Origin of the sequence: Streptomyces sp. NPDC002181 (genome assembly GCF_042890485.1) — a bacterium.
Classification (GTDB): Bacteria; Actinomycetota; Actinomycetes; order Streptomycetales; family Streptomycetaceae; genus Streptomyces.
Genome location: NZ_JBIASC010000017.1, coordinates 1 through 54,414, shown reverse-complemented (window position 1 = coordinate 54,414; position 54,414 = coordinate 1). Strand labels below are relative to the sequence as shown.

Here is a 54,414-nt window from a genome sequence, read left to right as displayed (position 1 = left end):
CCTGCTCCTGACCTTCGAACGCGACAAACGCTGAAGGGTGCCGTCGCCAAACCCTCGCGTGTTACCCGACGGTAGGCAATGATGGCGGCGACCATCCACGAAGCCGGGGGCTGAGACAGCGGTGACGAGTTTCGACGAACAGACCATCGTGCACGCCTTCTCGGACGACGCCCTGGGGGAGCACGACGCCGTCGGTCTCGCCGCGGCGATCCGGCGGGGCGAGGTTTCCGCCGCGGAAGCCGCCCGGGCCGCCGTGGAGCGGGTACGGGCGGTGGAGGCACGGCTGGGCGCGGTCCAGGCACACGTCGACGGCCCGGCGCCCGCTGCGGCGACGGGCGGCGCCTTCGCCGGGGTGCCGACCTTCGTCAAGGACAACACCGACTACCTCGGCCTGCCCACCGGGCACGGCAGCGCGGCCTTCCGTCCGGGCGCGGCGCGGCGGCACGCGCCGTTCACCCGACAGTTCCTGAGCAGCGGCGTCACGGTGCTGGGCAAGACCCGGCTGCCCGAGTTCGGATTCAGCCCGACCACCGAGTACGAGGGCGCCGAACCGGTGCGCAACCCGTGGCACACCGGATACTCGGCGGGCGGTTCCTCGGGCGGCAGCGCGGCCCTCGTCGCGGCCGGGGCCGTACCGATCGCGCACGCCAACGACGGCGGTGGATCGATCCGCATACCGGCCGCCTGCTGCGGACTCGTCGGCCTCAAACCGACCCGGGGCCGGGTCGTCGCGAACGCCCAGAGCCGTCAGCTGCCCCTCGACCTGGTCTGCGACGGAATCGTGAGCCGTTCCGTGCGGGACGCCGCCGCGTTCCTCTCCGCCGCCGAGAAGTACCGGCCGAGCCCCGGGCTGGCGCCCTTGGGCCTGGTCGAAGGCCCCTCGGGGCAGCGGCTGCGCATCGGGTTCCTGCTGGACTCGCCGAACGGGGTCCGCTCCGACCCCGCGACGCGCGCCGCGCTCACACGGACCGTGACCACGCTGGAGCGGCTCGGCCACAGTGTGGAGCCCGTGGAGTTGGCCATCGATCCGAGTTTCACCGACGACTTCCTCGCGTACTGGGGGATGCTGTCCTTCCTCATCGGCCTCACGGGCCGGACCCTCGGCGCGGACTTCGACCGGCGCCGCATGGACGGCCTCAGCCGGGGACTGCGCGAGGAGTACCTGCGGAACTGGCGGCGCACCCCCGGAGTACTGCGGAGGCTGAAGCGCACGAGGGAGGCGTACGCGGCCTCGTTCCGCGGGCTCGACCTCATGCTGTCGCCCGTACTCGCCCACACCACGCCGCCGATCGGTCATCTCAGCCCGGCCGTTCCCTATCCGACCCTGATCGAACGGATCCTCGCGTACGTGGCGTTCACCCCGGTCGACAACGTGGTCGGCACGCCCTCGATCTCGGTGCCGTCCGCGAGCGCCGCGGAGGGCGGGCTGCCCATCGGCGTCATGTTCTCCGGCCGCCCCGGCGGTGAGGGGAAACTGCTGGAGGTCGCGTTCCAGCTGGAGGCCGACCGCCCGTTCCGGCGTATCCAGGACCTCTGACCCCACCGCGGACCGCGCCGGAGTACGGCGTACGGGTCCGAGCCGCCGGCCGGGTGCGGGGGCCCCGACCAGCCGGGGGGGGGAGGCTGGCCGGGGCCGGGCCCTGACCCAGCCGGGGGGGGTGACTGGGCAGGGCGTATGAGGGGCGAGACGCGCGGGCGACGGAGCTTCCCCGCCGTCGACACGTCCGCCGGACCCCTGTCACGGTACTCCTCGCAGGTGCCATTGCCCCGCCGCCGCACGCCCTGATGTGGCCAGGTCTTTCGGATCAGTGGCCGCCGGGGGTGCGGCAGCCCTCGCGGGGCACGGGCACGGGGCGCCCGCCATCGGCGTCAGGCGGTGGGGTGAGGCGCGGTGGAGGGGGTCGGGGCGGGCTCCTGCGCGGGTCCCTCCTCGGGGGTGCGGGCGCCGGAGCCGGACGTGAAGTGCGCCAGCGTGCCGGTCTGCGCCAGCAGCTTCTCCAGCTGCGGTGGCCGCCCGTCGAGGTGCAGTGCCGAGCCGGCCGCGTCGGTGCGGCGGCGCACCATCAGCAGGGCCGACAAGCCGCCCGGGTCGACGCGGATCATGCCCGTACAGTCCAGCCTCACCTCGCGCGGCGCCCCGAGGTCCGCCAGTGCTCGGCCGACCTCGTGGACCAGGAGGTCGGCGTGCCGGTGGACGAGGTCGCCCCGCAGTTCGATGCGGAGGATGCCGTCGGCATGGCGGCACGACAGACGGAGCGGGGTGGAGGGCGCGCCGCTCATCGGGCGGCCCCGGCGGCGGTCAGGGGGGCGAGGGTGAGGCGGTCGGCGCCGGCCCGGAGCACGGCGACGGCCCGGGGGAAGTCCACGAGCCGGCGGCCCAGCAGCGTCAGGGCGGGCAGCAGGGAGGCGGACGGGACGCCGCGGGCGGCCAGGACGTCGGCGGTCCAGAGCAGGAAGCCGCTGAACAGCTCCTCGTCGTCGGTGTAGAGGGCGGCGGTGAGGAACTCCACGATGTGGGACAGGTCTTCGGCGGTGCGTTCGCGCTGCGCGTCGGTGTAGTCGCGCACGGCGGGGTAGGCGTCCTCCAGTTCGGCCAGGACCTCGCGGACGAGGCGGGGCCGGTTCCGGGCGACCAGGGTGTACTCCTGGTCCTTGAGGTGGGGGAGGTCGTCGATGGCCTGGTGGGCGGGCCCGGGCCGGGGCAGTGGTCCGCGGGCGAGGTCGTCCGCGGCGGTGCGGGCGTCCGGGGCCCACGCGTCCGCGCCCAGCAGGCGGGCATAGCGGCCACCGGCGCCGAAGGCGGCTCCACCGACCATCACCGGGGTGCCGACGGCCTGGCACGCGGTGATGGTGGCGTGGGCGGCGGGAAGGCGGGTGGGGAGGGAGCTGGAGAGGGCCACCGCGTCGGGGCCGGTGCGGTGCAGGTGCGCGATGAGGTGCGGTGCGGGTACCTGGGCGCCGAGGTAGTCCACGTGCCAGCCGCGGATCCGCAGGACCTCGGCGAGCAGACGGGCGGGCAGGGCGTGCCATTCGCCGTCCACGCAGGCCACCGTGATCCGTCCGCGGCGGGGCTGCGTCCGCGCCGCGGGGTGCAGTGCCAGCGCCGCCACGGCCCGGTCGTTGATGGCGGTCGCGGCGTGTTCCTGGGCGACGCTGATGCGGTTGGCGGCCCATTCCTCGCCCACCCGCCCCTGTACGGCGCCGATCACCTCGATCAGGACGGCCTCCGGGTCGAGGCCGTCGTCGAGCGCCCGCAGGACGGCCCGCACCGCGGCGGGTTCGTCGAGGGCCATGACGGCCTCCCATACGCGCTCGGCCAGAGCGCCCGTACGGGTGAGGCCGGTCACTCCGTGCTGAAGACTCATGCGGTGAACCTGCCCCGTGTGTGGCCGTCCACCGCACTGAGGTGGTTGGTGCGCGGTGCGGAGATCACCACGATGGCCATGTCGTCGTGCCGGCCGCGGCCCACCCACCGGGCGGTGAGCATCTGCACGTGGTCGACGACGGTCTGGGCGGGCATGGCCGCGCATTCCGCCAGAGCCCGGCCCAACCGCTCCTCCCCGAACATCTCCCCGCCCAGCGGGCCGCCCCGGGCCTCGCTGATCCCGTCCGTGTACAGGACGCAGGCGTCGCCCGGCGCCAGCGTCACCGACGCCGTCTCGGCGGAGAAATCGGGGAGCGCTCCGACCAGGGTGCCGTGCGTGGCGGCCGCCTCGATCCGGCCGTCGGAGCGCAGGACCAGCGGAGCGGGGTGACCGGCGCTGGTCAGCCGCAGCCGTACGGAGTTTCCGTCACGCGCCGCGGAGGCCAGCACCATCGTCGCGAACCGGGTGCTCTCGGAGTTCAGCAGGGCGGAATTGAGCAGGCTGAGCATCCGGTGGTGGTCGTCCGCCATGGGCAGCAGGGCGTGCAGCGTGTTGCGGATCTTGCCGGTCATGACCGCGGCTTCCAGGCCCTTGCCGCATACGTCGCCGAGCACCACGAGCGACGCGTCGCCCTCGCCGGTGGCGGGGTGGACGTCGTAGAAGTCACCGCCCACCCGTTCGTGCTCCTTCGACGGGCGGTAGCCGCCCGCGTACTCCACCCCGGCCACCTGGTGCAGGGCGGGCGGCAACAGCTCGCGCATCAGGGTGTCGGTGATCGACGCCTGCTCCGCGTACAGGCGTGCCGCCGACATCGCCGCGCCGGCGCGGGCGGCGAAGAGCCGCGCGAAGACCTCCTCCCCCTCCGTGAAGGCGGCGGCGCCGGTGCCGCGCAGGAGGACGAGGGCGCCGGCCGGCACACCGTGGCCGGGCAGCGGGGTCACGACGACGGACCCCACGGCGTCCAGGCCCTCCGGGACCAGCCAGGCCGGAGCGCAGGCGGAATCGATCCAGCGGGACGGAACGGGCGGGAAACCCTGGAGCGCCTCCGCCAGGCCCGGCACCTCCTGGGGATCGACGGGCAGGAGCGACGCGGACGGCGTACCGCCGCGGACGCAGCTCACCACCGGCAGTTCCGAGCCGCGCGCGGGGGCGATCACCAAGGCCGCGTCCGTGAGGTGCTCCGCCGCCAGTTGCGCCGTGGCGGCCATGCAGCGGTCCGGGTTCAGGGAGGACAGCAGCAGGTTGGAGGAGCGGACCAGGAACGCCGTGCGCTCCTGTTCCGTCCGCAGGGCCTCCCGGGCCAGCCGGTGGTCGGTGTCGTCCACCAGCCACCACACCACGGTGCCGTCCTCACGGACGGTGGGGTGCGCCTCGAACGACCCCTCGCCCACCAGGCCGTGCGCGGGCCGGCGCGCCCCGGTCGCCGGCCGTCCCGCGGGAACGGCGTCGGCCACCTGTCCTGCGTGCGCAGTCGCCAGCCAGGCGGGCACCACGTCGGCGAGGGCGGCACCCGGGCGGGCCCGCGGGAACACCAGCCGGGCCGCCTCGTTGGCGAACACCAGGTGCGCACGGGAATCTGCCGCGAGCACGGGGTGCGGGGCCTCGTTCCACGGGAGGTCCGTCGCCGGCGAACCGGATGTCATCTGCGGGGAAGGAACCACACATCGAAGGCCCGCTGCGCGAACCCCTCACCTCTTCGTCAAGACGGAAACATCGTTGCCCTACGGCAACCATCCTCCATGGACCGCACCGGCCGCAACCGGGCCTTGGTCCAACGGCATGACGAGCCGTCACCCGGGAGGTTGCGCGGTCCCGCCCGAAAGGGCCCGCCGCTCCCCCGCTCCCCCACCCCCTTGCCCCCTTCGGCTCCGGCTGTAGGAGGATGTCCGGGTGACCGGAAACGAAGCGGTCGTCACGACGACCACCGACCGAGGCGTGGCAGTGGTCAGCCTGTGCGGCGACATCGACGAGGAACACGCACCCGCGCTGGCCCGCGCGCTCGCCGGCACGGCGGTGAACGGTCTGGTGCGTACGGTGGTCGACCTGTCCCGCACGCGCTTCGCGGACTCCTCGGTCCTGCACGCCCTGTTCGACGCCCAACGGGCCCACCGGGCCGCCGGAGAGGTCCTCGTCCTCGCCGGCCCGCTGCAGGCGGCGGTGCGCCGGCTGTTCGAAGTCACCGGAGCCGCTTCCGCCTTCCGGATGGCGGACAGCGTGGAGGCGGCGCTGAAATCATGAACACCTCACGGGATTCCGACGACGTAGCGGTCCCCCGGCAGCGGGGGGAGGGCGAACTCCTGCCCACTGGGCCGCCCGGCTCCGCGGCCGATGCCCGCGCCCGGGTGTGCGAGGTCCTGCTGCTCGCCGGGGTGAGCCTCGACAGCGTCACCGCGGCGGACGCCCTGCTGGTCACCTCGGAACTCGTCAGCAACGCGATCCGCCACGGCGGCGGCGTCACCGCCTTCCGGGCCGGCGTCGCGGACGGCCTGCTGTACCTTTCCATCGGCGACGCCAGCCCCCTCCTTCCGGCCCCGCGTACGGGTACGGTCGAGCGCCCCGGGGGCTACGGGTGGCCGCTCGTCCAGCGCCTCGCGGAGCGAGTGGACTGCCGTACGCACCCCGAGGGCAAGACGATCAGTACCGTCCTGCGCCTGGCCTGACCCCCCGGGCGGCCCTCACCGCCGGGGGTGCGGAGCCGGTGCGGTGCGGGTCACGGCGACGGCGCCCGGGCCGGGTCCTCGCAGGGCTTCGATGCGGGTCCCGGGCGGCAGGTCTCCCACGGAGGGGGCTCCTCCTGTTCCGTCCACGCGGCCAGGGCATCGCCGTCGACGCAGACGATCCCGCAGGTCGCGGCGTACTCGGCCGCGGGAGCCGTGAACGTACTGGTCGTGACGAGGACCGCGATGTCGGCCTCGTGGACCGCGAAGCAGGTGCCGCCGAAGCGCTGGAGGTCCTGCGACCCGACCCGGTTGTCCGCCGCGTAGTGCTTGCACTGGAGCACCACCCGCAGCCCCGCCGCCGTCGTCGCGAGGACGTCGGCCCCGAGGTCGCCCGCCCCGCCGACCACTTCCACCGAGGTGCACCCGTCCCGGGCGCACAGGGCGGCCACCGTGTGCTCGAAGCCGTCCGCGTCCGCCGCGGCGTGGTCCAGGGCCCCGCCCCCGACTTCGGGGAGGGCTGCCGGCGGCGCCTGGTACGCGGCGGTCGGCGCCGCCGCGGGCCCGGGGGCGCGGACGCGGCGCCGGTGGGGTGCGATGCTCCACTTCGCCAGTGCGACGCCGAGCAGCGATATGCCCAGCGCGGCGATCGGAGCCGCCGGCAGCCCGGATTCCGCCGTCCGCGCGGCCTTCAGGAACGCCGCCAGGCCGCCGATGCCGATGGCCAGCAGCCCGATCGCGAGGACCGCGTCGCGCCCCGTGGACCTCATGCCCCGTACGGAGCCCGGCAGTTCTTCTTCCGGTGTGGCCATACCACGCCCCCTCCCTTGGCGCGCCGGGGTCCCCGGCCCTGGTCGGACCGGGGACCCCGGCGGATGCCGAACGTTGTTCGACCTCGTATCGCCGGGATTCGGGGGCTCAAACCGAGGGGTTCGGTCCCCGCGGTGGCACGGCCATCGTCGTCGCCCGGGCCACGTCGGGCGCGGTGGCGAACGCGACGTCGGCGCCCGTGATCTCCAGGAGCCGGGCCAGGCGGGCCGGTACGGTACCGGCCAGGACCACCGGCCGCTCCAGAGCGGGTTGCAGCATGACGCTGAGCGCGGTCGAGTCGACGAACGTCACCCCGGCGACGTCCAGGACGAACCGGGCGACGCCGGGCGCCAACGGGTCCATCGCGACCCTCAGCGCGGCCACGTTGTCCATGTCGAACTCACCCGCCATCACCACGATGCGCACGTCCCCTTCGGAACGCGTTTCCACGTGGCTGCGTGCTTCGGCGTCGTACGTTTCCCTGCTCATGGCCGGCTTCTCCGCCTCTCTCGCCCGGTTTCGATGGTGCTCCGTCCGCGTCCGGCCCTCACCGTGCGCGGGGCAGTTTGACGACGGTGATGAAGAAGTCGTCGATCTGCTGGATCGCCCGCATGAACTGGTCGAGGTCGACCGGCTTCGTCACGTAGGCGTTCGCGTGGAGCTTGTAGCTGCGCAGGATGTCCTCCTCGGCGGCGGAGGTGGTGAGCACGACCACGGGAATGTGGCTCAGCTCCGGGTCCGTCTTGATCTGTTCGAGGACCTGACGGCCGTCGTACTTGGGCAGGTTGAGGTCGAGCAGGATCAGGTCGGGTCGGGGCGCGTCCTTGTGCTCACCGCGGCGGTAGAGGAAGTCCAGGGCCTCCAGACCGTCGCGGACCACGTGCAGCACGTTTCCGATCTTGTTGTCCTCGAACGCCTCACGGGTCATCAGCTCGTCGCCCTCGTCGTCCTCGACCAGCAGGACTTCGGCGGGGGCGGCCGGGGGCCGGTGGGCGGGGATGCTCGTCAAAGGATTCCTTCGGTAGGCGCTTCGGCGGGTACGGGGACCGGTGGGGCGGCGAGGGGGAGGGTGAAGACGATCCGGGTGCCCGGCTCGTACGCGGTGTCGATCCCGATGCGGCCGCCGGCGTGTTCGACGATCTTCTTGCAGAGCGCGAGACCGATGCCGGTTCCCCCGTAGGTCTCCCGGGCGTGCAGCCGCTGGAAGATGACGAACACCTTCTCGGCGAACTCCGCCGGTACGCCGATGCCGTTGTCCGTGACGGCGAAGGAGGCGAAACCCGGTTCCGTACCGGGGTCCTCGACCACCTCGACCTCCACCCGCGCAGGACGGTCGGGCGAGCGGAACTTGACCGCGTTGCCCACCAGGTTCTGGAAGAGCATGGTCAGCAGCATGGGATCGCCCACCACGTCCGGGAGCCGCTCGGGCCGGGTGACCTCGGCTCCGCTCTCCTCGACGGCGGTGGCCAGGTTGCGCAGCGCCCGGTCCAGCGGGCCGTCCAGCGGAACCGTTTCGCGCGCGTCCTGGACGCGGCCCACGCGGGAGAAGTCCAGCAGGTCGTTGATCAGCACCTGCATCCGCTTGGCGCCGTCCACGGCGAAGGCGATGTACCGGGTGCCGCGGTCGTCGAGCTGGTCCCCGTAGCGCTTCTCCAGCAGCTGGCAGAACGAGGCCACCTTGCGCAGCGGTTCCTGGAGGTCGTGGGAGGCCACGTACGCGAACTGCTCCAGCTCTGCGTTGGAGCGGCGCAGCTCCACCGCCTGCGCGTCGAGTTCCGCGGCCGTCCGGTCGAGTCGCTCGGCGTTGCGCCGGGACACGGTCAGCTCCGCGACGGTCCGGTGCCGCATGGCCTCCACCGCGCGGGCCAGCTCCTTCAGGTCGGAGGGACCGCGCAGCGGGATCTCCTCGTCGAAGGCCCCGTCCGCGACGCGCCGCGAGGCCGTCCGCACCAGCGCGAGCGGCCGCAGCACGCCCACGTGGAGGAGGACCGCGAGAGCGGCGCCGGCCAGCAGGAAGGCGGCGACGATCGCGAGGAGGATGTGGTCTCGCTGCTTTCGGGCGTCACCGAACGTGCTGCGGGCGTCGGCCTGGATGCGGTCCAGGCGTGCCTGCTGGGCGGCGATCCGCCGGCGGACCTCGTCGAAGCGGTCCTTGCCGATCTGGAGCGAGGGCGGGGGGCCGCCGCTGTCCACGGAGGCGATGGCGGGGGTCGCGAACTGTTCGCGCCAGACGCGGGCCGCTTCCTCCACGGCCGCGAGGTCGTCGCGTACGCCGGCGTCGTCGTCCAGGAGCGTCGACAGGTGCCCGGCGGCCGCGCGCTCGTTCACCAGGCCCCGTTCGTACGGCTCCAGGAGCGCGGGTTCGTCGGCCAGCAGGTAGCCGCGGATCCCGGTCTCCTGGTCGAGCAGGGAGCTCTCCAGCCGCAGCGCGTCCCGCTGGGCGGGGAGGATGCCGTCGACGAGCCGGTTTCCGGCCGTGGTGGTGTGCGAGAGGAGGGCTGCTCCGATGGCGCCCGTACCGACGACCATGAGGGCCAGGACGACCAGCACCGTGGTCAGCCAGGACTGCAGGCTCGGCCCGCGGCGCTCCGGGGCCCGCCCTTCGGGCGGCCCTGCCGTCGGCTGTGCGGGAGAGGTCACGTGGGTGGGTTCCATTCGAGGTGCAGTACGGCGACGTCGTCGGCCAGGCCGCCCCAGTCCGCGGCGAGGCCCTGCGCCGCCTGGATGAGGGTGTCGACGAACGGTTCGGCGGGCAGGTCGGTGTGGAGCCGCGCGATCCGGAGGAGGCCGGATTCGTCGAGGCGGTCGGAGCCGGGCCCGATGCGCCCTTCGATCAGGCCGTCGGTGAAGAGCATCACGGCGCCGCCCGCCTCCACCGGGACCTCGGTGACGGGCCAGCCGGCGCCCCAGCCGGGCATGATCCCCAGCGCCGGGCCGCCCGGGACGGTCCGCAGCTCCACGCCTGCGGGGGCGCGGACCAGGAAGCCGGGGTGGCCGGCGCGCTGTACGGAGACGGCGGCGGTGCCCGGCGTGCGGGTGAGGGAGACCAGGGTGGCGAAGATCTCCGGGCCGGAGCGCTCCGCCAGCAGGATCCGCTCCAGCAGGCCGAGCAGTTCGGCGCCGCGTGCGCCGGCCATGACGAAGGACCGCCAGGCCACGCGCAGGCACACGCCGAGCGCCGCCTCGCTCGGGCCGTGGCCCGAGACGTCGCCGACGACGGCGTGCGTCGCTCCGTCAGGGGTCTGGACGACATCGTAGAAGTCCCCGCCGAGGAGCGTCTGAGCGCGACCGGGGTGGTAGCGGGCGCAGACCGCGACGGCCTCGACAGGAGCGTCGAGCAGCAGGGGCGTGGGCAACAGGCCCCGTTCGAGACGCGCGTTCTCCTCGGCGCGGAGTCTGCCCGCTTCCAGGGCGACGGCCGCCAGTTCGGTCCGCTTGCGCTGGATCGCGTACCGGATGGCCCGTATGAAGACGTCGGGCTCCAAGCGGCCCTTGATCAGGTAGTCCTGGGCCCCCGCTGCGACGGCGGTCAGCCCCGCCCGCTCCTCGGACAGTCCGGTCAGGACGACCACGGCGACCTCGGCCGACACGGCGAGGACCTTCGTCAGGCCGTCCAGGCCCTGGGCGTCGGGCAGGTGCAGGTCGAGCAGGACGCACTCGGGCGCCTCGGCTCGCATCAGGCGCAGGGCCTCGGCCAGGGAGGAGGCCCGGCCGAGGCGGACGTCGATCCCGCTGTCCTCGACGAGCTCCTCGACGAGGAGGGCGTCGCCCTCGTCGTCCTCGATGAGGAGCACGTACGGAGGTACGCCGTCCCACAGCGCGAGGGAGTCGTCCGCTTCCGCGGAGGGGGCCTGCCGCGGCGGATTCACCGCCTGCCGCGGTGGCGTGCCGGCGGCGGGGTGCGGTGGCCCCAGCCCGAGAGTGCTCGCCATGGCGTCGCGTCTGTCCCTTCTCACCGCAGGAAGCGGACGTCACCGCCGGAAGCGGACGCCCGCCGGACGCCCGGTAGCGCCGAACAAGCGTAGAATGATCATTGCCGTGAGGCAATGTTTTACGAACTCAATGATTATGCCCTCCCCGACAAGGGCGTCGGGACCCGCCCCGGGAACCGCTCGCCGTCAGGCGCTGTCCTCGATCCGCTCGGACCCCTGGGCCCGGCCGGGCAGCGGGTCCGAGGGCCGGCCCGCCGGGAACAGCGCGGCGGCCGCCTCCCGGAAGGCCGCCATACCCGTCACCAGGGCGTCCACCGCCTCCGGCGTCATCCGGGCGAGCACCGCCGACAAGGCGCGCGCCCGGATGGCCCGCTGCTCGTCCACCACGATCCGGCCGCGGGGCGTCAGGCGCAGCTCCACCTCGCGCCGGCTGCTCGGGTGCGGCGAGCGGGTCAGCAGTCCCATGGCCTCCAGCCGGTCGCAGAGCCTGGTGACCGACGGCGGGCGGGAGCCGAGCACGGCGCCGAGGGCGCGCAGGTTGATCCCCTCGGCGCCCTCGACGGCGAGCAGCGCCCGCATCTGGGAAGGGGAGACGGCCGCGGACGCGCCGTCCTGGCCCCGGGCCTGCAGGAGTGCGAGGACTTCCGCCGCGGCGCCGAGGGCCGCGGCCGGGTCCTCGGGCGCACTGGCCGGGCCGGGTCGGGGCATGCCACCACTGTGCCACCGTCCCGTCCGGGCCGCTCCTACGGCTCGCCCTGCTCCGTACCGGCCCGGCCGTGCCAGTCGAGGCAGAGGGCCATGGCGTCGTCGGCCGCCTCGATACCGCCCCGGTGTTCGGCGAGCAGCTCCAGGAGCGCGCGGGGCACTTGTGAGGGCGGAAGCAGCCGGGTGTTCATGACGGCCCGGCTCAGCGCGTGCCGGCCGTAGGGCTCCCCGGCCGGGGACATGACGTCGTAGACACCGTCGCTGAGGAAGAACAGCCGGTCTCCCGGCAGTACGCGAAAGCGCTGGCAGGTGTAGACGGAGTCCTCGAACATGCCGAGCGGCAGCTGCGCTTCGAGCGCGACCTGCTCCACCGCTCCCCCGCGCAGGCGCCACAGGCGCGGCGATCCGGCGTCGATGACCTCGACCTCGCCGGTGTCCAAGGCGAAGCGGAGCAGCAGCATCGGCAGGTGCAGCCGTCCCTGGTACTGACCGTACAGGGCCTGGTCGGCCAGGGCCGCCTGGTCTTCGAGGCCGAGTCCGGCCCGCCGGGCGTTGCGCAGGGCGCTGACGGCGAGGCTCGTGAGGAGCGCCGCGTCGATGCCCTCGCCCATGCCGTTGTTGACGGTCAGGGTCAGGTGGTCCGCGGAAGCCGACCAGTCGAAACAGTCGCCGAAGATGGCGTAGGCGGGTTCCAGCTGGGCGCCGAGGTCGTACTCGGGCCGGGAGCAGGCGCGTCCGGGCAGCAGCTGCCACTGCATCTCGGCGGCCAGGGTCAGCCGCTTGGCCCGTCTGGCCTGCAGGAAGACGTCGGTGTCACGGTCGGCGACGAGGATCTCGTGGCCCAGCGCGGCCGCCACGTCCATCAGCGGGCCGAGGAGGGCGGGGTCGTAGGCTCCCGCCGCGTAGCCGACGCTCAGGACTCCCTGCCGGTCGCCGCGCACGCTCACCGGCAGGTGGACGACGACCCCGTCGCCCACGTCGGCGACGTGCGGCTGCTGCGAGCCGAAGGCCCGTCCCTGGGGGCTGTCGAGCGCGGAAACGGACTCGGCCGTGAAGGGCTGCGCCGTGACGGGCTGGAGCCGTGCCGAAGCGTAGTCCGCCATCAGCAGTTCGGCGCTCCGTGCCCCGTGATCGCGGGTCAGGACGTGACGGACCTTCTCGAACAGCTCGTGCGGGGCCGCGTCCCTGAGTTCGCGCCCCACTGCGTCGCCTCCAGCCACCGGACCGCTACCTGCCTCTCTCCGGCTGTCAAGATGGGGACCACGAAGCCGCCGGTTCGGTGGGAAGCCGGCTCGTATGCCCGGTAGGGAGTGTCACATGAGTCAGCGGCCGATCGGCTCTCCCAAGCCGGTCATGCCGGCGGTGGCGGAAATGAGCGAGCTGATCGAGCTGTTGGAGGTGGTCTGGGAGCGGGGCCGCGACACGGTCAGCGCCCCTCCCGTCTCGTCCGCCCAGGCCAGGGTGCTGTTCCTGGTCGACGGCAACGGTGAGATGAACCTGCGCGAGCTGGGCAGGCTGCTGGAGGCGGCCCCGCCCTCGGTCACCCGCTTGTGCGACCGCCTCCAGGCCGTCGGATTCCTCGACCGGCACCCCGGGTCCGACGACCGCCGCGAGGTGCTGCTGCGGCTGACACCCGCCGGGCGGGTGTACCTGGAGCGGTTGCGCGCGAGCCGGCAGGAGGCCCTGGCGACGGCGATGGCCGCGATGTCGCCGGCCTCCCGCACTGCTCTGGCAGCGGGCCTGGCCGGCTTCTGCTCGGCGGTCACGACCCCTCTCAGGCTGCCGCCGGCCCGGCAGCCTCCGCGGACGGCCTGACCCGAGCCGTTGCCCGGGGCGGGTCAGGCGTGCGCGTTCAGGCGGTACGCGGTTCGCCCGATGCCCGGCCGGCCGCCTCCCGCAGGGTGTGGGCCCCCGCGGTGCTCAGACGGCCGCCGCCGGACTCCAGGTGGGCCCGCACGAACCACTGGAACTGCTCCAGGCGTGCCAGCTGGCCGATGAGCATGTCCTGGGTGACCGGGTCCGGCTCGTCGGTGGCCTTCACCGCCCTCCGGTGGTCTTCGATCAGACCCGTGTAGACCAGGTCCAGGGCGCCCAGGTGGGCCACGGCGTCCGCCCGCCCCACGTCGTAGTCGTCCCAGGTCCGGCCGGCGACGATGGCGCCCGGGGTGCCGGCCGGCACCCCGCCGAGGGCCGCGATGCGCTCGGCGGTGGTGTCCGCCATCTCCCGGACCGCGTCCACCTGCGGATCGAGCATCTCGTGGACGGCGATGAAGTGGGGGCCGACGACGTTCCAGTGCACGTGCTTGAGGGTCAGGTGCAGATCGTTCAGCGCGTGCAGCCGCGCCTGCAGGAGGTCCGCGACCTGCCGCGCCTCCCCCGGGTCCATGCCGGGCACGGTGTACGGGGCGGCCTGCTGCTCTGCGTTCATGGTTCGTCTCCCCACGGCGAGTGGATCTTGTCTTGCCCCCTCGTCTGCCCCGTCGGCCGACGGTCATGTGCGGGTCGGAGTTCCCTCCGGGGTGAACGAGCGGCGGAAGGTGAAGGCGTGCGGCGCGGAGCCGTGCTCGTGGAGGTGTTCCAGTCTGGACACCCCCTCCTGCCAGGTGGGTGTCGCGCCGTCGGAGACCCACCAGAACACGTGGTTCGGATGTGCCGTCTTCTCGAACCAGTCGGAGCGCCTGTTCAGCGCCTCACGGTGCAGACCGGTGTAGACGGCGTCGAAGGCGGGGCGCAGGCCGGTCCAGAGTGAGAGGGTCGTGGCCAGGGCGGTGGTTTCCACCGTACGGCCCTTGCCGTACCAGGCCGGGACGGCGAACTCCCCCCATGCGCCCCAGTCCGCCCCGAAGAGCATGCCCCGGTCACCGTCCACCGCTTCGGCACGAGCGAGGTATCCGGGATGCCGGCTGATCTTCCGGTACACGGCCTCACCCCGGTCGTAGAACTCGCGGGTGAGGGGTCCGGGATCGGCGAGAGGTGACTTCAGGACGCCGAACGTGTACAGCGCGAGATGGGGCATGCGTCTCCCTGGTCGGGGGTGCCGGAAGTGGACCCGTTTCGTGGACCCGTTTCGTGGACCCGTTTCGGTGGCTCGGGCCCGGGGCGGGGATGCGCGGGGCGGGACCCACTCATCCCGGCGCGGGTGGCTCAGGCTGAAGGAACTCCGGTGCGACCGTGGGCGATCGCCGGAGACGAGGTGAAGGTAGCCGTCTGCGCGGGCCTTGTCGAAGTTGCGCTTTTCCCGTCCAAGTGGCCTCTTGCACCGGTCATCACGGGGCCGTGGCCGGTCATGCCCGGACCCGGTTTCACGGCGCCGGCCGGAAGGGGACTCCGACGACACCGCTTAGGATGCCGGGCGGGCGGAGCCGTAGCGCAGAGGTCGACGCGCGCGGTCTCCAAAACCGCGAGGACACCGGTTCGAATCCGGTCGGCTCCGTCCACGGCCGGCCGCGGGCCGGCCCGGGCCCGGCCCGCGCAGGGCTGCCGGAGGGAGCCTCGTCGCTCCGGCGGGCGATCAGGTCGGGCAGGAGGAACGCTCGTTCATGTCGCCCTCGGATGGGGTGAACGCGTTCCACGTCGTGGGAAACGCCTGGACCACGTTCCCCAGCCGGGACTGGAAGTCCTGCTTCCACTCGCCTCGTACGTACGCCTGCAGGGCACGGAACACGTTCCTGCACGACTCGTCCGGAGTCCCCTGGGGCAGCGCGATGGCGTAGAAGCCCGCCTGCTGCCCGTCCGTCGCGGCCGGCGGCACTTCGAAGTCGTCGAATTTCTGTGTGTAGCCGTAGAGGACGACTTGATCGTCGATGACCGCGTCCACCTCGTGGACCCGGAGGGCCTCGACGCAGTCGCGGGTGTCCGGCCGGGTCACGATCACGGCCTCGTTGTTCCTGAGCAGTGCTTCTTGGGAGCTGGAGTACGCGCGCGTGCAGACCCTTCGGCCGGCCAGGTCCTTGAAGTGCGAGATGGTCTTGTCCCCCTTCCCGACCAGGACTCCGTGATAGGTCCTCAGATACGGTCCGACGAGTTTGACCTCCTTTCTCAGTGCGCTGGTCACCTCGACGCGGGCGATTACCACATCGACCTGCCCCGTCCGGACGGCCGAGGCACGTTCGTTCATGTTCAGCGCCACCAGGCGTGCGCTCCCCTCGTCGAAGCCGAGCTCCCGGGCCAGGCGCGTGCCCATGTCCACTTCGAACCCGTGGAGCCCGTTGTCCTGCAGCTCGCTCAGACCGGGGGCGTCGACCGCCACGCCGATCGTCAGGTGGTTTCCATGGCCGGCCCGCAGGGGATCGCGCGTCGACGTACCGGGAGGCGGCGGATCCCAGGCCAGTGACACCCCGAGCGTCGTCACGAGGGCGAGGCTCACGGCGATGGTCCTGCGGCTGCGGCGCCCCGCCACCGAACGCCGTCCATCGCCCCGGCCGTCCCGGTTGTCTTCGCCGTCCGCGTTGTCTTCCGCCAAGACGCGGACAACCCCGGAAGACGGGTCGGCCCCCTTCTCCACCACTCCCCGCACGATCCGGGAGTCGTGCGCCGGACGGTCCGCGGCGGGGAGCCGCAGCGCGGCGCGGAGCGCGTCCATCCCCTGGTCGTTCTCGTCCAGCTCCTCGTCGATGGCATGCAGCGCGGGCGCGACGTCCCCCAACGGAGTCAGGTAATCGGCGCCGTCCGCCGGCGCGACGAGGGGAGCGATGTCCTCGACCTCTGCTCCGCTGCGCCGGCGGACGTCCAGCTTGGCGCGGGTGACCTGTGCCTCGGCCGCCAGCCTCAGCTCGTACGCCTCTTCACGCGCGCGCCGGGCGCGCTTCAGTTTGACGTCCGCCTGGCGCCGGTACTCCGCCGACATCTGCACCTGGCCCTGCAACTCGGCGCGTACCTCGTCGCGCGCCCGGTCCCGCTCGTGCTCAAGCAGCGTGCAGCGCTGCTCAAGTGCGGACACCAGGTCCTGGAGCCGGTCGCACCGCCGCTCGGAGGCGTTCAGCCGCCGTATCGCCTCGATCTGGCGCAGCCGCGCGTCATCGAGCCTCAGCAGAGCGTGCGCGACCGCGTCCGCGGGCCGCGGACGAGCGGTGGGCGCTCCGTCGCGCTCCGCGGTCCGGGGTGACGCCGCACTGCGCAGCGCCTCTTCCAGGAGCCGGCGCCCCTCGTCGAGCTGGCGTTGCCGCATGGCCGGCTCCCGGAGGTACCGGCTCACCACCTGGTCCAAGAGGTCCCGGGGGATGAGGCGACTGCCGTTGCGGAACTGCGTCCACAGCGACTTGCTGTACGGGAAGTCGGCCTCCAGCTGCCGGACGCCCACCCCGTTCGTGATCTTTCTCAGCCAGCGCGCGAGCTCGTTCGCCTCCTCCGTCCCGCCCTGCAGTTCCCCCAACGGTCGTGCCATGCGCCCCGCCCCCCGCCTTGTCTCGCAGACAACCGGGGCGTTGTCACCGACGTGCGGCCCGTCACCTGCGCAGCGCCCCCAGGCCCAGGCGGACAATCCCATCACGGGTCAGCCTGGGACTTCAGCCGATCACCGAACCTGGAGGCCCTCATGTCGAACTTCACCCGGCCGCCGCGCCGTTCATGGCCGTACGCCTTCACCGCCGTCCTCGTGGTCGCCGTGCAGCAAGGGTGGGCCGCCCCGGAGATCGTGCGACTCGCCGCGACCGTGCTCGTGTTCATCGCCGTGATCTACTCGGTGGGCGAAGGCGGTGACCATTGACGCGTGACCGTCCCACCCCTCCAACCGGAGTTGTCGATGACCGTTCGCCGTGTCGTGCCCAACATCCAGTCGCAGGCCGCGCAGGAAAGCCGGGAGTTCTACGGCCTCCTGGGCTTCGAGGAGGTCATGAACCACGGCTGGATCATGACGCTCGCCTCCCCGGCCAGTCCGGCGGCCCAGATCAGCTTCATGACCCGTGACGAGACCGCCCCGGTCGTCCCCGACATGAGCGTCGAGGTGGACGACGTGGACGCGGCCTACGCGGCCGTGCGGGACAGCGGTGCGGAGATCGTCCATCCCCTGCAGGACGAGGAATGGGGCGTGCGGCGGTTCTTCGTCCGCGACCCCAACGGCCGGGTCGTCAACGTGCTCGCCCACCGGTGACCTCCCGCGGGCCGGGCACATCGGGCCGCTGATCGGGACTCGCCTGCATCCGGCGGGACGGTGGCCCCCGAAGAGAGGGGTGGAGGCAGATGTGACTGATTCGTCCTACCGCGTCACGACCGGAGCCGTGGCCCGGCGCCTGGGGGTCTCGCCCACCACGCTGCGGTCCTGGGACCGCCGGTACGGCATCGGCCCCTCGGTCCGCGAGGGCGGCCGGCACCGGCGCTGGGCACCCGAGGACATCGCGATGCTGGAGGAGATGTGCCGGCTCACCACGTCCGGAGTGCCACCGGCCGAGGCTGCCGGCGCTGCCCTCTCCCGAGCCGGGCGCCCGCCGGGAGCGGGCACGGCCCCCGTGCCCGCCGAACCGCCGCCGCGGCCCCCCGCCGCCGTGCGGCGAGGCCGCTCCCCCGGTTCGGGCAACGGCCTGCCGCTCGATGAGGTCAGGCACGAGTTCAGAGGGCTGGCCCGCGCGGCGGTCCGGCTGGACGGCCCGACCATGGACAGGCTCCTCGCGGACCTGCTCGCCACCCACGGGCTGGTGACCGGCTGGGAAGAGGTCATGGCACCCACGCTCCACGCGGTCGGCCGCAAGTGGGAGTCCACGGACGAACGCTACGTCGAGGTGGAGCACCTGCTCTCATGGCACATCTCCACCGCCCTGAGACGCATCGCCTGCGCCCCGCCGACGGCCCCGGGGGCAGCGCCCGTGCTGCTCTCCTGCGTTCCGGGTGAGCAGCACACCCTTCCCCTGGAAGCACTCGCGGCGGGCCTCGCCGAGCGCGGACTGCCGATGCGCATGCTGGGCGCGGACGTGCCGGCCGAGGCACTGAACGCCGCCGTACGGCGCATGGGCCCGTCAGCCGTGGTGCTGTGGTCCCAGTCGCGCCACACCGCCAGCCCCGCGCTGGCCCGCATGGTCGCGAAGACCGGATTCGGGATCAAGGGAGCGCGGACCCGTCCGCTGGTGGTGCTGGCCGGCCCCGGCTGGGCGAACCGCCCGGCGGCTCCGGGCATGTTCTGCCCGGCCGGTCTGCGCGAGGCCCTGGACCTCATCGGCCGGCATTGCCGTCTTTCGTCCTCGCCCTAGCCACCGGGGGGCGGGGGCGGCCGAGACCCGATCCTGGTCGTGGTCATCGGGTCCCGCGCGCGGCAGCGGCACCGCGTGGCGGGCGGGGCAGGAATCCGCCGGTACGGGCCTTGTAGTCGGCGTATCCGGGGCGGTCGGCCATATGGGCCTCCAGGAGTCGTTTGCCGCTGCCCCAGACGAGCAGCCCCGTCATGGCCAGCGGTGAGACGAGGGTGAGGGCCGCCGTCTGCCAGGTCGCGCACGCCGTCAGGTACAGGCCCCACCAGACGAGGAAGTCGCCGAAGTAGTTGGGGTGTCTGGTCCAGGCCCACAGGCCCCGGTCCATGATCCGGCCCCGGTTGGCGGGGTCGGACTTGAAGCGGGCGAGCTGGTGGTCGCCCACCGCCTCGAAGCCCAGGCCGGCCGCCCACAGCACGAGGCCGAGCACCATCGGGGCGTCGGGACCGCCCGGCAGGTAGGCGGCGGCTTGCACGGGCAGCGAGACGATCCAGACGAGGAGCCCCTGGAGGAGGTAGACCTTGCGCAGTGCGTACCAGGCGGGGCTGCCGGGAGCGCGGGCGAGCATCCTGGCGTAGCGGGGGTCCTCGCCGTGGCCGCGGGCACGGCGGGCGATGTGCAGCGCGAGCCGCAGCCCCCAGACGCAGGTGGCCGCCACGACGAGGAACCTGCGCAGTTCGTCCCCGTGACCCGCGGACAGGACCCAGGTGACGAGGGCGACGGCGGCGAAACCGACGCCCCAGGCGATGTCCACGATCCGATGGACCCCTGCGCGGAACGAGATCACGAAGAAGGCCACCATCACGGCGAGGGCCGCGCCGGCCGAGGCGGCGAGGTTGATCGTCAGCGCGCTCCAGTTCACCGCGCCCTCCCCGGTACGGCGCGGTCGGCCACCAGGCGGATCTGGCGCACGTCGAGGTAGTGCGCGCGGAACCCCGCCTCGGAGTAGGCCAGGTACAGCTCCCACATGCGCCGGAACACCCGGTCGAAGCCCAGTGCGGTGACGGCCTCCGACTGCCGCAGGAAACCCTCCCGCCACAGCCGCAGGGTTTCCGCGTAGTGGTCGCCGTACCCGGCGTCATCGGTGATGTGCAGGCCCGCGGCGGCGCTCTCCCGGGCGATGGCCTCCCGGGAGGGGATGAGCCCGCCGGGGAAGACGTACTTGCCGATCCAGGTGTGCGTGCGGGCCGTGTTCAGCATGCCCGCGTGCGGCATCGTGATGGCCTGCAGCGCCACGCTGCCCCCGGGTGCGAGCAGCCGGCGCAGCGCCGCGAAGTACACGGGCCAGTATTCGGCGCCGACCGCCTCGATCATCTCGACGCTGACGACCGCGTCGAAGCTGCCCCGGACCTGCCGGTAGTCGCTCAGCTCGACGGTGACCCGGTCGGTCAGTCCGGCGGCGGCGATCCGCCGTACGGCGAGGTCGCGCTGCTCGGCGGAGAGGGTCACGGTCAGGACCTCGGCGCCCCGGGCCGCGGCGCGCAGGGCGAGTTCGCCCCAGCCCGTGCCGATCTCCAGCAGGCGGGTGCCCGGACCGACACGGGCGAGGTCGAGGAGCCGGTCGATCTTGCGGTGCTGGGCGGCGGTGAGGTCGTCGTGCGCGGCGGGCAGCGCGGTGAAGACGGCCGAAGAGTAGGTCAGGCTCGGATCCAGGAACAGGGCGAACAGGTCGTTCGACAGGTCGTAGTGACGGCGGACGTTGTCGCGGGCCCCGTCCGGGGTGTTGCGTTCGAGGGCGGGACGCCGGTGGACCCAGGCGCCCCGGAGCCGGCGCAGGGGCGCGGGTACGAGGGCGTCCACGCGGGAGGCCAGGATCGTGAGTGCGGCGACGAGGTCGTCGGCGTCCCATTCGCCGGCCATGTACGACTCACCGAAGCCGATGAGGCCGTCGGCGCCGATCCGGCGGTGGAAGGCGGCCGGATCGTGCAGGAACAGTGTCGGAGCTCCGGGACCGCCGTCGCCGGGCGGGGAGGCCTCGGCGTGCTGCCGACCCCCCTGCCGGATCCGCAACGGGGTCTTGGCCAGGGCGTTCTCGACGATCCACCGGGCGGAGGCGGTCCGCAGGGCCGAGGAGCGGGGAAGGCGGGCGACATCGGGCCAGCGCCCCGGATCGACGGGCGCGGCGTCGGCGCGTACCCGCGTGCCTGGGCCCGGGCCTGGGCCTGCGCCAGCGCCAGCGGACGTACTGTCGCGGGTCGGGCACGCGGTTCGGATCGACGGCGGCGAGCTGGTCACAGCATGCCCTCTCGGGTCGGGTGTACGGGTCGGGGGCGGACGGGAAGCCCCTTGAGGCAGAGGCGTACGCCGTGCCAGCGGATGCCGAGGGTGACGGCGAGCGTCGACCAGGGGTGGCTGAGCGCCGCGGCCAGCAGCCCCGGCGCGCCGGCCGCGCGGCGGCGGCCGCGGACGGTGGCGGTCAGGGGGCGGCTGCCGTCCCCGTGCCGTAGCTGGACGCTGAGGTCGAGGCGCTCGCCCGGCAGTGGCAGGCGCATCCGGTAGGAGCCCTCGACGTCGAAGAACGGCGATACGTGGAACGTCTTGGCGGCGTCCGCCCGCCCGTTCGCGTCGGGCCGCAGCAGGTAGCAGTGGCGGCCGCCGTACGTGTTGTGCACCTCGGCGACCACGCACACCTGGCGCCCGGCGCGGTCGTGGCACCAGTACAGGGTCAGCGGGTTGAACACGTGGTGGAACACCCTGGCGTGCGCGAGCATCATCACGCGTCCGCCGGCGTCCGTCACCCCCTGCCGCGCCAGGAAGGCGTCCAGTCCGGCCCGGATGGTGGGAGCCCGGCCGCCGAAGTGATCGCGGGCGTCGAAGCGGGCGAGGGGGCGCAGGAAACGGGGCAGGCGCGGCAGGTCGTCGAGGTCGACCAGCCACAGGTAGGTGCGCCGGCGCAGGGAGTGGCGCACCGGCACGGTGCGGACGTGGGTGACCTCGCAGGCATAGATCGAGGGGGTCACGGGCGCGGGGGTCACGGGCGCGGGGGTCACCAGTTCACCCCCAGAGCCCGGGCCGCTTCGACTCCGGAGCGGCAGCCGTCCTCGTGGAACCCCCAGCCGTGGTAGGCGCCGGCGAACGCCGTCACCGAGGTGGTGAGGCCGGGCAGTTCGCGCTGCGCGGCGACGGAGCGGTGCGTGTGGACCGGGTGTTCGTAGACCGTGCGGGCGATGACCGTTCCTTCGTCGACGCGGCCGTCCTCGTTGAGGGTGACGATGTGCGGCTCGTCCCCGGCGAGCCTCTGCAGGCGGTTCATGTCGTAGCTGACCTGCACCGTCCCGGGGCGGGAGCGGCACGAAGGCAGCCAGTAGTTCCAGCCCGCGCGGGCGTGCGGCAGAGCGGGCAGCACCGAGGCGTCCCGGTGCAGGACGGTCGGGTTGCGGGTGTACGTGAACGCCCCGAGGATCCTGCGTTCGGCGGGCGTGGCGTCCGCGAGGAGGCGCAGGGCCTGATCGGGGTGGACGGCGATCACGACGGCGGCGTGGTCGGCGCTCTCACCGTCGCCGGTCGTCACCCGTACGCGGTCCGTACCGCGCACGACCGCCCGGACGGGGGTGGTCGTCCGCACGGAGAACAGCGTCTTGGCGATCTTCTCGACGTAGGCGGAGGAGCCGCCGGTGACCGTCTTCCACTGCGGGGAGCCGGTGACGGACAGCAGGCCGTGGTGGTCCAGGAACCGGAACAGGTAGGCCGCGGGGTGGCGCAGCGCCGTGTCCGGCGGACAGGACCAGACCGCGGAGACGAGGGGAAGTGCGAAGTGCCCCGCGAAGTACGCGGTGAAGCCTGCGCGTTGGAGGAAGGAGCCGAGGGTGGCCGTCTCGTCGCCGGAGGCGAGGAGGCGACGGGCGGCCCGGTGGAAGCGCGGCACCTCGGCGAGCATCCGCAGGTACCGGCCGCGCCGGAGGTTGCCGCCGCCGAGCAGACCGTACGGCCCGCGGGCGCCGGCGTAGGCGAGGCCGCAGCCGTCGCAGCGGACGGACATGCTCATCTCGGCGTCCTGCGTGGCCACGTCCAGCTCCCTGAACAGCCGGAGCAGGTACGGGTACGTACGCTCGTTGTGGACGATGAACCCGGTGTCCACGCCGATGGTGCCGCCCCCGCGGGCGGGTAGCCGATGGGTGTGGGCGTGGCCCCCGAGCCGGTCGTCCGCCTCGTACAGAACCACGTCGTGGCCGCGCGAGAGCACGTACGCGGCCGACAGGCCGGCCACACCCGCTCCCACGACGGCGATGCTGCGCCCACTCATGGTCTCCCTCTCGCGCTCGGCGGAACCCGCGTGCTCCCCCGCGCCCTTCGGGTTCCGATTCGGTGCCGACGCCTTCCCGGATGGGCCGGGCCGCTCGGTCGGGTCCGGCCGTCCGAGCGTGCGCCGGTCGGAGCCCGCGCCTCAAGTCGCACCGGTTCTGCATCGAATCAGGGGGCCGGTCGTGAGCCGGTCGTGACGGCGGGCGCGCCGAGGCGTTCCGGGCCTTCGGCGGGCGTGACGGGCCGGGAGGCGGGCGTCAGGCGCCGCGGCGAGGCTGCGTACGCGTACCCGCGCGCAGATCCGTCAGGACCTCCCGGGCGGCGCGGGCCCCGGAGGCCATGGCTCCCTGCAGGGAGCCGGTCGCCCGGTGGTCACCGCACACGTAGCGGCCCGGGGAGAAGCGGGTGCTCCGCGAGAGCGGCCAGGGCGGGGTCATGGCCGGGAGGGCGTCGCGGACCGTGACCCGGTGAACGGCTTCCCAGCTCCCGGTGTCGGCACCGTACACGTGGCCGAGAGCCACGCGCACGGCCGCCTCGTCCGCCGGCCCGGGCGCGCCGAGTACGGAGGTCGACACCAGTGCCCGCCCGTCGACGGAGTAGCCGGGATGGACTTCGGTGAGCACGCAGGTGTTCAGGAACCGCCGGCCGCCGTCGACCACCAGCGTGGGCTCGGCCAGCGGCGAACGCCCGGCGGCGTGATAGAGGGTCGTGACGGTTCGAGCCCGCGGTACGGCCAGTCCGGGGAGCAGCCGGGCGGCGGCGCTCTGCCCGGTGGCGACGACGACCGCGGCGGCCGCCAGGTCGGCCCCGTCCGCCAGGAGGACGCCGTCCGGCGTCAGGGAGGCGACGGGTGTGGCGGTGCGCACCACGGAGCCGGGAAGGGCGTCGGCGAGCTGGGCGGGGATGGCGCCCATGCCGTCGGCCGGCAGGCAGGCGGTGCCGCGCAGCATCGAGCGCCACACGAGGTGGAAGAAGCGCGCGGAGGTCTCCAGTTCGTCCTCCAGGAAGACCCCGGACAGGAAGGGCCGGAAGAAGGTCTCCACGAAGGCCGGCGAGAAACCGGCGTCGGCCAGCGCGGTGAGCGTGGTGCCGTCCTGCCGGCCCCGCAACCGCGCGGCGGGCGCCAGCATGTCGCGGGCCGACAGCACGCCCAGCGCCGCGAGGTCGCGGGCCGGGGCCAGGCGGCCCGGCAGGAGGTCGCGGCTGTCCCGGAGCCGGCGGGTGGGGTCGGTGAACCGGCGCAGGCCGTCGCCGGTGTGCACCAGCACCCCCGGAGTGAAGGGCCGTAGCTTCAGGGCCCGCAGCTTCAGGCGGCGTTTGACCTGCGGGTAGGCGGTGTTGAGGACCTGGAACCCGCGGTCCGTCGTGAAACCTCGGACGCGGTCGGTCGCCACCCTGCCACCGGGGGTGTCCGCCGCCTCCAGCAGGCTCACCCGTACTCCGGCTGCGAGGAGGTCGGCCGCGCAGGCCAGTCCCGCGACGCCCGCGCCGATGACCACCACGTCCGCGTCCCTGCCGTCGGGCTTCCGCATGGCCTTGGTCGCTCCTTGCCGAACGGGGTGGTTCGCGGGCTCGCCACGCTACGCCAGTCCCCTGCCGGCACCGGGCACGGCGCGCCCACCGGGCCGGTGGGCGTGCCGTGCCCGGTGGCACGGCGCGGTCACGGCCGCGCGGTCTCGGGGCGGCCGGGCCACCAGAAGCGGCGCCCGGTGAGGAGGACGAGGGCGGGGACGAGGACGGTGCGTACGAGGAGCGTGTCGAGGAGGACGCCGATGCCGACGATCACGCCGATCTGGGTGAGGGTGATGAGGGGCAGGACGCCGAGGACGGCGAAGACGGCGGCGAGGAGGATGCCGGCGCTGGTGATGACGCCGCCGGTCGAGGCGAGGGCGCGCAGGACGGCCCGGCGGGTGTCGTGGCCCGCGAGGGTGTCTTCGCGGGTGCGGGCGATGAGGAAGATGTTGTAGTCCACGCCGAGCGCGACCAGGAACAGGAACGACAGGAGCGCCACGTTGGTGTCGAGGGCCGGGAAGTCGTAGACGGTACGGAAGAGGATCCAGCCGGCTCCGAGGGCGGCGAAGTACGAGGTGATGACGGTCGCGACGAGCAGCAGCGGGGCGACGAGCGCCCGCAGCAGGGCGACCAGGACGAGGAAGACGATGGCCAGGACGAGCGGGACGACGACCCTGGTGTCGCGGGCGTTGGCCGTCGCGGTGTCGTACGCCTCGGCGGTCTGGCCCCCCACGAGGGCGTCGGCGCCCGGCACGGCGGCGATGGTGTCGCGCAGGCGCTCGATGGCCTGGTCGGAGGCGTCGGTGCCGGGCGCCGCGGTCAGGACGACGTCCGCCCGGGCGTAGCGGGCGGTGGCGGGGCCGGCGGTCACGGAGGCGACTCCGGGGACGTGGCGGGCGGCGTCGGCCACCTGGTCGCGGCTGCCGGGCGAGGAGACGAGGGTGAGGGGGGCGGCGGCCCCGGCGGACTGGACGGACGCGAGGGTGCGCTGTCCCAGGACGGCTTCGGGCGTCTTGCGGAAGGAGTCGTCCTGGGCGAGTCCGGTGCGCAGGGCGAGCGTGCCGGAGGCGAGGGCGAGGAGTACGGCGGTCCCGGCGAGGGCCACGTGTGCGGGCCGCTTGGCGACGGACTGTCCGATACGGGACCACAGGCCGCCGCGGTCGGCGGTGACGGGGTCTCCGGTCCTGGGGATCAGGGGCCAGAAGAGCCATCGTCCCGGCAGGACGAGGGCCGCGGGCAGCACGACGAGGCCGAAGAGCATCGCGGTCAGGATGCCGACCGCGCCGGCGAAGCCCAGGCCCCGGTTTCCGGTGAGCTGGGCCGTCAGCAGGGTCAGCAGGCTGAGGACCACGGTGGTGCCGCTGGCCAGGACCGCGGGCGCGGTACCGCGCCAGGCGCGGGCCATGGCGGTGAAGCGGTCGTCGGTGAGGTGGAGTTCGTCGCGGTAGCGGGAGACCAGCAGCAGGGCGTAGTTGGTGCCCGCTCCGAAGACCAGGACGGAGAGGATGCCCGCGGCGGAGGCGTCGACCTCGACTCCCGCGTGGGGGGCGAGGACGCCGACCAGGATGCCGGCCACGCGGTCGCCGGCACCCACGACGAGGAGGGGTACGAGCCACAGGACGGGGCTGCGATAGGTGACCAGGAGGAGCACGGCGACCACCGAGGCCGTGGCGAGGAGCAGGTTTCCGTCGGCTCCGTCGAACACCTTGGCGATGTCCGCGCGGAACGCCGGCCCGCCGGTGACCTGCGCCTGGAGCGGGGTGGCGAGCCCGTCGGAGGCGGTCCTGCGGATCCGGTCGACCGTCGCGGAGTTCTCGCTGTCGCCCGCGCCCGTGGGCAGCAGGACGGCGACGGTGGCTACCCGGCGGTCCACCCACTGCGGGCGGGCCGCCTGCGGGAGGAGTCCCAACGCTCCCAGCCGTGCGGAGCGTTCGGTGATGAGCCGCTGCTGGGCTTCGCCGAGAGGAGCGCCGTCCTTGTTGCTGTAGACCACGATCGCGGGGGCGGCCGCACCCTCGGGAAAGGATCTGAGGGCCTCTGCCGCCCTGGCCGACTGCGCGGTGGCCGGCAGGGACGTCCCGGTCGCCTCGGTGGTCGTGGCGTCGCCGGGGCCCAGAGCGAAGGCCGCCGCCAGCCCGATCACGGTCAGCAGCAGGACGAGCCAGGCGGTGCGGCGAGGGCTCTCCGGCCCGCCTCGGGCTCCGTCCGGGGCGGCGGGAGCTGGTCGCGGGGGACGGCCGGTCTGCGCACGGGACACGGGAACGCACTCTTTTCGTTAAGTAGCTTAGCGATTTCCACCGTGGCAGAATCCTGGCCATGGCGCAACACCTCCCTGAGACCACAGGGGCATCCCACTCCTCCGGGGGACACCCGCCGGCGCGGCCGGGCGGCGCGCCGGCGGGCGATGAGCTGTCCGAGGCCCTGCGGAAGGTCCTGACCCTCACCCAACTGGCACGGGGCGTACTGGCCGAACGCCTCGAGATGCCGCTGACCAACGTCGAGGCGGTCGAGCACGTGGTGATGGCGAAGGCCGCCGGAGAGCCGATCGGCCCCGTGGAGCTGTCGCGCAGGCTCGGGGTCACCAGCGCCGCCGGCACCCAGTCGGTGAACCGCCTGGTCGCCGAGGGACACCTCACCCGCGATCCGCACCCCCGCGACCGGCGCCGCCAGGTCCTCGACGTCACCGACAGCGGCCTCGAACACGTGATGGGCGAACTCGCCCCTCTCCTGTCACTCATCCACGAGGCCGGGCGCGACCTCGAAGACGACGAACGGGCCGCCGCGTCCCGCTACCTGCACAAGGTGGCGGAGGCCTGCCTCGCCTACCTGGATCCCCCAGTCGAAGGCCTGCCGACGGAGGGGGCGGACTGACCGGCTCGCTCCCACGCGCCACGCCGAGGGGTAGGTTGGACGGGTGATCGACTTTCTCAGGGGTGCCCCGGTGTCCGGCAGTCTCGACGTCGACTGGCACGCGGGCTGGCCCTCCCCGAAACACGACCCGGCCCCGGAGATCCAGGTCCACGCCTACTCCGAACACACGGTGCTGCTGCGCCAGAACAAGTCCGTGCACTACGAAGCCCCGTTCCTCTTCCTCCTCTTCGGCAACGACCGGGCGCTGCTCCTCGACACGGGCGCCTGTGCCGACCCGGCCCACTTCCCCCTGCGGGAAACGGTCGACGGGCTCGTCTCGGACTGGCTGGAACGCCATCCGAGGCCCGCGTACTCGCTGCTGATCGCCCACACCCACGGACACGGTGACCACACCGCGGCGGACACCCAGTTCGCGGACCGGCCCCTCACCCAGGTCGTGGGACCGGAACTGGAAGAGGTCACGGCGGCGTTCGGCCTCACCGACTGGCCGCACCGCGTCGGCACGCTCGACCTGGGCGGCCGCGTCCTCGACCTGGTCCCCGGACCCGGCCACCAGCGGGCCGCCGTGGTCTTCCACGACCGCCACACCGGTCTCCTGCTGACCGGCGACTCCCTCTACCCCGGGCGGCTCTACATCGAGGACCGGACCGCCTACTCGGCCACCGTGGACCGCCTGCTGGACTTCTGCGCCACCCGGCCCGTCCGTCATGTACTCGGCTGTCACATCGAGATGACCACCACGGCCGGCGAGGACTACCCCCGCGGCACCACGTACCAGCCCGACGAACCGCCGCTCCAGCTCACCACGGACCATCTGCGCACCCTGCGCGCAGCCCTCGACGAGACGGCCGGCCGGCACGGAAGCCATCCCTACGGGGAGTTCATCCTCGTGTACCGGGACTGACCGGCCACAACCGGCTCCGGGTGACGACTGCCCCGGCTCGGGCGCACGCGCGGCCTGCGGCCCGGCCGTTACCCGCCGATCCGGGCGGCGACTTCCGACTCCCCGGCACCGCCTTCCGTTTCCAGGCCCGCGAGCAGGCGCAGCCCGTCCTCGGCGGGGCTGCCCGGGGCGGCCGACAGCACCACCAGCTCCCTGCCCGACTCGTCCGGCAGGGCGAAGTTCTCCTGGTGCAGTTCGAGCGGTCCGATCAGCGGGTGGCGGTACGCCTTGGGCCCATGGGTGCGGGCGCGTACGTCCGCACGGGCCCAGAGGAGGCGGAAGCGCTCGCTGCCCATCGCCAGTTCGCCGATCAGCGAGGCGAGGCGGGGGTCCTCGGGGTGCTTTCCGGCGGCCAGGCGCAGGTGTCCGACCACGTCGAGCGTGCACCTCTCCCATTGCGCGTAGAGGCCGTGTTCGGCCTCCTCAAGGAAGAGGTGCCGGGCGGTGTTCAGGCCCGGCACCGGCCGGCCGAAGAGCAACCGGGCGAGGCGGTTCCCGGCGAGCACGTCCATGCGGTGGTCCATGATCAGCGCGGGTGCGCCGGTGACCAGGCCGAGAACGCGCAGCAGCTCCGGCCGGATGCGCCCGCCCGGCGCCTTCGCCCGGCGGCGGCACTGGCGGGCGAGCCGGTCGAGGTGCCCGCGTTCGGTCTCGTCGAGGCCGAGGACGCGGGCGAGCGCGTCCAGGACCTGCTCGGAGGGCTGGGTCGCGCGCCCCTGTTCCAGGCGTACGTAGTAGTCGACGCTGACGCCGGACAGGTGCGCGACCTCTTCGCGGCGCAGCCCGTCGACCCGGCGGCGGCTGTCGACGGGGATGCCGACGGCTGCCGGGTCGACCCTGGACCGCCGCGTCCGCAGGTAGCCCGCAAGATCGTCCATGCCCCCAGTATGGGGTGGGCGGAGCCCGCGAAGGTGGCCCTGTCAGTACCAGGAACTCCCGTCCTACGGCAGAGGCGTCCCTGAACGCGGGGCGCCGCGGAGCCCAGGATCGAAGGCATCCGATCCGAAGGAGTTCCGATGAAGACGCTGATCGTCCACGCCCACCCCGAGCCTGACTCGCTCAACGGTTCGCTGAAGGACCTGGCGGTGGCCACACTGGAGAAGGCCGGGCACGAGGTACGGGTGAGCGACTTGTACGCGATGGGCTGGAAGGCGGTCGTGGACGCCTCGGACTACGGCCCCCACGCGTCGAGTCCGCTCAAGGTCGCCCGGGACTCGGGCCGGGCCTTCGACGCCGGGACGCTCACCCCGGACGTCCTCGCCGAGCAGGCGAAGCTGCTGTGGGCCGACACGATCGTCTTCCAGTTCCCGCTGTGGTGGTACACGATGCCCGCGATCCTCAAGGGCTGGGTCGACCGGGTATTCACCTACCGCTTCGCCTACGGCGTGGGCGAGCACAGCGACACGCAGTACGGCGAACGCTTCGGCGAAGGCACGCTCGCGGGCAGGAGGGCGCTGCTGTCGGTGACCGTCGGCGGCCCCGAGTCGCACTACGGCCCCCGCGGGATCAACGGCCCCATCGACGACCGGCTGTTCCCGATCCATCACGGCATCCTCTACTACCCGGGCATCGAGGTGCTGCCCCCGTTCGTGCTGTACGGCGCGGACGGCCTGACCGGCGCCGACTACCCGGACGTCGCCGCAGCCTGGGAACGGCGCCTGCTGGCGCTGGAGTCGACCGAGCCGATCGCGTTCCGGCGGCAGAACTCCGGTGACTACGAGATCCCCTCGCTGCACCTGAGGCGGGGACTGGAGCCGGCGGGCCGCACGGGCTTCGCGCTGCACGTGCACGGCTGACCCGCCGGGCGGAACCGCTGGCTACCGGCTGCCGGCTGCCGTGCGGCACGGTCAGGCCGTCGGCGGGGCGGGAGAAGGCGGGGGCGAAGGTGAACCCCCGCGCGGAAGGCCCGTGCGCCCGAAGGTGGGCGGTACGCGGGCAGCGGCACCGACCGCTCGGTCCGAGCCCGCGTGTACACCTCGGCGGGGCGGCCCGCGCCCGGCCCCGGGCGGCCCGTCAGGCGACGGCTGCCGCTCTCCGCACCGGTGGTTCAGTTGCCGGTCGGGACGGGTGCCGGACCGTCCTTTCGCATCGGGTTCCAGCAGTCGAACATCACCTGTCCGCTCCGCTTGTCGTAGTAGAAGGACCCCGAGTAGAGGTCCTCGGTGATGTCCTTGTTGACCCGGTCGCTCATCATCCACTCGGCTTGCTCCGGCAGGAGCTTCGCGATCTCCGGCGGCACGTTCTCGGGTACGACGGTCCGGAACCCCAGTTCGGGATTGTCCAGGTCCTTCAGCACGGCCTGGTCGTCCACGGCGTTGAGCACGCCCACGAGGCGGATCTCGTTCTGCGAGGGCAGCCACCGGGAGGGCTTGTCCGGGTCGATCCCGCACCACGACGTGGATTCAAGCTGCCTGAACGACGGGAACCGCGAGGTGATCTGGTCGAGTTCGTGCCGTACCTCGCAGGCCCCGGCCTCGTCGCTCCCGCCCGTCGTGCAGGACGACACCGTGACCGCGGTCAGCAGCGCCGCCGTGGCGGCGCCCCGGAACGGCATCCGTGCCGTCATCGCCCGCTCCCTCCCCCTCCAGAACGTTCGCGTCGAGGATGCTACCCCCGGTCCTGGTCCGGGTGGCGCTCCCGGTGGGCAGTCCCGGCCTTGCGCGGCTGCCCGCGGGAGCGATACCGGGCGTGTCCTCAGGCGGTGAGCCGGGCGGCCAGGGCGGGCAGCAGCCGAAGGGCGTTGGTGCGGCCGATCTCGGCGCGCTGGGCGTCCGTCCAGCCGTCGAACTCGGCGAAGCCGTTGGTGTTCTCGGTGGTGTGGGCGGCGGGCATGAAGGGGTAGTCGCTGCCGTAGAGGATGTGGTCCGTGCCCGTGAGGCGGGTCAGGGCAGGGAGCGCGAACTCGTTGGCGGACATCGCGATGTCGAAGTGGAGACGGCCGAGGGTGCCGATGACGTCCTCCGGGGCGCGGTCCTGGAGGTAGGCGCCGATGGTGGCGCCGTAGGTGAGGCGGCGCGCCAGGAAGGGGAGGGTGCCGCCGGCGTGCGAGAGGATCATCCGCAGGTCGGGCAGGCGGTCCAGGACACCGTTGAAGAGCAGGCTGGCCGCGGTGCGGGTGGTCTCGAAGGTGAACTCGTAGAGGGAGACCGGCAGGTCGAACGTGGCCAGGTCGCGGCTCGGCGGGGCGGCCGGGTGGACGTGGACCGCCGCGCCGCGCTCGGCGATCTCCGCGAAGAGGGGCTCGAACTCGGGGTCGCCGAGGTAGCGGTGGCCGTACGAGGTCAGGACGCCGACGCCGTCGAGGCCGAGCTCGTCGAGCGCGTAGCGGAGCTCCTCGCGCGCGGCGGCCACGTCGGGGAGGGGCAGGATCGCGAAGGCGCCGAAGCGGGTGGGGTGCTCGCGGACCAGCTCGGCGAAGTACTCGTTGACGCGGCGGGCCAGCTTCGAGGCGTCCGGTCCGTCGAGGAAGGTGACACCGGGGGCGGTGACGGACAGGACCGCGGCGGCGATGCCGTGGGCGTCCATGACCTCCAGGCTCTGCTCGGGGGTCCACGTCGGGTAGTCCACGCCGGGGATGGCCTTCCGGTCGCCGAGGGCCTCGGCGTAGAAGGGCGGGATGGCGTGGTGGTGGACGTCGATCAGACCGGTGGGTGCGGACATGCGGAGGCTCCTGGCGTGAGGACGGGTACCGGCGAAGCCTTCGCCGTTCGACGGGCTTCGCGTGGACCATAAGGCCGCGCGGGGCGGCCGCCCTCGGGGCACGGCCTTCACCTGTCAACTCCGGAGCGGCGCGCTCACGACGCGTCACCTCACGGACCGCCGCCCCGTCCCGTCACCGCGGACGGCTGCCCGGTACCTGCCACCACAGGAGCCACGCGCCGGTGGCGAAGATCAGCATGCTGATGGCGGTCAGCCCGGGGCTCCAGGAGGTTCCCAGGTCCGTCAGACCCGCTCCGGAGGCGAGGAGTCGCTGAAGGAGGAGCCACAGTACGGAATCGGCCACGACGAGCGCGGGCAGGACCCACCCGGGGTGCCAGCGGGGGCGGGGCAGGGCATGGCCGAGTGAGAACAGGATCAGGACGACCAGGGTCGGGATGTTGAAGGCCTTGAGGTAGTGCTCCATGAAGTTCCACGGGAGCAGGGTTCCGATCAGCAGCAACAGGGCGAAGCAGCCGCCGAAACGGATCAGCCGGGCGCGGGACGGGCCGGGCGACGACGGACCGGGGGACGATGGACCCGGCGACGATGGACCGGGTGACGATGGCGCGTCCACCGGGCCGTTCGTCGGGAGGTCCGCCGGGACGTCCACCGGGCCGGACCGGCCTCCGTGTGCCAGCCGCTCCAGCTCGGCCAGGGCCGCCTCCGCCGTGGCCCGGCGAGCCGGTTCCTTGGTCAGGAGGGCGGCCAGCAGCGGCGCCAGCGCGCCGGCCCGCAGCGCCGGGCGCGGGTCCTCGGTCGCCACGGCGATGCACAGCGCGCTGAACGTCTCGCCGCTGAACGGTGCTTCGCCCTCCACGGCGGCGTAGAGCGTGGCCCCGAGGGCCCACAGGTCGTTGGCCGGGGACGGCGGCCGTCCGAGTAGTTGCTCGGGCGCCATGAAGGCGGGAGTGCCCATGACCGTGCCGGTCCGGGTCAACGCCGTGGTGGCGTCGGCCATGTGCGCGATGCCGAAGTCGGTGATGATCACCCGGTCGTCCATCAGCAGGACGTTGTCGGGCTTGAGGTCCCGGTGGACGATCCCGGCCTCGTGGGCCCTGCGCAGCGCCTTGAGCATCGCCAGGCCGATCCCGGCGGTCTGCGGCACCGGCAGCGGTCCGTTCCGCGTGAGGGCGGTGCCGAGGGAGACGCCGACGACGTACTCCATGACGATCACGGGCGCGCCCGCGTGCTCGACCACGTCGTGCACGGTGATGATCCCCGGGTGGTTGAGGCGGGCGCTGGCGCGGGCCTCGCGGAGCACCCGCTGTACGAGCTCGTCGCGTTCGGCGTCCGACACGCCCTGCGGGAGCAGGACCTCCTTGACCGCGACCTCACGGCCCAGCGTCTCGTCGCGCCCGCGCCAGACCCGGCCCATGCCGCCTTGGCCTATCAGTTCCAGGAGCCGGTATCGGCCCCCGATCGTCTCCCCGCCCGTAGCGTTCACGGGGATCACCATAGGCCGGGAGCGGGTGGCTCCGAGGCAACTACGGTTACCGTCCGGTCGACTTGGGCAACCGGAACGCGATCGGACCTGACGCCCGCCGGCGACCGGCGCGCGGGCCCGCCCCGCCGCCGCACTCCGGTCCCGTCGCGGACCGCGCCACCTCATCGGCGGCGGATGCGGATCGGACCGCGAGCCGCCGCCGGATCGACGCGGCGGCCGGCCGGTCGGCGCGGCGGGGTTCACGGCCGCGCCGCCCTGGACAGGATCGACGCATGTATTCCGTGAAGACCGTCCTGACGGCCACCACCGCGATGCTCCTCGCCCTCGCCGCTCCGGCCGCAGCGGCTCCCGCGGCTCCCACCGCCGCGGACCTCCCCTCCTCGTCCGCTGCCGCCCGCCCCTGCCGCGCCGCCCCGACCTGCTACGTCGATGTGACGGTCGCCCAGGTCTGGGTGAGCCCCGAACAGGTCCGCCCCGTGGACGCTCCGGCGACCACCGATCCCGCGGACATCCGGGGCTGGCTGGCCGGCATGTCCCTGGACGAGCGGCGCGACGTCGCCGGGGAGACGCAGGCTCTCCACGGCACCCGCGTGACCGTCGACCGCACCGAGTGGCAGGGCGGTCTGCTCTGGGACCACGTATGGGTGCACGGCCAGCCCACGCCCAGGGACCAGGCGGGGCTGGGCGCCTACCCCGGCTGGATTCCCGACCGCCAGCTGACCTCGGAACACCGGCGCGCGCCCGGCGGTACGCACGAGGAGCGCGTCGCCCGCCCCACGGCCCGGGGCTACGCCACCGCCAAGGCCGCGCGGGCAGGCGGCGAGTCGGGGCAGGCGGGCGAGTACTCGTACAACACCGCCTTCCCGGTGAAGGCCGGTCCGCTGCCCGGAGTCGTCACGGCCTACTCCCCCAGCGGTGGCCGGCTGTTCTTCCGGGCCGGCGACCTGGCGAGGGTGCCGGCCGCACCGAGCGGCGCGGACGTGGTCGCCGCCGCACGCGCCTTCCTCGGTCTGCCCTACCTGTGGTCGGGAACCTCCGGCTTCGGCTACGACTGCTCCGGTCTCACCGGCCAGGTGTACTCCGCGCTCGGCGTGACGATTCCCCGGGACGCCCAGCCGCAGTTCGACGCGGGCGGCGGGCAGGTTCCCGCCGGTTCGGCCGCCGGAGTGCGGATCACCGGTACGCAGGACCTCAGGCCCGGCGACATCGTCGCCTTCCGCCCCGCCACCGGCACCGAGGTCACGCACGTCGGCATCTACACGGGGACCAGGAACGGCGAACCGATGATGATCAACTCGCCTCGTACGGGGGACCCGGTCCGGGAGGAGCCCATCGGCTCCACCGGCCGCGTCTACGTGGGCGCCACCCGGTTCCTGGCCCGCTGACGCGGCGTAGTGGCGCGGAGCACTGACGCGGAACCGGCGCGGAAAAGGGGGAAGGAGGTCCTTCCGGACCTCCTTCCCCTCCCGTCCCGAGGGCCGCGAGCGACCCTCGACCGCGCCGCGGGGACGGTCGGACTCCCCGTCTCACCTTCGTGGAGAGGCCATCCGCCGACGGGGCGCGTGCGGTGTGATCACACGCCGGTTTCCAGGATCTTCTTCAACTGTGCGAGTTCGATGTCGACGAGCGCGATCTGCTCGTCGAAGAAGGCGTCGGTGAACGTCGGCGGCTGGAAGAAGGTCATCATGAACTCGGAGCCGTTGCCGTTGGGCACGACGCGGGCCGGAACCTGCCAGGCAGCCTGTTCGTCGAGGTAGTCGTGGTCGAGGATTCCCAGCTCGGCGTTGCCGCGGATGCGCAGCCTGGCCGGTCCTCGGGGCGTGGTCATCAGCCACCAGCCCTCCTCGGGGGCGGGTTCGATCGCCTGGATGTTGACCACGGCCCAGGCGGGCCAGTTGGCGGCGTCGGCGAGGTGGGCGAAGACTTCGGCGACCGGCCGGTCGATGGTGACGGTCTTGGTGACCGAACGGGCGGGGGTGTCGGCGTTGCTCATGATGGAACCTTCGGTGTGTCGGTGGAATCCGGGCGGCCCTCGTCGATCAGGCGTTTCACCCAACCCTCCAGCTGCTGTCGCTGGCCGGGTTCCAGGGCGGAGAAGAAGTGGGCGTCGTTGGCATCCGCGATCTCCGCGAGGCGGGGGACGAGATCACGCCCGGTGGGGGTGAGTGTCAGCCGCAGGCTGCGACGGGATGCGGGGTCCGGTTCGCGCGTCATCAAACCCTTGGCGACCAGGCGGTCGACCAGGCGCGAGACGGCTCCGGCGTCGACGTTGATGTACCGGCCCACTTCCCGGGTGGTTACGGCGTCGCCGCGGTGGACGGTGATCAGGACCGCCCACTGGGCGACCGTCACGTCGTACGAGGCGAGCTGCTGCTCGAACCGGCCGTGCACCTCGTCGGAGAGACGCCGGATCCAGTAGCCGAGGTGGTCACGCAGACCGCTGGAAGATGCTGTCACTCGTCCAGGATCGATGACTAGGCAATCGTTGTCAAGGCATCAATCGAGCCCCGGCGCTCCCGGAGCTTCACCGCGGACTCCGAGTCCTGACCGTTCGCGCCAGAGCCGGCCCCTGTCCGGACGGGCTTCTTCGTGACCATGTTCCACCTTGATCGTTGGCCGGCCATGACTGCCGTCGGGCGCTTTGCCCGGCCCGCCAGCCTGGACGACACCCCTCTGCCGGCATACCGCCAGAACCGACTACGACGCCCAGTCACGCGCGCCGACGTCCCGGGGGCCGTCTACTCGGCGCGGGGGCCTGCGGCGGACGGGGGCGCCGATCCTTCGGACAGTTCCTTGAGCGTCAGGAGTTGCTTGCGCATCATGACGAGATCGCCCCAGGCCAGGAGACGGCGCCGGAGCCGTCGGCCTGTCGTCGCCCCGGTCTCGGCGACGACCTTGACGACCAGGCGGCAGCCCGTTGCGCCGTGCGGGCGCAGGGTGTAGCTCACGGCCATGTGCCCGTGCCGCCCGGCCAGGGCTTCGGGGAGCACGCCGGTGATGTGCACGTCGGTGGTGAAGCCGGCGATCTCGAAGACGAGGAAGGGCTGTCCGAGGGACAGGACGGATGGGGCGGGGAGCAGCACGCGCGGGCTCTTGCGGCCCCGGAAGCCGATCCAGTCGTAGCTGTACGGCGCGATGGTCAGCTGGCGGAGCCATCTGAAGACGAGGCCGGGCGGGGCGGCGATGTCGACGGCCCGTGTCCAGCCCTCGGACCGGCCCGGCACGAGCAGGTCACACGGGTACGACGCGCTCTGCTCCGCCCGCGTGGCGCCCCAGACCCTGCCGCTCACGTCCATGCCGCGACCCTACGTCCGCTACGCCTGTTCCACCTCGCGATCCTCGTTCACCGCCCTCGACCGGTCGCTCGGCGTGAGCCGGTTGACGCGGTGTACGTCCGGGACGCAGAGGTTGAGGACGGTCGTGAGGGCGATGATGCCGGCGCAGGCCAGGAGCGTGCCCTCGCTGCTCCACGCGTCGGCCGCGAAGGCGGCGCCGAGGTAGCCGAGGGGGATGGCGAGGCGTTCGCCTACGCCGTTGAACGCACTCATGCGGCCCTGTTCCGCCGCGGGCACGTGCTGCTGAAAGGCGGTGTTCCAGGCAACGACCGCGACATCGAGTCCGATGCCCGCCAGCAAGGCGGCCACGAGGACGAACGGCAGGGGCATGCCGCAGGCCATGGCGGTCAGGGGGAGCACGAGGGCGCCGCCCGTGGCCACCGCGACCGCGAGCAGCCGGTAGGCCTTCCAGCGAAGGCACACGAGGGTTCCCGCCAGCAGGCCGCAGGCGAGGGCCGCCTGGATCAGACCCCAGTCGCGCGCTCCGGCGTATTGCCGCGCGGCGACGAGGGGGCCGAGGAGCTGGAAGCCCGCCAGCCACGCGGCGACGAGGACCGTGCCGGCGGCCGTGTAGGTCCACAGCCAGGTGCGGGACCAAAAGCCCGTCCAACCCGCCCGCAGATCGACCAGGACGCCTCCGGGCGCGGCGGTCGGGGCCTCCAGGCGCATGCCGAGGAGCAGGACGGCCGCCACGGCGAACGTGACCGCGTCCCACGCCAGTGCCCACGCCGCGCCGCTCGCGGCGACGACGAATCCGCCGACGACCGGGCCCAGCACCCTCACCGCGTTGCCCGGGAGCCTGAGCAGGGCGTTGGCCTGCTGAAGGTGCTCCTCGGGAACGATCTGCGCGACGGCACCTTGAGCGGCCGGAACGATGAACGACGCCGCCGTTCCCGAGACGAAGCCGCACGCCGCGATGGACACGGTCGTCGCATGTCCGGTGGCGACGGTGACGGCCAGCGCACCCTGCGCACACGCGGCCAGCAGGTTGCCGAGGAACAGCAGCCGGCTGCGGGACAGGCGGTCGGCGAAGAGGCCGCCGATGAGCAGGAACACGATCGTGGGAACGGTGTTCACGGCAAGGACCAGGCCGAGGGATCCGGCCCCTCCACCCTGCTCGATGACGGAGTACGCCAACGCGAGGGGGGCCATCGCAGACCCTGTCGCCGAGATGAGGGTGGCGGACGCGAACCGCTGGAAGGGCCCGTTCCGCCACGCTGTGCCGACCTGCTGCGATGACTCGACGACCGTCTTCATGATCTCCCTTGGCTCGGCGCAGCGAGCACTCTAATGCAGGGGTGCGCCATGCCGGACGGAGCGTCACGCGTTTCGGACAGCGGGGCGATCGCCCATGCCCGCAGAGGACTTGAGCCTCAGGTTGCCGGCCGGTCGTCGACCGGAATGCCCAGTCGGTCGGCCAGGGCGGTGAGGGTCGGGCCCAGGGGGAGCGCGACCCGGGTGAGGGCGTGCTCGTCGCCGCGGGTGGGGTCGTGGTTGACGATCAGTACGGGCTTACCGGCCCGGGCCGCCTGCCGGACGAACCGGAGCCCCGACATCACGGTGAGCGAGGAGCCCAGGACCACGAGCGAGCGTGCCCCGTCGACCAGTTCGCGGCAGCGCACGACCCGCTGGGGCGGAACGGACTCGCCGAAGAACACCACGTCCGGCTTGAGGACGCCGGCGCACCGCGCGCACGGCACCACACGGAAGCCGCCGACCTGCCCGTCGGTGAGGTCGGCGTCACCGTCCGGGTTCAACCCGGCGGCGACGGGCTCGAATCCGGGATTGGCGTCCGCGAGCCTCCGGGCGACTTCTCGGCGCGATTCGAAGGTGCCGCAGGAAAGGCAGACGACCCGCTCCAGGCTCCCGTGCAGTTCCACCACCCCCTCGCTGCCGGCGGCCTGGTGCAGCCCGTCGACGTTCTGGGTGATCACGCCCGAGAGCAGCCCGCGACGCCCGAACGCCGCCACGGCCCGGTGCCCGGCATTGGGACGGGCCCGGCCGAACGTGCGCCAGCCGAGGTGGCTGCGTGCCCAGTACCGGCGTCGCGCCTGGGCGCTGGCGGTGAATTCCTCGTAGGTCATGGGGGTGTGCCGACTCAGGCTCCCGCCCTTGCCCCGGTAGTCGGGGATGCCCGACTCCGTGGACAGGCCCGCCCCGCTGAGCACCAGCACGTCGCCGCTGCGCAGCGCGTCGGCGACCGGCTCCGGATCGGTGGTGCCGGGCCGTAGGCCCACGGGAGGCGTCCAGCTCAGAGTGGGGCGCGTGCGCATACCTGCCAGCGTACGCAACCGTCGACACGCCTAGCCGTCGTCGCCGTCGTCGCCGTCGTCGTCGCCTTCACCGTCGTACGTTCCCGCTTCCACTTCCAGCGCGAGCTGCTGGAGGACCTCGATGGAGGTGATGTCGGTGCGGCCGGCGTCGTGGGCCATGGCGAGGCTGGTGAACGCCAGGCTGAAGCCCGCGACCATGGTGTGGAGGGCCGGGCCGAGGGCTCCCGCGACGAGACGGGCCACCTGCTGCGGGGAGGCGTCGGCGGGGACGCTGATCGAGGGCAGCATCTCGTTGAGCAGCTGGGTGACGACCCCGGCTTCCGTTTCGGGAGCGTCGTCGCCCTCGCCGGCCTCGGCTGCCCGGCGGATCTCCTGGGACTCGGTGAGGATGCCGATGACTCGCTTGAGGACCTCTGCGCGTTCCATCGTCGGAGCGTAACCGGCGCCGGCCCGGGTGCGGGCTCACATTCGGGAGCCGGGTACGTGAACCGTCGCCGCGTCTCCATGGGCCGGGATCCCCGTCGCCCCTTGACCCCGATCACACACATAGCGTATTGATTGCGGTCGTCAAAATATCTCCATAGCACCCGAGTCCCGTAGCGCGACCTCTCCGAAGGAGCCCCCATGGGTGCCACCGTCCAGATCTCGACCGGCAAGATCGCGGGCACGGCAGAGAACGGACTGTCCGTCTTCAAGGGCATTCCCTACGCCCTCCCGCCGGAAGGGCCCCTGCGCTTCGGGGCGCCGGTCCCGGTCCCGTCATGGGACGGGGTCCGTCCGGCGGCGTCCTTCGGCAGCGCTCCCCCGCAGCTGCCCCTCGTGCCGGGGATGCCGGCTGCCTGGCGGCCGGAGGAGGGCCTGGACTGCCTCAGTGTCAACGTGTGGACCCCGGGCGGTGGCGGTGACCGGCTGCCGGTCATGGTGTGGATCTACGGCGGCGGGTGGAAGTCCGGCCACTCCGCCGACCCGGGATACGACGGCGAGGTACTCGCGCGGGGCGGCGTGGTCATGGTGACGTTCAACTACCGCGTCGGCTTCGAGGGATTCGGGTACGTGCCCGGAGCGCCTGCCAACAGGGGGTTCCTCCACCAGGCCGCCGCACTCGCCTGGGTGCACGAGAACATCGCCACCTTCGGCGGCGACCCGGACAACGTCACGCTCTTCGGCGAGTCGGGGGGAGGCGCGTCCACCGCCGCCCTGCTGTCCGCGCCCGCCGTCCGCGGCCTGTTCCGCCGTGCCATCGTCCAGAGCATGGCCGGACGGTTCCTCCCCGAGGAGGAGGCCCGGCGCATCTCCTCGATGACCGCGCGAGCGCTCGGCGTGGGTCTGGACGGGCTGGCGTCCGCGACCCCACGGGAACTGCTGTCGGTCCAGGACGTGTCCCTGCCCGCGATGCGGGCGGATCCGGCGGACTGGACGACCCCCGAGGCGATCACCTCGTTCTCCCCCGTCATCGACGGCGTCACCGTGGTCGACAAGCCCTGGCTGGCGATCCGTTCGGGCTGCGCCCGCGACATCGACCTGATCGCGGGCTACACGCACGATGAGTTCACGATGTTCGCCATGCAGCGCGGCATCGTCAAAATGGGGATCGGCGCCATGGTCAAGGCCGCGCCGATGATGCTCACGGCCGCACGGGAGGGATTCCGGGACCGGGCAGCCGGCAAGCCGTCGCTGCCCTCGGCGCGGATCCGCCGCCTCGACCTCGACGCCGTGGGCGAGGAGCTGCGCCTCGGTCGCGGGGCGGCCGCCGGCTACCGCGCCGCTCACCCCGGCCTGACCGATGCCCGGTTGTACGTCGAGATGTACTCCGACGCCCTGTTCCGCATGCCCTCCACCTGGCTGGCGGAGGCGCACGCCGCCGCGGGCGGCCGCTCCTGGCTCTACGACTTCACCTGGAGCAGCCCGGCCTTCGGCGGAGCCCTGGGCGCCTGTCACACCATGGACATCCCCGCGACCTTCGGTCACACGAAGGGCCACCTCTCCGCTTTCCTGTTCGGCGGCAAGCCCCCCTCGCAGGATTTCGTCCGGCTCTCCGAGCGGCTCCGCTCCTCGTGGATCTCGTTCGCCGCCTCGGGGGACCCGGGCTGGCCGGCCTTCTCGGCGGACCGGCCGACGACCCGCGTCTGGGACGTCGAACCGGCCCTCACCGAGGACCCGCTCCCGGCTTCCCGCCGGATCTGGCGGGAGCATTCCGGCCTCTGACCCGCGCGGAGCGCGGCCCGGCGGGTCAGCCGACGCGCTCGATGCGCGCCCGGCGGATCAGGTTCTTGCCCGGCTCCCGCACCTTGTCGAAGGCCGCGTTGTTCAACAGCACGCAACTACCCGACGGCCCGTTCACCGCCACCGTCGTCGACTGACCGTTGTCCAGATTCGTCACCTTCAGCTTCGCCCCCACCGGGAACGTCCCACTGCTCGCCGCCGGCGCACCCCCCTCTCCGGACAGAGTCACCGTCGATCCCTGGCACACCACTTCCCCGGTGGCAGGCGGCACCTTCACGCCGCTCGCGCCGGCCGCACCCGTCGTACCGGGCGCACCTGTCGTACCGGCCGGTGCGGCACCGCCGCCCACGCGCTCGATGCGCGCCCGGCGGATCAGGTTCTTGCCCGGCTCCCGCACCTTGTCGAAGGCCGCGTTGTTCAACAGCACGCAACTACCCGACGGCCCGTTCACCGCCACCGTCGTCGACTGACCGTTGTCCAGATTGGTCACCTTCAATTTCGTCCCCACCGGGAACGTCCCGCTGCTCGCCGCCGGCGCACCCGCCTCCCCCGACAAGGTCACCGTCGACCCCTTGCACACGACGTCGGGGGCGGCCGCGTTGCCGGTCGCCATCGTCGTGACGACCACTCCGGTCACCAGGGTTCCCGTGGCGACAGAGAGCACGAGCTTCTTCTTGAGACTCACGGTCCGCTTTCGCGACATTGACACTCCTCGATCGATGGATGCTGGCCTCCCCCCTCCTGCTTACGGCCTGCATCCCGTGCGATTTCAATCCTTGTCGCCGTCTTACAAATACCTCCGCGAGGCGGTTTGAGGTCTTCCCCGGTCCCGCCCCGATGGTCCGGTCACCTGTGGAGCACGATCAAAGCGCAGGTGAGCGCCTTGCCGCCGACAGCGGTCGATGGGCGCGCAGTGCTGATGCCGAACGCCGCCCGATGCCGATGCGATGCGAGTACAGGCAGGTTTAAGGCTCAGCTGACCTCCCCTTAAGGTCCCGGGCCGACGTTGTGGACGGGTACCCGACAGGTACCGGTCCGTTCGTCGGTTTTCAGGCCGGTGCCGCGTCCGACAGCCGTCCTCCGGTCATCCAGATGCGCGACATCGCATCGGCCAGGGCGGGATATCGGGCAGCCTCGCAGATCATTTCCGACAGCACGAGAAGTCCGTGCGCGGTGCACCGCGGATCCCGGTTCCGGTGCAGCCAGGTAACCGCGTTGCCCAGTTGCCGGCGTCCCAGCGAGATCCCCAAACGCCGCACCGCCGCGGCCGTCTCCAGATCGGAGCGGCCTCCGCCGAACGGCAGGACTTCGGTTCGGCGGATGCCGGGTGGCGCAATGGAGTCGCGCACGTGCCGGACGGACGCTTCCCTCGGAGCCTGCCCGTTCTCGAGAGTGTTTCGGAATCCGACCATGCGCATGCCCGCGTCCTCCAGGCGGAGTTCGATGTAGAGGTCCATGGACAGACCCCGGAGCTGCATGTGCAGGGGCAGGTAGGCCAATTCCCCGGGCCGTCTCGAAGCCCCGCCGAAGAATCCCTGAGCATCCTCCGCCCTCGACCGGATGGTCGAGGTCAAGAGCTGGTACTCGTCCGCCGATGCGTGCGCCGGGGAAAACGAAACGGGTTTCAGCATCGCCGGCCGCATCAGGGGAGACCTCCTGATATCCGCCTTCCCGGAATTAATCCGGCCGCGCTCGGTTCGATCCTGCTGTGTTCACGCATACGCAGACACCGCCTTCGGAATTCTCCCCATCGCAGGGTTTCGGATCGGTCCGATCCTTTGTAGTCGCCCCGACGACAACCGGGCGAATAATTGCCCCCTGATGCTAAGAAATCGGCGCAGGCGTGCGAAGGGCCGACGAACGCGGCTGAAGGCGGCTACCGGCTGCTACCCCTTGACGGGGTCGGCTCCGGGCCGCTTGACGATCCGGTCCCCGACCTCGATCGACTTCCAGAGGCCGCGGCCGATCCGGACCTTGATCGTTTCGCCTTGGGCGAGGCGGATCTCGGCGAAGTGGTACATGTTCGAGCCGTCGAGCATGCCCCTTGACAGGTTGACCACGACACCGTCCCAGGAGTCGTCACGTCCGATTTTGTGTGAGTTCGACATGTCGTGAAGCCTAAGGAGACCGGCAGGCCCTCCGGTAGGGCCGCCCATCCCCTCTCGGACCGTACAAATGTCATGCCGGGACGGCCGCACACCGGTGACCGCCCTCAGTACGAATGGTCGACCGTGACGTCCGCCGACAGCCGCAGCGCCGCTTCGGCCGGCGCTCCGCGCAATCCCAGCAGGGTGAGCGTGAGGGCATCGATCACGGTGAGGTGGGCCAGCCGGCTGGCGACGGTTTCGAGCCCGAACACCAGGTCCTGACCGCCCGCGACCAGCGTGCGGTCGGCGGACTCGCTCAGCGGCGAGCGGGCGTAGCTCGTCAGGGCGACGACACGGGCTCCGGCCCGCCGCGCCCCCCGCGCGGCGTCCACCGTGCTGCGCGTCGCGCCCGTGTGGCTGATCGCCAGGCAGGCATCGGCGGACGTCAGCTGCGAGGCGGCCAGCTGCGCCGTCAGCGGGTCGGCCGGAGCGTCGACCGCGCAGCCGAGCGCGCGGAGCCGGTAGGCGGTGTCCAGCGCCACCGCGCCGGACAGTCCCGCGCCGACGACCAGCACCCGGGCCGCCGTGTCGATCAGTCCGGCCGCCGCGCGCAGCAGCTCCGGGGTCACCGTCGCCGCGACCCCGTCCAGCGCCTCCCGGGCGGCACGGAGCGTGTCGTCCAGGGCGCGGGCGGCCGGGTCCCGGTCCCGGGAGGGCTCCCGGACGGGGGCCTGCCGGGCGGCGGCGATCTTCAGTTCCTGGTACCCGCGGAACCCCAGCCGCTGGCAGGCCCGTACGACGGTGGACGGCGCGGTGCCGGCCAGCGCCGCGACGTCGCTGACGCTGAGGTGCACCAGATCGGCGCCCTTGTCGAGGACGACCTGCGCGACCCTGGCTTCGGTGTCGCGCAGCTCGGACAGGTGCGCCCGGACGTAGGCGGCGAGCCCGCCCCTGGTCGCGGAATCAAATTCCATGGAGTTACCCTAGCAAGGAAATTCATTCCACAGCTCCGGGGAGCGAACGTGCCAGCACACCTGCCGTCCATGACGGGGGCTGCCGCCGTGCCCGCCGTCGTCCTCGCCTCGGCGGTGCTGCACGCCACCTGGAACGGCCTCACTCACGGCCTGCGCGACAAACTGGCCGGCTTCACTCTCATCAGCCTCGCCTCCGCCGGGTGCGGAGCGGTGCTCGTCTGCCTCGCCCCGCTGCCCGACCCCAGGGCCTGGCCGTACATCGCCGGCTCCGCCGCCCTGCAGGTCGCGTACCAACTCCTGTTGCTGCGCTCCTACCAGCTGGGGGACTTCGGCCAGATGTACCCGACCGCCCGGGGTACCTCACCCGTCGTGGTGGCCTTGGTCTCCACCGCCTTCCTCGGCCACTCCCTGCCCGTCGGGCAGGCCCTCGGCATCGCGGTGGTCTCCTGCGGGCTGGCCGCTCTCGCCCTGGCCGACGGGATCCCCGGCCGCGCCCAACTCCCCGCACTGGCAGCCGCGGTCGGCACCGGCGTGATGATCGCCTCCTACACCCTCGTCGACGGCAGCGGCGTCCGCGTCTCGGGCAGCGTCTTCGGCTACATCGCCTGGCTCTACCTCTGCCAGGGACTCGTCCTCCCGCTCATCGCCTGGGCCCGCCGGGGCCCCGCCCTGCTCACCGCGCTGCGCCCGCTGTGCGGCCGCGGGCTGGCCGGCGGGCTGCTCTCGCTCCTCGCGTACGGGCTCGTCGTATGGGCACAGTCCCGCGGCGACCTCGCCACCATCGCCGCCCTCCGGGAGACCAGCATCGTCTTCGGCGCCCTGATCGGCGCGGTCGTGTTCCGCGAACGCCTCGGCCACCGCCGCATCGCGGCGAGTGCCGCCGTCCTGGCCGGCATCGCCGTGCTCCAGCTCACCGGCGGCGCCTGAGTGCCCGGTCCGGGTCAGGGCCGCCGGTGGCCGCGGTGAAGCTCCCGCGACGCCTGCCGCGGTCAGTGGGGGAACCCGTCAGCTGTCGGAGCGGAACGCCCCGTGGACGCGCAGGTCACCGTTGATCGCGACGAGATCGTCCCGGGTGTGCATGATCCACCCGACGTCCTTGTTGCGAACCGACAGGTGTCCGTTGGCGTTGACCTTTCCGATGAACAGCGAGTCTCCCTGGACGCGCAGTTCGCCGTTGACCGATATCTCGCCGTCGTTCGTGTGCATGACCCAGGCACCTCCGCCCCGGACCGAGAGGTGTCCGTTCGCGTTCACCTTTCCCTCGAACTGCGACTCCCCGCGGACGACGAGGGCCCCGTTGGCGTTCACCTCGCCCTCGGCGTCGAGGCGGCCGCGGACGATCAGCCGCGGCGGGCCGTCCTGCGTCTCCAGCACGTTGTCGATGGTCAGACCGCCCTGGAGGGTGAGGCGTTCCTTGACCCGGGCCCGCTGCGCGGTCACGTCGTTCAAGTCCGCCTTGTCGGCCGCGACGGTTCCCCACTGGCGGTTTCCGGCGCCCTGGAACACGTTCAGCCCGGCGGCCGGGAACTCGATCCATCCGTCGGCGGCCGTGCGGCCCTGCACCCACTTGGTGTTGATCCCGTTGAGGTCCGCCTTGTCGGCGGCGACGGTTCCCCACTCCTGCTTCCCGTCCCTGCGCACGTTCACGCCGGACTGCGGGAACTCGATCCATCCCTTGCCGGCGTCGCGGTCCCCCACCCACGGGGCGCGCACCCCGTTCGTCGCCGTGACGCTCTCGAACTCGGGGCTGCGCAGGTGGACGGTGGTGGTGAGGAAGGACCCCGGCTGTTGCGAGCCCGGGGAAGTGGCCATGAGGGTGTACGTGGCGTCCCGCTTCGGCTCCTGGCCCGCCTTCGGCGACCACTCCCAGCCGGAGGCCCCGCTCCTCGACGTGACGGTCTCCGCGGAACCGTCCGGACCTAGGATGCGGTACGTGAGGGTGTCGGGCCCGTCCCACCTCAGGACCACGTCCTTGCCCGAGGCCACCAGGGAGTCCTTCGGGCGGAAGTTGCGCGGCACCCTGGACACCTGTTTCAGCAGGCTCAGCGTCACGGGGTTGCTCTGCACCCTGGCGCCGTTCGCCGCCCTCTCCGTCACGTGCAGGAGCACCAGGCCCGGCACGGCGGAGACCGGGAAGCCGTCCAGTACCAGGGCCAGTGAGCCGGCTTGCCGGAACAGTGTGTTGGGGCGGGCGGTCACCGTGAGGACGCTCGTGTCGCCGTCCCAGACGACCGCGGGCTCCTCCCCCTGTTTCGTCGCGGTGTTGTGTTCGACCCGTGCGTTGATCGTCTTCGGATGGAGGGTCAGATCGCCGTCCGCCGGGCCGGCGGGTACCCGTATCTCGATCGAGTACCAGATCACCTCGTCCATGGTCGGATTGGAGACGACGACGTGGACCGCCCCCTGGGTCTCGTCCCCTGCCCCCGGTACCTGGAGCGGAGCCGGGTCGGTGAGGATTTCGTAGTGCAGAGAAGCCATCGCTGAAGACCCCCTGTGTCTGCCGTGCGGACGCTCGCCCCCCAACGGACGCAGCCCCTGTAGCACAGCACTCGCCGCACGCCCGTCGGCCCCGAACCGGCCCAAGCGGCGCGAATCCGTCCCACGCTGGCCGAATCGGTGATCCTTCGCCTTTCCGGCGGCCCGGGCTCCGTGGCCCGCGCCCGCGGCCGGCGCCCGCTGCCCCGCACCGGCCGCCCCCTGGCCGCCCGCTGGTCCGGGCGCTGCGCGCGGTGTTCCATGGAGGTGTGGGCTCCTTGCGTATCGATGTGCACGCGCATCTGTGGACCGCCCAGTACCTCGACCGCCTCGAACGGCTCGGGAAGACGGACACGGCCACCCAGCGCGGAATCGGCGCCGATGTCACCGGCGCCGACTTGGAACACCGTTTCGCGTTGATGGAACGGGCCGGCATCGACCTGCAGGTGCTCTCGGTGGCCCCGCAGTGCCCGCACGTGGAGAAGGAGTCCGAGGCGGCGGATCTGGCGCGGGCGGCGAACGACTCGTACGCGGAGGTGGTGGGCCGCTACCCGGATCGCTTCCGCGCGTTCGCGGCGGTTCCGCTGCCCCACGTCGACGCGGCCCTCGACGAGACCGCCCGGGCCCTCGACCGGCTCGGCGCGGTCGGCGTCGGAGTGACCACGACCGTACTCGGCCGTACGCTCGCGGATCCGCTGCTGTGGCCCCTCTACGAGGAACTCGACCGGCGGGCAGCCGTTCTGTACGTGCACCCGTCCGGCGAGGGCGCCGCCAGCCCCCTGATCACCCGGCACGGCATGACGTGGATGGTGGGGGCACCGGTGGAGGACACGGTGGCGATGATGCACCTGGTCCTCGCGGGCATCCCCGCCCGCTACCCCCGGATGCGGGTGCTCGCCTCACACCTGGGCGGAGCGCTGCCGCTCCTGCCGCGCCGCCTCGACGACCACCTGGCCTTCGAATCCCCCGACACGCCCGAACTGCCCTCCGTGGCCCTCGGGCGGCTCTGGTACGACACGGTCAGCCACGTGCACCCGCCGGCACTGGCGGCCGCCGCCGCGACCTTCGGCGCGGACCGCCTCGTCCTCGGCACGGACTACCCCTACGAGGACGGGGAGCGCTTCGTGCAGGCCGTGGAGTACGTGGGCCGCTCGGGCCTGGCACCGCGGGAAGCCGCCGAGATCCTCGACGGAAATGCCGCCCGGCTGCTGAACCTGAACGGTTCGGAGTCGGGTGCCGGTTCCCCGTGACCACCGGGCCCGAGGTCGTGAACGGCCGCCCGGCGTCCCGGGAGACCGCTCAGGCCCCGTTTCGGACACCGCGATCGGGCGCGCTCATGTCCCCCGTCGCGGGCGTGCCGCCGGCGAGCCCGTAACGCAGGTGGACGGTGCCCTTCGGCCCGGCTGCCGGAGGTTCGAGCAGGGCGAGGTTGGTGGGTACCGTGCCGCCGTCGAACACCTTCTTGCCCACGCCGAGCAGGATCGGGTGCACCCAGAGGTCGAGGCGGTCGAAGAGCTTCTCGCGCAGGAGGCTCTGCACCAGGTTCAGGCTGCCGACGACCTTCACGTTCTCGTGCCGGTCGCGGATCTCACGCACCGCGGCCGCGAGGTCCGGGCCGAGCTGCGCGGACCCGGCCCACGAGAGGTCGGGCTTGCCGCGCGAGGCCACGTACTTCGGGACGCTGTTGAAGAGCGTGGCGATCTCGCCGTCCTCGCCGCCCTTCTGATGGGGCCAGTAGGCGGCGAAGAGGTCGTAGGTCCGCCTGCCGAGCAGGAGGGCGTCGGTGCCCGCGTACGCGGCACCGACCTGCGCCCCGCTGACCTCGTCGAGCAGGGGCGCCTGCCAGCCGCCGTACGGGAACCCCTCCGGGTCTTCCTCGGGGCCGCCGGGCGCCTGCCCGACGAGGTCGAGGGTCGCGAACATCTCGATGTGGATGAGGCCCATGGCTTCCTCCGGTGAGTCGGTTGTCTCCGTCAAGAGATAGACCGGCGGACGCCCGCAAACTCATCGACACGACGGAACCCGGCGCCGACGGGCCGCACGGTGCCCGCGTGGCGATCTGCCCCGGCCTCGTCACCGGTCTACCCTTCAGGCGCAGTACCCAGGAGGGAGCGGCGAATGCCCGACACGACGGCTGTCGATCTCGGACCGCAGGCCCGGATCGTGGCCCGGCTCGCGAGGGGCGTCCCCGACGCGGCGCTCGCCGGCCGGACGCCGTGCCCCGAGTACAGGGTCCGCGACCTGCTGGGCCACCTCGCGGGCCTCGCCGTCGCGTTCCGCGACGCCGCCCGCAAGGAGCTGGGCCCCACCACGGACACGGCCCCGGGCGCCACCTCGCCCCCCTTGCCCGCCGACTGGCGCGAGGAACTGCCCCGGGCCCTGACCGAGATGGCCGGGGCATGGAGGGAACCGGCTGCCCTGGCCGGCATGACCCGTGCGGGGGGCGTGGACCTGCCCGGCGGGATCGCGCTGGTGGTGGCCGCCGACGAGCTGGTCGTCCACGGCTGGGACCTGGCCAGGGCCACCGGCCAGGAGTACACGCCCGACGACGCCGCGCTGCGCGTCGCCCACGCCTTCCTGCTGCGGGCCGCCGAGGACGAGGACCGCGGCGGGGGCATCTTCGGAGCCGTCGTGCCCGTGCCGGACGACGCCCCCCTCATCGACCGGACGATCGGGCTCAGCGGGCGCGATCCCCGCTGGACGGCGCCGCCGGCTTCCTGACTGCTCGACGGCCGGACCTGGTCTACCGGTGGTCGGGAACGTACTTGTAGCCGACGCGGCGCACGGTGGAGATGCGGTCCCGGTGGGCGGGTCCGAGCTTGCGGCGCAGCCGGGCCACGTGGACGTCGACCGTCCGGCCGTCGCCGATGTGCCCGTAGCCCCAGATGCCCGTGATGAGGGAATCACGCGTGTGGACCGTGTACGGGTGGGCCACGAGATGGGCCAGGAGGTCGAACTCCAGGTACGTGAGGTCCAGTTCGTGCCCGTCGACCTCGGCCAGCCGGCGCGCCGGGTCCACCCGGATCGCATCGTCGGGCCGGACGGGGTCGGGCTGCGGGGCCCGCTCCGGCTCGGGGGTCCGCGGCAGTCCGAGCCCGAGGGGATGGATCTCCGGGCGGATGCCGTGCGCCTGCATCAGCGCGACCGGGTCCACATCCGCCGGCAGGAACACGAGGTACCCGACGCGGCCGCCATCGGTCCCGCCGACGGGGACGGCCGGGGCAGCGTGCGGACGGTCGCCGACCAGCTGGAGGCGGGGAGCGGGGGAACGGCGGACGGCGGTTGCGGGGATTGCGGTGGTCATGATGAGCCCCTTCGGCTGCGCGGAGTGAGGTACGGATGCCGGGTGTTCGGGCGCGGCAGGGCAGGGCGGTTCCGTTGACCGTGTCGACCGGGAGGGTCGGCGTGGCGCATCCCGGATCGAAGCGCACGACCCTGAGGGCCGGGGCCACGGGAAAGGCGCGACGCACGGAGGAAGCGGCGCCGGGAGATCGGCGCGCACTGGAGGAATGCCCTGACGAAAAGCCCTAGAGGGGGCGGCAGACGGCGCTGGCGACGCGACGGAGGTCAACGTGCCTGCGGCGTACGAGCAACGGCTGCGACGGGGACATGGGCACATCCTGAGGTGCGCGGCGGATGCTCGTCAACACTTCCCTACTCGTTGCGTAGGAAATGGCTGGACCAACCGCATGGGGGCTGCCCCGCGCCAGGAGGGCGCCGAGGCCCAACTTCCCTGTTCAGCGCAGTGCTTGACGGTGGATCCGGCCTCGACCCCAGCTGTCGGGCACCCATCTGCGGCGTCTCTCATTCCGAGATGCAACTGTCCATGATGCGGTCACACCCTTGCCGGGAGGGTCGCTTCGGGCGAATATCCCTATCAATCCGATGGGAAAGGTGGGGATTCGCCGCCCTGCCCGGTCGCCACCCAACAACGTTCCGGAGTAGCCGACATGACCACCTCCAGCCCCGCCGGCCGCCCCTCCACCGACGAGCGCCACCGTGCGCTCCTGCGCACCGCCCGCGACGTGGCGGACGACCTCGCCGCGGACGCCATCGCCCGGGACCAGGCCGGCAAGCCGCCGACCGACGAGACGGCCCGGCTCCGCGAGGCCGGCCTGCCGGCGGCCCTCACCCCGCCCGGACCCGACCGGGGGGCGGACTGGCGTACCGGTTGTGCCGTCGTACGGGAGATCGCGGCGGCGGACAGCTCCGTCGGCGACCTGCTCGCCCGTCACTACGTACACGCCTGGAGCGGGCGCTTCTACGCGGACCACGAGCTCGCCACCGCTCTCGAAGAGCAGTCGGTGCGCGAGCGCTGGCTGTGGACCGGGGCGGTCCGCACCCCCGCCCCCGGCGGCGACACCGAGGGACCGGACCTCACCCTGAGGCCCCGCCCCGCTGGCCAGGTGCTGAACGGACACCGGTACGTGGACACGGCGGTGGACGCCGCCGACCAGATCGTGGTGGACGCCGTCTGCGCCGCGACCGGCGACGTCCTGGTCGTACGGATTCCGGCCGACGCGCGGGGCCTGAGCGTCGACCCCGCCCACGATCGCCTCGGACAGCGGGTCGCCGGCGCGGGCCGGGTCGTCCTGGACCGGGTCGCCATCGCGCCGGAGCAGGTGCTGGGCCGCCGACCCCACGACGAGGAGTCGACCCCGCCCGTCACCGCGCTCGCGGAGCCGGCGCTGCGGCTCGCCCTGTGCCACGTCGGCCTCGGCATCGCCGAGGGCGCGCTGACCGAAGCCCGCGACCTCAGCAGGGGCGGCCGCGCACACCGGCTGCCCGGGGAGGACCCGGATCTCTTCCTGACGTACGGGGAACTCGCCTCGGCCGCCCAGACGGCCAACGCCGTGGTCGACCGGGCGACGGAGGTCATGGCGCAGGCCCTCGCCACGGGTGCGCACCTCGACGCCGACACACCCGCGGGCGTCGCCGCCCTGGTCGCCACGGCCGAGGCCGTGACGTCGAAGGCCGCCCTGCACATCACCGCCCGGGTACTGGAACTCGCCGACGCTCCCGGCCTGGACCGCTTCTGGCGCAATGCCCGGGTCCTGACGGCACACCGCCCGGTCGCGCACCGCATGCGCTCCATCGGCGAGCACTACCTCAACGGCTCCCACCGCGCGGTGGCGGCCGCCTTCCACTGACAGGGGGCTCCTGCCCGCGGTGCCGGACCACGAGCCGGGCGCCGGGCTGGCGGGCTGCCGGGCACGCGCACCAGCCCGGCAGCCCGGCAGCCCGGCAGCTTGGCAGCTTGGCGACCCTCGACCCTCGGCCCTCGCCCCGCGCTCGCCCGTGACCGACACCGGCCTGATCCATGTCGGATAATGGCCCCATGCGGATCTCAGCCAGGGCGGACTACGCGGTACGTGCCGCACTGCAGCTTGCCGCGTCGCAGGACGACGGACCGGTGAAGGCCGAAGCCATCGCCGCGGCCCAGGACATCCCGCACAAGTTCCTCGAGGGCATCCTGAACGACATGCGCCGGGGCGGTCTCGTGCTCAGCCAGCGCGGCGGCAACGGCGGCTACCGTCTGGCCAAGCCCGCCGAATCCATCACGATCGCGGACGTCATCCGCGTCGTGGACGGACCGCTCGTCTCGGTGCGCGGGGTCCGCCCGCCGGACCTGTCCTACACCGGACCCGCCCGGTCTCTGCTTCCGCTGTGGATCGCGCTGCGGGCCAATGTGCGCGAGATCCTCGACGGTGTGACGCTCGCCGACGTCGCGTCCTCCGATCTGCCCTCCGGCGTATCGGCACTCGCCGATCCCCCCGGGGCCTGGACCAATCCCTGACCCCTGCCCCACCTCCAGCACGGCCCGCGCCACCTGCCCTTTCTCGCATGGCGAGATTGTGGTGTCCACGATGCGGTCAGCCTCTTGGGCCCGTTGCCGAGCTCTGCCAATATGCCTACCAACCAGGTGGGAAAACTAGGAATCAAGTGAGGTGACGACCGTGCGAGAACTGCACCACGCAGGCCGGACGCTGCCTCTGACCTCCCGCCGGCACATCGACCTCGTACGTACGTCCAGCGCCATCTGTCAGCCCGGCTGACACTCCGCGCCGGGAGCACTCCGCGTACCACCGTCGACCGGGCCACCCGCCGGGTCGGCCTCACCGACCGCGCGCTTTCGAGCGCCGGCGCTCGGCGTACGACCTCGACACCCGTATCCGGGGCGTCCGAAATCCGCCTACTCCTCAGCCGCGACCGAGTCCCCGCCGCCAAGGGCCGGAAGCGGGTGCCGTGTGTGCCGATGGCTCCGGTTCGCCCTCCGCAGCACCCCGTACTTCCGTACCCCCGCACTGCCCCGTCTCCGTACCTCGGTACGTCCGTGAACACCGCCCCGTGAAAGGACACCTCCGTGTCTGCCGCAAGACCGATCACCATCCTGCGCGCCATCGCCGTCACCGCCGCACTCCCCCTGCTGCTCACCGCCTGCGGTTATGGCTCCGAGGCGAAGAAGGACGACGACAAGAAGGCGAATGCCGCGGCCGACGGCGCGAAGAAGCTGTCCGCGTCGGAGGTCCGTATCGGGTACTTCCCGAACCTGACGCACGCCACCGCGCTGGTCGGGATCCAGGAGGGCCTGATCGCCAAGGAGCTCGGCGCGACCGCGATCAAGCCGCAGACCTTCAACGCGGGCCCCTCCGAGATCGAAGCCCTCAACGGCGGCTCCCTCGACATCGGCTTCATCGGCCCCTCGCCCGCGATCAACGGCTACGTGAAGTCCAAGAGCAGCAACCTGCGGATCATCTCCGGGTCCGCCTCCGGCGGCGTCAAGCTCGTCGTCAACCCGGACAAGATCAAGACCCTGGACGACCTCAAGGGCAAGAAGATCGCCACCCCGCAGAAGGGCAACACGCAGGACGTCGCGTTCCTCAACTGGATCGCGGAGAAGGGCTGGAAGGTCGACCCCGAATCCGGCAAGGGTGACGTCTCCGTCGTCCGCACGGACAACAAGGTGACCCCGGACGCCTTCAAGCAGGGCTCGATCGACGGCGCCTGGGTGCCCGAGCCCACCGCCTCCAAGCTGGTCTCCGACGGCGCCTCCGTCCTCCTGGACGAGACCGACCTGTGGCCCGACAAGAAGTTCGTGATCACGAACGTCATCGTGTCGCAGAAGTTCCTCAAGGAGCACCCGGACGTCGTCGAGGCCGTCCTGGCCGGCACGGTGAAGACCAACGAGTGGATCAACGCCAACCCGGACAAGGCGAAGACCTCCGCCAACGCGGCACTGAAGGCACTCAGCGGCAAGGAACTGGAGCCCGCGGTCATCGACCCGGCCTGGAAGAGCATCCTCGTCACCGACGACCCCCTCGCCACCACCTTGAAGACCGAGTCCGACTGGGCGGTCAAGGCCAAGCTCATCGAACAGCCCGACCTCGCCGGCATCTACGACCTGACGCTCCTGAACAAGGTGTTGAAGGCCGCCGGCAAGCCCGAGGTCACCGACGCCGGCCTCGGCGCCAAGTAAGCCTGAGCAGCACAAAAGCCCGTACATACGAATCCCAGGAGGTGACGACCATGGCCACCACACTCGCCACGGCTGCCGAGGCCGCGGTAACGGAGCAGAAGCACGCCGCCCGTATCGAGAACGTCTCGAAGTCCTTCTCCGGCCCGGCCGGATCGCAGCTCGTCCTGGACGACATCAGCCTCGATGTCGCGCCCGGCGAGTTCGTCACCATCCTG

General features: G+C 72.5%; 56 protein-coding genes, 1 tRNA gene and 2 pseudogenes (1 of these 59 only partly in view). 22 read left to right on the top strand and 37 right to left on the bottom strand.

Features of this window, described 5'->3' with window-relative positions:
- On the top strand, positions 1-34 hold the 3' end of the coding sequence (gene xdhC, locus ACFYXV_RS31135; RefSeq protein ID WP_389384732.1) for a xanthine dehydrogenase accessory protein XdhC. The gene continues 776 nt to the left of window position 1, outside the view; the window shows 34 of its 810 coding nt (coding positions 777-810); its start codon lies beyond the left edge, outside the window; it ends in the stop codon at positions 32-34.
- 87 nt (positions 35-121) lie between these two features.
- Positions 122-1,537: an amidase gene (locus ACFYXV_RS31130; protein ID WP_385462542.1), complete on the top strand. Its 1,416-nt coding sequence runs from the start codon at positions 122-124 to the stop codon at positions 1,535-1,537.
- Positions 1,538-1,869: 332 nt separating this feature from the next.
- Here the strand turns inward: ACFYXV_RS31130 and ACFYXV_RS31125 are convergent, their stop codons facing one another.
- Genes ACFYXV_RS31125 through ACFYXV_RS31115 form a run of 3 tightly spaced genes read right to left on the bottom strand, consistent with a single transcriptional unit; the run spans position 1,870 to position 5,008 of the window.
- Positions 1,870-2,280, bottom strand: a complete 411-nt coding sequence (locus ACFYXV_RS31125) for an STAS domain-containing protein (protein WP_385462545.1) — start codon at positions 2,278-2,280, stop codon at positions 1,870-1,872.
- Positions 2,277-3,365, bottom strand: coding sequence for a B12-binding domain-containing protein (locus ACFYXV_RS31120; RefSeq protein ID WP_389384677.1), 1,089 nt, complete (start codon positions 3,363-3,365; stop codon positions 2,277-2,279). Before ACFYXV_RS31120 ends, ACFYXV_RS31125 begins: the two co-directional genes overlap by 4 nt.
- Positions 3,362-5,008 carry a PP2C family protein-serine/threonine phosphatase gene (locus ACFYXV_RS31115; RefSeq protein ID WP_385462551.1) on the bottom strand — a complete coding sequence of 549 codons (1,647 nt, stop codon included), beginning with the start codon at positions 5,006-5,008 and terminating at the stop codon, positions 3,362-3,364. The genes ACFYXV_RS31120 and ACFYXV_RS31115 overlap by 4 nt, the downstream gene beginning before the upstream one ends.
- Before the next feature lie 247 nt (positions 5,009-5,255).
- Here ACFYXV_RS31115 and ACFYXV_RS31110 point away from each other — a divergent pair, with 247 nt between their 5' ends.
- Together ACFYXV_RS31110 and ACFYXV_RS31105 are read left to right on the top strand one after the other, a co-directional pair.
- The gene (locus ACFYXV_RS31110; RefSeq protein ID WP_389384676.1) at positions 5,256-5,603 is read left to right on the top strand and encodes an STAS domain-containing protein; all 348 of its coding nucleotides are present in this window, start codon (positions 5,256-5,258) and stop codon (positions 5,601-5,603) included.
- A complete protein-coding gene (locus ACFYXV_RS31105; protein ID WP_389384675.1) occupies positions 5,600-6,025 on the top strand; it encodes an ATP-binding protein in 426 nt (141 codons plus the stop codon). Before ACFYXV_RS31110 ends, ACFYXV_RS31105 begins: the two co-directional genes overlap by 4 nt.
- Positions 6,026-6,075: 50 nt before the next feature.
- On the opposite strand, the gene ACFYXV_RS31100 is transcribed toward ACFYXV_RS31105, so the two are convergent.
- From ACFYXV_RS31100 to ACFYXV_RS31070, 7 genes are all read right to left on the bottom strand, one after another.
- Entirely contained in the window at positions 6,076-6,834 is a 759-nt protein-coding gene (locus tag ACFYXV_RS31100; RefSeq protein ID WP_389384674.1) for a restriction endonuclease, read from the bottom strand.
- A gap of 106 nt (positions 6,835-6,940) precedes the next feature.
- Positions 6,941-7,321 (bottom strand): STAS domain-containing protein, encoded by a 381-nt coding sequence (locus ACFYXV_RS31095; protein ID WP_389384673.1) that lies wholly within the window; start codon positions 7,319-7,321, stop codon positions 6,941-6,943.
- Positions 7,322-7,379: 58 nt separating this feature from the next.
- Complete coding sequence (locus tag ACFYXV_RS31090) at positions 7,380-7,832, bottom strand: response regulator (RefSeq protein ID WP_383350929.1); 453 nt, start codon at positions 7,830-7,832, stop codon at positions 7,380-7,382.
- A 5-nt stretch (positions 7,833-7,837) separates the two neighbouring features.
- Positions 7,838-9,472: an ATP-binding protein gene (locus tag ACFYXV_RS31085; protein ID WP_389384672.1), complete on the bottom strand. Its 1,635-nt coding sequence runs from the start codon at positions 9,470-9,472 to the stop codon at positions 7,838-7,840.
- Positions 9,469-10,764, bottom strand: a complete 1,296-nt coding sequence (locus ACFYXV_RS31080; protein ID WP_385462568.1) for a PP2C family protein-serine/threonine phosphatase — start codon at positions 10,762-10,764, stop codon at positions 9,469-9,471. Before ACFYXV_RS31080 ends, ACFYXV_RS31085 begins: the two co-directional genes overlap by 4 nt.
- A gap of 186 nt (positions 10,765-10,950) precedes the next feature.
- The gene (locus ACFYXV_RS31075; RefSeq protein WP_389384671.1) at positions 10,951-11,472 is read right to left on the bottom strand and encodes a MarR family transcriptional regulator; all 522 of its coding nucleotides are present in this window, start codon (positions 11,470-11,472) and stop codon (positions 10,951-10,953) included.
- A gap of 35 nt (positions 11,473-11,507) precedes the next feature.
- Positions 11,508-12,671: a PP2C family protein-serine/threonine phosphatase gene (locus tag ACFYXV_RS31070; protein WP_389384670.1), complete on the bottom strand. Its 1,164-nt coding sequence runs from the start codon at positions 12,669-12,671 to the stop codon at positions 11,508-11,510.
- Positions 12,672-12,786: 115 nt separating this feature from the next.
- On the opposite strand from ACFYXV_RS31070, the gene ACFYXV_RS31065 reads away from it, so the two are divergent.
- A complete protein-coding gene (locus ACFYXV_RS31065) occupies positions 12,787-13,284 on the top strand; it encodes a MarR family winged helix-turn-helix transcriptional regulator (protein ID WP_385462577.1) in 498 nt (165 codons plus the stop codon).
- A 37-nt stretch (positions 13,285-13,321) separates the two neighbouring features.
- Here the strand turns inward: ACFYXV_RS31065 and ACFYXV_RS31060 are convergent, their stop codons facing one another.
- On the bottom strand, positions 13,322-13,897 hold the full coding sequence (locus tag ACFYXV_RS31060; RefSeq protein ID WP_389384669.1) for a Dps family protein: 576 nt from the start codon (positions 13,895-13,897) through the stop codon (positions 13,322-13,324).
- A 63-nt stretch (positions 13,898-13,960) separates the two neighbouring features.
- A complete protein-coding gene (locus ACFYXV_RS31055) occupies positions 13,961-14,485 on the bottom strand; it encodes a DUF3291 domain-containing protein (RefSeq protein ID WP_389384668.1) in 525 nt (174 codons plus the stop codon).
- A 342-nt stretch (positions 14,486-14,827) separates the two neighbouring features.
- On the opposite strand from ACFYXV_RS31055, the gene ACFYXV_RS31050 reads away from it, so the two are divergent.
- Positions 14,828-14,902, top strand: a tRNA-Trp gene (locus ACFYXV_RS31050).
- Between the two features lie 78 nt (positions 14,903-14,980).
- On the opposite strand, the gene ACFYXV_RS31045 is transcribed toward ACFYXV_RS31050, so the two are convergent.
- Complete coding sequence (locus tag ACFYXV_RS31045; RefSeq protein ID WP_389384667.1) at positions 14,981-16,852, bottom strand: transporter substrate-binding domain-containing protein; 1,872 nt, start codon at positions 16,850-16,852, stop codon at positions 14,981-14,983.
- A 150-nt stretch (positions 16,853-17,002) separates the two neighbouring features.
- Here ACFYXV_RS31045 and ACFYXV_RS31040 point away from each other — a divergent pair, with 150 nt between their 5' ends.
- The 3 genes from ACFYXV_RS31040 (at position 17,003) to ACFYXV_RS31030 (ending at position 18,647) form a co-directional block, all read left to right on the top strand.
- Entirely contained in the window at positions 17,003-17,173 is a 171-nt protein-coding gene (locus ACFYXV_RS31040; RefSeq protein WP_383350903.1) for a hypothetical protein, read from the top strand.
- A 36-nt stretch (positions 17,174-17,209) separates the two neighbouring features.
- Positions 17,210-17,557 carry a VOC family protein gene (locus ACFYXV_RS31035; protein ID WP_385462589.1) on the top strand — a complete coding sequence of 116 codons (348 nt, stop codon included), beginning with the start codon at positions 17,210-17,212 and terminating at the stop codon, positions 17,555-17,557.
- Between the two features lie 91 nt (positions 17,558-17,648).
- The gene (locus ACFYXV_RS31030) at positions 17,649-18,647 is read left to right on the top strand and encodes a MerR family transcriptional regulator (protein WP_385462592.1); all 999 of its coding nucleotides are present in this window, start codon (positions 17,649-17,651) and stop codon (positions 18,645-18,647) included.
- 43 nt (positions 18,648-18,690) lie between these two features.
- Here ACFYXV_RS31030 and ACFYXV_RS31025 read toward each other — a convergent pair whose 3' ends face one another.
- From ACFYXV_RS31025 to ACFYXV_RS31000, 6 genes are all read right to left on the bottom strand, one after another.
- On the bottom strand, positions 18,691-19,446 hold the full coding sequence (locus ACFYXV_RS31025; protein WP_389384731.1) for a DUF1295 domain-containing protein: 756 nt from the start codon (positions 19,444-19,446) through the stop codon (positions 18,691-18,693).
- Positions 19,447-19,502: 56 nt separating this feature from the next.
- Positions 19,503-20,858 carry a class I SAM-dependent methyltransferase gene (locus tag ACFYXV_RS31020; RefSeq protein WP_389384730.1) on the bottom strand — a complete coding sequence of 452 codons (1,356 nt, stop codon included), beginning with the start codon at positions 20,856-20,858 and terminating at the stop codon, positions 19,503-19,505.
- A 17-nt stretch (positions 20,859-20,875) separates the two neighbouring features.
- Positions 20,876-21,634, bottom strand: a complete 759-nt coding sequence (locus ACFYXV_RS31015; RefSeq protein WP_389384666.1) for a DUF1365 domain-containing protein — start codon at positions 21,632-21,634, stop codon at positions 20,876-20,878.
- Positions 21,631-22,887 carry an NAD(P)/FAD-dependent oxidoreductase gene (locus tag ACFYXV_RS31010; protein ID WP_389384665.1) on the bottom strand — a complete coding sequence of 419 codons (1,257 nt, stop codon included), beginning with the start codon at positions 22,885-22,887 and terminating at the stop codon, positions 21,631-21,633. The genes ACFYXV_RS31015 and ACFYXV_RS31010 overlap by 4 nt, the downstream gene beginning before the upstream one ends.
- 256 nt (positions 22,888-23,143) lie before the next feature.
- Positions 23,144-24,418: an FAD-dependent oxidoreductase gene (locus ACFYXV_RS31005; RefSeq protein ID WP_389384664.1), complete on the bottom strand. Its 1,275-nt coding sequence runs from the start codon at positions 24,416-24,418 to the stop codon at positions 23,144-23,146.
- A 128-nt stretch (positions 24,419-24,546) separates the two neighbouring features.
- Positions 24,547-26,655: an MMPL family transporter gene (locus tag ACFYXV_RS31000; RefSeq protein ID WP_389384663.1), complete on the bottom strand. Its 2,109-nt coding sequence runs from the start codon at positions 26,653-26,655 to the stop codon at positions 24,547-24,549.
- Positions 26,656-26,714: 59 nt separating this feature from the next.
- On the opposite strand from ACFYXV_RS31000, the gene ACFYXV_RS30995 reads away from it, so the two are divergent.
- Positions 26,715-27,269, top strand: a complete 555-nt coding sequence (locus ACFYXV_RS30995) for a MarR family transcriptional regulator (protein ID WP_385462607.1) — start codon at positions 26,715-26,717, stop codon at positions 27,267-27,269.
- Between the two features lie 70 nt (positions 27,270-27,339).
- Complete coding sequence (locus ACFYXV_RS30990; protein WP_389384662.1) at positions 27,340-28,173, top strand: MBL fold metallo-hydrolase; 834 nt, start codon at positions 27,340-27,342, stop codon at positions 28,171-28,173.
- Positions 28,174-28,241: 68 nt separating this feature from the next.
- Here ACFYXV_RS30990 and ACFYXV_RS30985 read toward each other — a convergent pair whose 3' ends face one another.
- Positions 28,242-29,090: a helix-turn-helix transcriptional regulator gene (locus ACFYXV_RS30985; RefSeq protein ID WP_385462613.1), complete on the bottom strand. Its 849-nt coding sequence runs from the start codon at positions 29,088-29,090 to the stop codon at positions 28,242-28,244.
- A gap of 138 nt (positions 29,091-29,228) precedes the next feature.
- Here ACFYXV_RS30985 and ACFYXV_RS30980 point away from each other — a divergent pair, with 138 nt between their 5' ends.
- Positions 29,229-30,008, top strand: coding sequence for an NAD(P)H-dependent oxidoreductase (locus tag ACFYXV_RS30980; protein ID WP_389384661.1), 780 nt, complete (start codon positions 29,229-29,231; stop codon positions 30,006-30,008).
- A gap of 251 nt (positions 30,009-30,259) precedes the next feature.
- Here ACFYXV_RS30980 and ACFYXV_RS30975 read toward each other — a convergent pair whose 3' ends face one another.
- The 3 genes from ACFYXV_RS30975 to ACFYXV_RS30965 form a co-directional block, all read right to left on the bottom strand.
- Positions 30,260-30,778, bottom strand: a complete 519-nt coding sequence (locus ACFYXV_RS30975; RefSeq protein ID WP_389384660.1) for a hypothetical protein — start codon at positions 30,776-30,778, stop codon at positions 30,260-30,262.
- Between the two features lie 128 nt (positions 30,779-30,906).
- Positions 30,907-31,872 carry an amidohydrolase family protein gene (locus tag ACFYXV_RS30970; RefSeq protein ID WP_389384659.1) on the bottom strand — a complete coding sequence of 322 codons (966 nt, stop codon included), beginning with the start codon at positions 31,870-31,872 and terminating at the stop codon, positions 30,907-30,909.
- A gap of 172 nt (positions 31,873-32,044) precedes the next feature.
- Entirely contained in the window at positions 32,045-33,355 is a 1,311-nt protein-coding gene (locus ACFYXV_RS30965; RefSeq protein WP_389384658.1) for a serine/threonine-protein kinase, read from the bottom strand.
- Between the two features lie 272 nt (positions 33,356-33,627).
- Here ACFYXV_RS30965 and ACFYXV_RS30960 point away from each other — a divergent pair, with 272 nt between their 5' ends.
- The gene (locus tag ACFYXV_RS30960; RefSeq protein WP_385462626.1) at positions 33,628-34,740 is read left to right on the top strand and encodes a C40 family peptidase; all 1,113 of its coding nucleotides are present in this window, start codon (positions 33,628-33,630) and stop codon (positions 34,738-34,740) included.
- A 188-nt stretch (positions 34,741-34,928) separates the two neighbouring features.
- On the opposite strand, the gene ACFYXV_RS30955 is transcribed toward ACFYXV_RS30960, so the two are convergent.
- The 6 genes from ACFYXV_RS30955 to ACFYXV_RS30930 form a co-directional block, all read right to left on the bottom strand.
- Positions 34,929-35,348, bottom strand: a complete 420-nt coding sequence (locus ACFYXV_RS30955) for an SRPBCC family protein (protein ID WP_383351136.1) — start codon at positions 35,346-35,348, stop codon at positions 34,929-34,931.
- Positions 35,345-35,812 (bottom strand): MarR family winged helix-turn-helix transcriptional regulator, encoded by a 468-nt coding sequence (locus ACFYXV_RS30950; RefSeq protein WP_385462630.1) that lies wholly within the window; start codon positions 35,810-35,812, stop codon positions 35,345-35,347. The genes ACFYXV_RS30955 and ACFYXV_RS30950 overlap by 4 nt, the downstream gene beginning before the upstream one ends.
- A 281-nt stretch (positions 35,813-36,093) precedes the next feature.
- Positions 36,094-36,651 (bottom strand): hypothetical protein, encoded by a 558-nt coding sequence (locus ACFYXV_RS30945; RefSeq protein WP_389384657.1) that lies wholly within the window; start codon positions 36,649-36,651, stop codon positions 36,094-36,096.
- An 18-nt stretch (positions 36,652-36,669) separates the two neighbouring features.
- Entirely contained in the window at positions 36,670-37,947 is a 1,278-nt protein-coding gene (locus tag ACFYXV_RS30940) for an MFS transporter (RefSeq protein WP_389384656.1), read from the bottom strand.
- Positions 37,948-38,063: 116 nt separating this feature from the next.
- Positions 38,064-38,963, bottom strand: a complete 900-nt coding sequence (locus ACFYXV_RS30935; protein WP_385462639.1) for an NAD-dependent protein deacetylase — start codon at positions 38,961-38,963, stop codon at positions 38,064-38,066.
- A 30-nt stretch (positions 38,964-38,993) separates the two neighbouring features.
- On the bottom strand, positions 38,994-39,389 hold the full coding sequence (locus ACFYXV_RS30930) for a hypothetical protein (protein WP_389384655.1): 396 nt from the start codon (positions 39,387-39,389) through the stop codon (positions 38,994-38,996).
- Positions 39,390-39,587: 198 nt separating this feature from the next.
- Here ACFYXV_RS30930 and ACFYXV_RS30925 point away from each other — a divergent pair, with 198 nt between their 5' ends.
- Positions 39,588-41,168, top strand: a complete 1,581-nt coding sequence (locus ACFYXV_RS30925; protein ID WP_389384654.1) for a carboxylesterase/lipase family protein — start codon at positions 39,588-39,590, stop codon at positions 41,166-41,168.
- Positions 41,169-41,529: 361 nt separating this feature from the next.
- On the opposite strand, the pseudogene ACFYXV_RS30920 reads toward ACFYXV_RS30925, so the two are convergent.
- The 4 genes and pseudogenes from ACFYXV_RS30920 to ACFYXV_RS30905 form a co-directional block, all read right to left on the bottom strand.
- Positions 41,530-41,793 (bottom strand): annotated as a pseudogene (locus ACFYXV_RS30920) (hypothetical protein); the annotation flags it as partial.
- A gap of 442 nt (positions 41,794-42,235) precedes the next feature.
- Entirely contained in the window at positions 42,236-42,829 is a 594-nt protein-coding gene (locus ACFYXV_RS30915) for a ribosome-inactivating family protein (protein ID WP_389384653.1), read from the bottom strand.
- Between the two features lie 243 nt (positions 42,830-43,072).
- Complete coding sequence (locus ACFYXV_RS30910; protein WP_385462652.1) at positions 43,073-43,294, bottom strand: hypothetical protein; 222 nt, start codon at positions 43,292-43,294, stop codon at positions 43,073-43,075.
- A 104-nt stretch (positions 43,295-43,398) separates the two neighbouring features.
- Positions 43,399-44,247 carry a MurR/RpiR family transcriptional regulator gene (locus ACFYXV_RS30905; protein WP_385462655.1) on the bottom strand — a complete coding sequence of 283 codons (849 nt, stop codon included), beginning with the start codon at positions 44,245-44,247 and terminating at the stop codon, positions 43,399-43,401.
- Positions 44,248-44,316: 69 nt separating this feature from the next.
- On the opposite strand from ACFYXV_RS30905, the gene ACFYXV_RS30900 reads away from it, so the two are divergent.
- On the top strand, positions 44,317-45,174 hold the full coding sequence (locus ACFYXV_RS30900; RefSeq protein ID WP_385462694.1) for an EamA family transporter: 858 nt from the start codon (positions 44,317-44,319) through the stop codon (positions 45,172-45,174).
- A 78-nt stretch (positions 45,175-45,252) separates the two neighbouring features.
- Here the strand turns inward: ACFYXV_RS30900 and ACFYXV_RS30895 are convergent, their stop codons facing one another.
- Entirely contained in the window at positions 45,253-46,725 is a 1,473-nt protein-coding gene (locus ACFYXV_RS30895; protein ID WP_389384652.1) for a hypothetical protein, read from the bottom strand.
- 275 nt (positions 46,726-47,000) lie between these two features.
- On the opposite strand from ACFYXV_RS30895, the gene ACFYXV_RS30890 reads away from it, so the two are divergent.
- The gene (locus tag ACFYXV_RS30890; protein ID WP_385462661.1) at positions 47,001-47,972 is read left to right on the top strand and encodes an amidohydrolase family protein; all 972 of its coding nucleotides are present in this window, start codon (positions 47,001-47,003) and stop codon (positions 47,970-47,972) included.
- A gap of 49 nt (positions 47,973-48,021) precedes the next feature.
- Here ACFYXV_RS30890 and ACFYXV_RS30885 read toward each other — a convergent pair whose 3' ends face one another.
- A complete protein-coding gene (locus ACFYXV_RS30885; RefSeq protein WP_385462697.1) occupies positions 48,022-48,666 on the bottom strand; it encodes a dihydrofolate reductase family protein in 645 nt (214 codons plus the stop codon).
- A 174-nt stretch (positions 48,667-48,840) separates the two neighbouring features.
- On the opposite strand from ACFYXV_RS30885, the gene ACFYXV_RS30880 reads away from it, so the two are divergent.
- Positions 48,841-49,443, top strand: coding sequence for a TIGR03086 family metal-binding protein (locus tag ACFYXV_RS30880; RefSeq protein ID WP_385462664.1), 603 nt, complete (start codon positions 48,841-48,843; stop codon positions 49,441-49,443).
- A gap of 22 nt (positions 49,444-49,465) precedes the next feature.
- Here ACFYXV_RS30880 and ACFYXV_RS30875 read toward each other — a convergent pair whose 3' ends face one another.
- Positions 49,466-50,026, bottom strand: a complete 561-nt coding sequence (locus ACFYXV_RS30875; RefSeq protein WP_385462667.1) for a winged helix-turn-helix domain-containing protein — start codon at positions 50,024-50,026, stop codon at positions 49,466-49,468.
- 223 nt (positions 50,027-50,249) lie between these two features.
- Positions 50,250-50,333, bottom strand: a complete 84-nt coding sequence (locus ACFYXV_RS30870; RefSeq protein ID WP_366105851.1) for a putative leader peptide — start codon at positions 50,331-50,333, stop codon at positions 50,250-50,252.
- 339 nt (positions 50,334-50,672) lie between these two features.
- Between ACFYXV_RS30870 and ACFYXV_RS30865 the strand changes: the two genes are divergently transcribed.
- From ACFYXV_RS30865 to ACFYXV_RS30845, 5 genes and pseudogenes are all read left to right on the top strand, one after another.
- The gene (locus ACFYXV_RS30865) at positions 50,673-51,872 is read left to right on the top strand and encodes an acyl-CoA dehydrogenase (RefSeq protein WP_385462669.1); all 1,200 of its coding nucleotides are present in this window, start codon (positions 50,673-50,675) and stop codon (positions 51,870-51,872) included.
- Positions 51,873-52,060: 188 nt separating this feature from the next.
- Positions 52,061-52,519: an RrF2 family transcriptional regulator gene (locus tag ACFYXV_RS30860; RefSeq protein ID WP_383351169.1), complete on the top strand. Its 459-nt coding sequence runs from the start codon at positions 52,061-52,063 to the stop codon at positions 52,517-52,519.
- A 151-nt stretch (positions 52,520-52,670) separates the two neighbouring features.
- A complete protein-coding gene (locus ACFYXV_RS30855; RefSeq protein WP_385836004.1) occupies positions 52,671-52,778 on the top strand; it encodes a putative leader peptide in 108 nt (35 codons plus the stop codon).
- A 308-nt stretch (positions 52,779-53,086) separates the two neighbouring features.
- Positions 53,087-54,199 carry an aliphatic sulfonate ABC transporter substrate-binding protein gene (locus ACFYXV_RS30850; protein WP_389384651.1) on the top strand — a complete coding sequence of 371 codons (1,113 nt, stop codon included), beginning with the start codon at positions 53,087-53,089 and terminating at the stop codon, positions 54,197-54,199.
- A gap of 50 nt (positions 54,200-54,249) precedes the next feature.
- Positions 54,250-54,414 (top strand): annotated as a pseudogene (locus ACFYXV_RS30845) (ABC transporter ATP-binding protein); the annotation flags it as partial.

Bases quoted from the DNA above. Each gene is read 5' to 3' on its own strand.
- ACFYXV_RS31125 (WP_385462545.1), bottom strand. From the start codon at position 2,280: ATGAGCGGCGCGCCCTCCACCCCGCTCCGTCTGTCGTGCCGCCATGCC.
- ACFYXV_RS31120 (WP_389384677.1), bottom strand. From the start codon at position 3,365: ATGAGTCTTCAGCACGGAGTGACCGGCCTCACCCGTACGGGCGCTCTG.
- ACFYXV_RS31115 (WP_385462551.1), bottom strand. From the start codon at position 5,008: ATGACATCCGGTTCGCCGGCGACGGACCTCCCGTGGAACGAGGCCCCG.
- ACFYXV_RS31105 (WP_389384675.1), top strand. From the start codon at position 5,600: ATGAACACCTCACGGGATTCCGACGACGTAGCGGTCCCCCGGCAGCGG.
- ACFYXV_RS31100 (WP_389384674.1), bottom strand. From the start codon at position 6,834: ATGGCCACACCGGAAGAAGAACTGCCGGGCTCCGTACGGGGCATGAGG.
- ACFYXV_RS31095 (WP_389384673.1), bottom strand. From the start codon at position 7,321: ATGAGCAGGGAAACGTACGACGCCGAAGCACGCAGCCACGTGGAAACG.
- ACFYXV_RS31080 (WP_385462568.1), bottom strand. From the start codon at position 10,764: ATGGCGAGCACTCTCGGGCTGGGGCCACCGCACCCCGCCGCCGGCACG.
- ACFYXV_RS31075 (WP_389384671.1), bottom strand. From the start codon at position 11,472: ATGCCCCGACCCGGCCCGGCCAGTGCGCCCGAGGACCCGGCCGCGGCC.
- ACFYXV_RS31065 (WP_385462577.1), top strand. From the start codon at position 12,787: ATGAGTCAGCGGCCGATCGGCTCTCCCAAGCCGGTCATGCCGGCGGTG.
- ACFYXV_RS31060 (WP_389384669.1), bottom strand. From the start codon at position 13,897: ATGAACGCAGAGCAGCAGGCCGCCCCGTACACCGTGCCCGGCATGGAC.
- ACFYXV_RS31055 (WP_389384668.1), bottom strand. From the start codon at position 14,485: ATGCCCCATCTCGCGCTGTACACGTTCGGCGTCCTGAAGTCACCTCTC.
- ACFYXV_RS31045 (WP_389384667.1), bottom strand. From the start codon at position 16,852: ATGGCACGACCGTTGGGGGAACTGCAGGGCGGGACGGAGGAGGCGAAC.
- ACFYXV_RS31040 (WP_383350903.1), top strand. From the start codon at position 17,003: ATGTCGAACTTCACCCGGCCGCCGCGCCGTTCATGGCCGTACGCCTTC.
- ACFYXV_RS31035 (WP_385462589.1), top strand. From the start codon at position 17,210: ATGACCGTTCGCCGTGTCGTGCCCAACATCCAGTCGCAGGCCGCGCAG.
- ACFYXV_RS31025 (WP_389384731.1), bottom strand. From the start codon at position 19,446: ATGGTGGCCTTCTTCGTGATCTCGTTCCGCGCAGGGGTCCATCGGATC.
- ACFYXV_RS31010 (WP_389384665.1), bottom strand. From the start codon at position 22,887: ATGAGTGGGCGCAGCATCGCCGTCGTGGGAGCGGGTGTGGCCGGCCTG.
- ACFYXV_RS31005 (WP_389384664.1), bottom strand. From the start codon at position 24,418: ATGCGGAAGCCCGACGGCAGGGACGCGGACGTGGTGGTCATCGGCGCG.
- ACFYXV_RS30995 (WP_385462607.1), top strand. From the start codon at position 26,715: ATGGCGCAACACCTCCCTGAGACCACAGGGGCATCCCACTCCTCCGGG.
- ACFYXV_RS30985 (WP_385462613.1), bottom strand. From the start codon at position 29,090: ATGGACGATCTTGCGGGCTACCTGCGGACGCGGCGGTCCAGGGTCGAC.
- ACFYXV_RS30980 (WP_389384661.1), top strand. From the start codon at position 29,229: ATGAAGACGCTGATCGTCCACGCCCACCCCGAGCCTGACTCGCTCAAC.
- ACFYXV_RS30975 (WP_389384660.1), bottom strand. From the start codon at position 30,778: ATGACGGCACGGATGCCGTTCCGGGGCGCCGCCACGGCGGCGCTGCTG.
- ACFYXV_RS30970 (WP_389384659.1), bottom strand. From the start codon at position 31,872: ATGTCCGCACCCACCGGTCTGATCGACGTCCACCACCACGCCATCCCG.
- ACFYXV_RS30960 (WP_385462626.1), top strand. From the start codon at position 33,628: ATGTATTCCGTGAAGACCGTCCTGACGGCCACCACCGCGATGCTCCTC.
- ACFYXV_RS30955 (WP_383351136.1), bottom strand. From the start codon at position 35,348: ATGAGCAACGCCGACACCCCCGCCCGTTCGGTCACCAAGACCGTCACC.
- ACFYXV_RS30945 (WP_389384657.1), bottom strand. From the start codon at position 36,651: ATGGACGTGAGCGGCAGGGTCTGGGGCGCCACGCGGGCGGAGCAGAGC.
- ACFYXV_RS30940 (WP_389384656.1), bottom strand. From the start codon at position 37,947: ATGAAGACGGTCGTCGAGTCATCGCAGCAGGTCGGCACAGCGTGGCGG.
- ACFYXV_RS30935 (WP_385462639.1), bottom strand. From the start codon at position 38,963: ATGCGCACGCGCCCCACTCTGAGCTGGACGCCTCCCGTGGGCCTACGG.
- ACFYXV_RS30930 (WP_389384655.1), bottom strand. From the start codon at position 39,389: ATGGAACGCGCAGAGGTCCTCAAGCGAGTCATCGGCATCCTCACCGAG.
- ACFYXV_RS30925 (WP_389384654.1), top strand. From the start codon at position 39,588: ATGGGTGCCACCGTCCAGATCTCGACCGGCAAGATCGCGGGCACGGCA.
- ACFYXV_RS30915 (WP_389384653.1), bottom strand. From the start codon at position 42,829: ATGCGGCCGGCGATGCTGAAACCCGTTTCGTTTTCCCCGGCGCACGCA.
- ACFYXV_RS30910 (WP_385462652.1), bottom strand. From the start codon at position 43,294: ATGTCGAACTCACACAAAATCGGACGTGACGACTCCTGGGACGGTGTC.
- ACFYXV_RS30905 (WP_385462655.1), bottom strand. From the start codon at position 44,247: ATGGAATTTGATTCCGCGACCAGGGGCGGGCTCGCCGCCTACGTCCGG.
- ACFYXV_RS30900 (WP_385462694.1), top strand. From the start codon at position 44,317: ATGACGGGGGCTGCCGCCGTGCCCGCCGTCGTCCTCGCCTCGGCGGTG.
- ACFYXV_RS30895 (WP_389384652.1), bottom strand. From the start codon at position 46,725: ATGGCTTCTCTGCACTACGAAATCCTCACCGACCCGGCTCCGCTCCAG.
- ACFYXV_RS30885 (WP_385462697.1), bottom strand. From the start codon at position 48,666: ATGGGCCTCATCCACATCGAGATGTTCGCGACCCTCGACCTCGTCGGG.
- ACFYXV_RS30880 (WP_385462664.1), top strand. From the start codon at position 48,841: ATGCCCGACACGACGGCTGTCGATCTCGGACCGCAGGCCCGGATCGTG.
- ACFYXV_RS30875 (WP_385462667.1), bottom strand. From the start codon at position 50,026: ATGACCACCGCAATCCCCGCAACCGCCGTCCGCCGTTCCCCCGCTCCC.
- ACFYXV_RS30870 (WP_366105851.1), bottom strand. From the start codon at position 50,333: ATGTCCCCGTCGCAGCCGTTGCTCGTACGCCGCAGGCACGTTGACCTC.
- ACFYXV_RS30865 (WP_385462669.1), top strand. From the start codon at position 50,673: ATGACCACCTCCAGCCCCGCCGGCCGCCCCTCCACCGACGAGCGCCAC.
- ACFYXV_RS30860 (WP_383351169.1), top strand. From the start codon at position 52,061: ATGCGGATCTCAGCCAGGGCGGACTACGCGGTACGTGCCGCACTGCAG.